General features: G+C 68.3%; 37 protein-coding genes. 16 read left to right on the plus strand and 21 right to left on the minus strand.

Annotated features, from left to right (window positions below):
* Positions 1 to 92: 92 nt before the first annotated feature.
* Positions 93 to 713 carry a thymidine kinase gene (locus N5C25_RS10165; protein WP_021204637.1) on the minus strand — a complete coding sequence of 207 codons (621 nt, stop codon included), beginning with the start codon at positions 711 to 713 and terminating at the stop codon, positions 93 to 95.
* A 101-nt stretch (positions 714 to 814) separates the two neighbouring features.
* On the opposite strand from N5C25_RS10165, the gene N5C25_RS10170 reads away from it, so the two are divergent.
* Positions 815 to 2,791, plus strand: a complete 1,977-nt coding sequence (locus tag N5C25_RS10170) for a UvrD-helicase domain-containing protein (protein ID WP_058983214.1) — start codon at positions 815 to 817, stop codon at positions 2,789 to 2,791.
* A gap of 261 nt (positions 2,792 to 3,052) precedes the next feature.
* Positions 3,053 to 3,580 carry a GNAT family N-acetyltransferase gene (locus tag N5C25_RS10175; protein ID WP_251102937.1) on the plus strand — a complete coding sequence of 176 codons (528 nt, stop codon included), beginning with the start codon at positions 3,053 to 3,055 and terminating at the stop codon, positions 3,578 to 3,580.
* A gap of 72 nt (positions 3,581 to 3,652) precedes the next feature.
* On the opposite strand, the gene N5C25_RS10180 is transcribed toward N5C25_RS10175, so the two are convergent.
* Positions 3,653 to 4,306, minus strand: a complete 654-nt coding sequence (locus tag N5C25_RS10180) for a DUF480 domain-containing protein (RefSeq protein ID WP_251102936.1) — start codon at positions 4,304 to 4,306, stop codon at positions 3,653 to 3,655.
* 101 nt (positions 4,307 to 4,407) lie between these two features.
* On the opposite strand from N5C25_RS10180, the gene N5C25_RS10185 reads away from it, so the two are divergent.
* From N5C25_RS10185 to plsB, 4 genes are all read left to right on the plus strand, one after another.
* A complete protein-coding gene (locus N5C25_RS10185) occupies positions 4,408 to 5,331 on the plus strand; it encodes a 5'-nucleotidase, lipoprotein e(P4) family (RefSeq protein ID WP_058983218.1) in 924 nt (307 codons plus the stop codon).
* The gene (gene pyrF / locus N5C25_RS10190) at positions 5,328 to 6,053 is read left to right on the plus strand and encodes an orotidine-5'-phosphate decarboxylase (RefSeq protein WP_021202271.1); all 726 of its coding nucleotides are present in this window, start codon (positions 5,328 to 5,330) and stop codon (positions 6,051 to 6,053) included. The genes N5C25_RS10185 and pyrF overlap by 4 nt, the downstream gene beginning before the upstream one ends.
* Positions 6,054 to 6,477: 424 nt before the next feature.
* Positions 6,478 to 7,431 carry a hypothetical protein gene (locus N5C25_RS10195; RefSeq protein ID WP_019662244.1) on the plus strand — a complete coding sequence of 318 codons (954 nt, stop codon included), beginning with the start codon at positions 6,478 to 6,480 and terminating at the stop codon, positions 7,429 to 7,431.
* Positions 7,431 to 10,067 carry a glycerol-3-phosphate 1-O-acyltransferase PlsB gene (plsB, locus tag N5C25_RS10200; RefSeq protein WP_279936894.1) on the plus strand — a complete coding sequence of 879 codons (2,637 nt, stop codon included), beginning with the start codon at positions 7,431 to 7,433 and terminating at the stop codon, positions 10,065 to 10,067. Before N5C25_RS10195 ends, plsB begins: the two co-directional genes overlap by 1 nt.
* A 116-nt stretch (positions 10,068 to 10,183) precedes the next feature.
* On the opposite strand, the gene N5C25_RS10205 is transcribed toward plsB, so the two are convergent.
* Positions 10,184 to 10,387 (minus strand): YdcH family protein, encoded by a 204-nt coding sequence (locus N5C25_RS10205; RefSeq protein ID WP_005407501.1) that lies wholly within the window; start codon positions 10,385 to 10,387, stop codon positions 10,184 to 10,186.
* Between the two features lie 91 nt (positions 10,388 to 10,478).
* Between N5C25_RS10205 and ttcA the strand changes: the two genes are divergently transcribed.
* The 3 genes from ttcA to N5C25_RS10220 are packed head-to-tail and all read left to right on the plus strand — an operon-like array spanning position 10,479 to position 13,180.
* The gene (gene ttcA, locus N5C25_RS10210) at positions 10,479 to 11,399 is read left to right on the plus strand and encodes a tRNA 2-thiocytidine(32) synthetase TtcA (RefSeq protein ID WP_279936895.1); all 921 of its coding nucleotides are present in this window, start codon (positions 10,479 to 10,481) and stop codon (positions 11,397 to 11,399) included.
* A gap of 36 nt (positions 11,400 to 11,435) precedes the next feature.
* A complete protein-coding gene (locus N5C25_RS10215) occupies positions 11,436 to 12,341 on the plus strand; it encodes a recombination-associated protein RdgC (protein WP_021202267.1) in 906 nt (301 codons plus the stop codon).
* A gap of 59 nt (positions 12,342 to 12,400) precedes the next feature.
* Positions 12,401 to 13,180: a SprT family zinc-dependent metalloprotease gene (locus N5C25_RS10220; RefSeq protein ID WP_279936896.1), complete on the plus strand. Its 780-nt coding sequence runs from the start codon at positions 12,401 to 12,403 to the stop codon at positions 13,178 to 13,180.
* A gap of 325 nt (positions 13,181 to 13,505) precedes the next feature.
* On the opposite strand, the gene N5C25_RS10225 is transcribed toward N5C25_RS10220, so the two are convergent.
* Complete coding sequence (locus tag N5C25_RS10225; protein WP_058983228.1) at positions 13,506 to 14,372, minus strand: methylglyoxal synthase; 867 nt, start codon at positions 14,370 to 14,372, stop codon at positions 13,506 to 13,508.
* A 167-nt stretch (positions 14,373 to 14,539) separates the two neighbouring features.
* Here N5C25_RS10225 and N5C25_RS10230 point away from each other — a divergent pair, with 167 nt between their 5' ends.
* Positions 14,540 to 16,948 (plus strand): ATP-binding protein, encoded by a 2,409-nt coding sequence (locus tag N5C25_RS10230; RefSeq protein ID WP_058983229.1) that lies wholly within the window; start codon positions 14,540 to 14,542, stop codon positions 16,946 to 16,948.
* On the opposite strand, the gene N5C25_RS10235 is transcribed toward N5C25_RS10230, so the two are convergent.
* From N5C25_RS10235 to N5C25_RS10245, 3 genes are all read right to left on the minus strand, one after another.
* The gene (locus N5C25_RS10235) at positions 16,934 to 18,379 is read right to left on the minus strand and encodes an FAD-dependent oxidoreductase (protein WP_019661976.1); all 1,446 of its coding nucleotides are present in this window, start codon (positions 18,377 to 18,379) and stop codon (positions 16,934 to 16,936) included. The two genes, N5C25_RS10230 and N5C25_RS10235, sit on opposite strands and share 15 nt — an antisense overlap.
* A 61-nt stretch (positions 18,380 to 18,440) precedes the next feature.
* On the minus strand, positions 18,441 to 22,895 hold the full coding sequence (gene gltB, locus N5C25_RS10240) for a glutamate synthase large subunit (RefSeq protein WP_279936897.1): 4,455 nt from the start codon (positions 22,893 to 22,895) through the stop codon (positions 18,441 to 18,443).
* A 174-nt stretch (positions 22,896 to 23,069) separates the two neighbouring features.
* Positions 23,070 to 23,459 (minus strand): I78 family peptidase inhibitor, encoded by a 390-nt coding sequence (locus tag N5C25_RS10245; RefSeq protein WP_058983235.1) that lies wholly within the window; start codon positions 23,457 to 23,459, stop codon positions 23,070 to 23,072.
* A 111-nt stretch (positions 23,460 to 23,570) separates the two neighbouring features.
* On the opposite strand from N5C25_RS10245, the gene N5C25_RS10250 reads away from it, so the two are divergent.
* A complete protein-coding gene (locus tag N5C25_RS10250; RefSeq protein ID WP_058983237.1) occupies positions 23,571 to 24,629 on the plus strand; it encodes a DNA topoisomerase IB in 1,059 nt (352 codons plus the stop codon).
* Here N5C25_RS10250 and N5C25_RS10255 read toward each other — a convergent pair.
* The gene (locus tag N5C25_RS10255) at positions 24,617 to 24,925 is read right to left on the minus strand and encodes a hypothetical protein (protein ID WP_019661972.1); all 309 of its coding nucleotides are present in this window, start codon (positions 24,923 to 24,925) and stop codon (positions 24,617 to 24,619) included. The genes N5C25_RS10250 and N5C25_RS10255 overlap by 13 nt on opposite strands.
* A gap of 197 nt (positions 24,926 to 25,122) precedes the next feature.
* Here N5C25_RS10255 and N5C25_RS10260 point away from each other — a divergent pair, with 197 nt between their 5' ends.
* Positions 25,123 to 26,229: an SDR family oxidoreductase gene (locus N5C25_RS10260; protein WP_251102934.1), complete on the plus strand. Its 1,107-nt coding sequence runs from the start codon at positions 25,123 to 25,125 to the stop codon at positions 26,227 to 26,229.
* A 30-nt stretch (positions 26,230 to 26,259) separates the two neighbouring features.
* On the opposite strand, the gene N5C25_RS10265 is transcribed toward N5C25_RS10260, so the two are convergent.
* Entirely contained in the window at positions 26,260 to 27,327 is a 1,068-nt protein-coding gene (locus N5C25_RS10265) for a serine hydrolase domain-containing protein (RefSeq protein WP_058983278.1), read from the minus strand.
* A 189-nt stretch (positions 27,328 to 27,516) separates the two neighbouring features.
* Between N5C25_RS10265 and N5C25_RS10270 the strand changes: the two genes are divergently transcribed.
* Complete coding sequence (locus N5C25_RS10270; RefSeq protein ID WP_019661969.1) at positions 27,517 to 27,903, plus strand: BlaI/MecI/CopY family transcriptional regulator; 387 nt, start codon at positions 27,517 to 27,519, stop codon at positions 27,901 to 27,903.
* A 3-nt stretch (positions 27,904 to 27,906) separates the two neighbouring features.
* Positions 27,907 to 29,889, plus strand: a complete 1,983-nt coding sequence (locus tag N5C25_RS10275) for a M56 family metallopeptidase (RefSeq protein WP_251102933.1) — start codon at positions 27,907 to 27,909, stop codon at positions 29,887 to 29,889.
* A gap of 40 nt (positions 29,890 to 29,929) precedes the next feature.
* Here the strand turns inward: N5C25_RS10275 and N5C25_RS10280 are convergent, their stop codons facing one another.
* The 3 genes from N5C25_RS10280 to N5C25_RS10290 all read right to left on the minus strand — a co-directional run bounded on the left by N5C25_RS10280 (position 29,930) and on the right by N5C25_RS10290 (position 33,831).
* Positions 29,930 to 30,244, minus strand: a complete 315-nt coding sequence (locus N5C25_RS10280; RefSeq protein WP_279936898.1) for an I78 family peptidase inhibitor — start codon at positions 30,242 to 30,244, stop codon at positions 29,930 to 29,932.
* 78 nt (positions 30,245 to 30,322) lie between these two features.
* Positions 30,323 to 31,345: a ribonuclease H-like domain-containing protein gene (locus tag N5C25_RS10285; RefSeq protein WP_058983245.1), complete on the minus strand. Its 1,023-nt coding sequence runs from the start codon at positions 31,343 to 31,345 to the stop codon at positions 30,323 to 30,325.
* Positions 31,342 to 33,831: a DEAD/DEAH box helicase gene (locus tag N5C25_RS10290; protein WP_279936899.1), complete on the minus strand. Its 2,490-nt coding sequence runs from the start codon at positions 33,829 to 33,831 to the stop codon at positions 31,342 to 31,344. The genes N5C25_RS10285 and N5C25_RS10290 overlap by 4 nt, the downstream gene beginning before the upstream one ends.
* Positions 33,832 to 34,160: 329 nt before the next feature.
* Between N5C25_RS10290 and N5C25_RS10295 the strand changes: the two genes are divergently transcribed.
* Together N5C25_RS10295 and N5C25_RS10300 are read left to right on the plus strand one after the other, a co-directional pair.
* Positions 34,161 to 34,673, plus strand: coding sequence for a hypothetical protein (locus N5C25_RS10295; RefSeq protein WP_279936900.1), 513 nt, complete (start codon positions 34,161 to 34,163; stop codon positions 34,671 to 34,673).
* Between the two features lie 39 nt (positions 34,674 to 34,712).
* Entirely contained in the window at positions 34,713 to 35,387 is a 675-nt protein-coding gene (locus N5C25_RS10300) for a hypothetical protein (RefSeq protein ID WP_262212991.1), read from the plus strand.
* A 71-nt stretch (positions 35,388 to 35,458) separates the two neighbouring features.
* Here N5C25_RS10300 and N5C25_RS10305 read toward each other — a convergent pair whose 3' ends face one another.
* Genes N5C25_RS10305 through N5C25_RS10345 form a run of 9 tightly spaced genes read right to left on the minus strand, consistent with a single transcriptional unit; the run spans position 35,459 to position 47,807 of the window.
* Positions 35,459 to 37,267, minus strand: coding sequence for a hypothetical protein (locus tag N5C25_RS10305; RefSeq protein WP_279936901.1), 1,809 nt, complete (start codon positions 37,265 to 37,267; stop codon positions 35,459 to 35,461).
* The gene (locus tag N5C25_RS10310; protein WP_262212994.1) at positions 37,264 to 39,429 is read right to left on the minus strand and encodes a DUF4175 domain-containing protein; all 2,166 of its coding nucleotides are present in this window, start codon (positions 39,427 to 39,429) and stop codon (positions 37,264 to 37,266) included. Before N5C25_RS10310 ends, N5C25_RS10305 begins: the two co-directional genes overlap by 4 nt.
* Complete coding sequence (locus N5C25_RS10315) at positions 39,426 to 40,547, minus strand: BatA domain-containing protein (RefSeq protein WP_279936902.1); 1,122 nt, start codon at positions 40,545 to 40,547, stop codon at positions 39,426 to 39,428. The genes N5C25_RS10310 and N5C25_RS10315 overlap by 4 nt, the downstream gene beginning before the upstream one ends.
* On the minus strand, positions 40,544 to 41,440 hold the full coding sequence (locus tag N5C25_RS10320) for a DUF58 domain-containing protein (protein ID WP_279936903.1): 897 nt from the start codon (positions 41,438 to 41,440) through the stop codon (positions 40,544 to 40,546). The genes N5C25_RS10315 and N5C25_RS10320 overlap by 4 nt, the downstream gene beginning before the upstream one ends.
* 7 nt (positions 41,441 to 41,447) lie before the next feature.
* A complete protein-coding gene (locus tag N5C25_RS10325) occupies positions 41,448 to 42,431 on the minus strand; it encodes a MoxR family ATPase (RefSeq protein WP_279936904.1) in 984 nt (327 codons plus the stop codon).
* Positions 42,432 to 42,447: 16 nt separating this feature from the next.
* Positions 42,448 to 43,155 carry a DUF4159 domain-containing protein gene (locus N5C25_RS10330; protein WP_019661956.1) on the minus strand — a complete coding sequence of 236 codons (708 nt, stop codon included), beginning with the start codon at positions 43,153 to 43,155 and terminating at the stop codon, positions 42,448 to 42,450.
* On the minus strand, positions 43,155 to 44,489 hold the full coding sequence (locus tag N5C25_RS10335) for a TldD/PmbA family protein (RefSeq protein ID WP_279936905.1): 1,335 nt from the start codon (positions 44,487 to 44,489) through the stop codon (positions 43,155 to 43,157). Before N5C25_RS10335 ends, N5C25_RS10330 begins: the two co-directional genes overlap by 1 nt.
* A gap of 21 nt (positions 44,490 to 44,510) precedes the next feature.
* Entirely contained in the window at positions 44,511 to 46,145 is a 1,635-nt protein-coding gene (locus tag N5C25_RS10340; RefSeq protein WP_279936906.1) for a TldD/PmbA family protein, read from the minus strand.
* 30 nt (positions 46,146 to 46,175) lie between these two features.
* Positions 46,176 to 47,807, minus strand: a complete 1,632-nt coding sequence (locus N5C25_RS10345) for a TldD/PmbA family protein (RefSeq protein WP_167692751.1) — start codon at positions 47,805 to 47,807, stop codon at positions 46,176 to 46,178.
* Between the last annotated feature and the right edge of the window lie 184 nt (positions 47,808 to 47,991).

The following is a 47,991-nucleotide window of genomic DNA, read 5'->3' on the forward strand; positions in this document are numbered from 1 at the left end:
GCCCCGCCATCCCGCGGAATGCCGCTTTGGCTTTGGCCGTTGCCGTTGCGTTGAGCAGGTGCAGGGCTGCAAGCCCTGCAAAAGAACACCCCTTACAGAGGCAGCGGCGCCTGCGCCGGATCGATACGCCCTTCACCGCGGGTGATCTTCTTGAACTCGGCGCGGCTGACCGACACGTAGCGGTCGTTGCCGCCGATCTCCACCTGCGGGCCGTCCTGTACTGCGTGGCCATGCTCATCCACGCGTACCGTCATCGTTGCCTTCTTGCCGCTGTGGCAGATGGTCTTGATCTCCTGCATCTCGTCGGCCCAGGCCAGCAGATACTGGCTGCCCTCGAACAGTTCGCCGCGGAAGTCGGTGCGCAGCCCGTAGCACAGCACCGGAATGCGCAGCTGGTCGACCACCTCGCTGAGCTGCCAGACCTGGGCGCGGGTGAGGAACTGCGCTTCGTCCACCAGCACGCAGCCCATCGGCCCGTTCGCCGCCAGGTCCTGCTCTACCCAGCGCTGCAGGTCGGTATCACGGTCGAAGGCCATGCCCTCGGCGCGCAGGCCGATCCGCGAGGCAACCACGCCGGCGCCGGCACGATCGTCCAGGCGCGGGGTCAGGATCGCCACCCGCATGCCGCGCTCGCGGTAGTTGTGGGCGCTCTGCAGCAGGGTGGTGGTCTTGCCGGCGTTCATCGCCGAATAGTAGAAGTAGAGCTTGGCCATCGACGGATTGTACGCCGCGGCCCCGCTTCGCCGAAGCCGTTCAGCAACCCCGCCGGCAGGCCGCTGTGGTCGTCACCCCGCCCCGCTACAATCCCCATCCCATGCACGGTCTCAATCCTCCCCAAGCCGCCGCCGTCCTGCACATCGAAGGTCCGCTGCTGGTGCTCGCCGGCGCGGGCAGCGGCAAGACGCGCGTGATCGTGGAAAAGATCGCCCACCTGATCAGCTGTGGCCGCTACCCGGCACGCCGCATCGCGGCGATCACCTTCACCAACAAGTCGGCCAAGGAAATGCGCGAGCGTGTGGCCAAGCGCCTGCGCGAGCAGGATGCCGACGAGGTGACGATCTGCACCTTCCATGCGCTGGGCCTGAAGTTCCTGCAGATCGAGCACGCGGCGGTGGGCCTGAAGCGTGGATTCTCGATCTTCGACGCCGACGATGCCGCTGCGCAGATCAAGGACCTGATGCACGGGGCCAAGCCCGACGACATCGAGGACATGAAGAACCTGGTGTCGCGCGCGAAGAACGCCGGCCTGTCGCCCGAACAGGCGATGGCCGCCGCACGCAGCAACCGCGAGAAGGAAGCGGCCAGCGTCTACGAGCGCTACCAGCTGAGGCTGACCGCGTTCAATGCGGTCGACTTCGATGACCTGATCCGTCTGCCGGTGCAGATCCTGGAAGAGAATCCGGACATCGCCCTGGCCTGGCGCGAGCGCATCGGCTACTTGCTGGTGGACGAATGCCAGGACACCAACGACGCGCAGTACCGCCTGCTCAAGCAGCTGGCCGGCGAGAAGGGCAACTTCACCTGCGTCGGCGACGATGACCAGTCGATCTACGCCTGGCGTGGCGCCAATCCCGAAAACCTGCAGCAGATGGGGCGCGATTACCCCACGCTGGAAATCATCAAGCTGGAGCAGAACTACCGCTGCTCCAACCGCGTGCTGCGCGCCGCCAACGCGCTGATCGCCAACAATCCGCATGAGCACCTGAAGAAGCTGTGGAGCGACCAGGCCGACGGCGAACGCATCCGTGTTTGGGAATGCCGCAACAGCGAACATGAAGCGGAGAAGGTCGCCGCCGAGATCGCCTTCGTGGCGCAATCGCGCAACGTGCCGTGGAGTGACTTCTGCATCCTGTTCCGTGGCAACTTCCAGTCGCGCCCGCTGGAAAAGGCGATGCAGCTGCTGCGCATTCCCTATCACCTGACCGGCGGCACCATGTTCCTGGAACGCCAGGAAGTGAAGGACACCTTGGCCTGGCTGCGCCTGCTGGTGAACCCGGATGACGACACCGCGTTCATGCGTGCGGTGCAGTCGCCCAAGCGCGACGTCGGTGCCGGCACGCTGGCCAAGCTGGCCGAGCTGGCCCAGGAAAAGGACATGCCGATGGCGCATGTGGCAGAAACCATCGGTGCCCTGCAGCAGCTCCCACCGCGCGCGGCCAACAGCCTGGCGCGCTTCACCGACATCCTGCGCGACCTGCGTGCACAGATGCGCCAGGTGACGTCCGGCGACATGATCCGCAAGGTGGCCAAGGAATCCGGGTTGCTGAGCGAGCTGCGCCAGCAGGCCAAGGAAGAGGCCAGCTACCAGCGCCGCGCAAACAACATCGAGGAACTGGCGCAGTGGTTCGAGGGCGGCCCGCGCGGTGCAACCGCCGCCGACCTGGCCGGCCAGCTGGCGCTGCTGTCGCGCAGCGACAAGGACGAGGGCGGCAACCAGGTGCGCATGATGACCCTGCACGCCTCCAAGGGCCTGGAATTCCCGTACGTGTTCATCGTCGGCTGCGAGGACGGCGTGCTGCCGCACCAGGTCAGCCTGGACGAGGGCAACCTGCAGGAAGAACGGCGCCTGCTGTACGTGGGCATCACCCGCGCCAAGATCCAGCTGTGGATGAGCTACAGCAAGCTGACGCGCAAGTTCGGCGAACACGTACGCCTGAAGCCGAGCCGGTTCTTCGAGGAGATTCCGGCCGAGGAGATCCAGCGCGATGGCGCCGACCCGGTGGCGGATGCGGCGCGCAAGAAGGAACGGGCGAGTGCGGGGTTGGCGGCGATCGAGGCGTTGTTCGACTAGGGCGCTCCAACGGCGCCGCCCCTCCGTGGTGGAGCGCGCGTTGGTTCCGCAGTGTGGCCGGTCGGGGTGGGTTCGCGGGGGACGCCGTGAACCCGTCCTTGGGGGCTTAGCCGCGCCATCCATGGCGCGGATACCCCCGCGAACCCACCCCGACCGGCCTCTGACAGATTCCGGGCGCTTCCTTCCACGGCAATGCAGAGGAAATCAAAAGCAACAGCCGGGGATTGAGGCAGAATCGGGGTTTCGGCTGGAGGTCTGCCTGTGCAACCGATCGAGAGTGAGCGCCTGCGGCTGCGGGCCATTGAACCTGACCGTGATGCGGCACCGATGCTGGCCCTGCTCAACGATCCGGGCTTCGTGCGTTTCATCGGTGACCGCAACGTGCGCGACGAAGAACAGGCACGCGAGTACATTGCGCTGCGGGTGCTGCACAGCTATGCGTTGAATGGCTTCGGCATGTATGCCATCGAGCGGTTGTCCGATGGTGCCTGGATTGGCAACGCCGGGCTGGTGCGGCGTGACGGCCTGCCGGGGCCGGATATCGGCTATGCGGTGCTTTCGCAGTTCGCCGGGCAGGGCTATGCCGGTGAGGCGGCGCGGGCGGTGTTCGCGCATGCACGCGGAGCGCTGGGCCTGCACGATCTGTATGGCATCACCGACCTGGACAACGTGGCGTCCGGGAAGATCCTGCTGGGCTTGGGCATGCAGGAGCGCGGGGTGATCCAGTTGCCGGGCGTGGACAGCCCGAGCCGGTTGTATGCCACGCCGGGTGCGGCTGACGTCGGGTAGTGCCGGCCGCTGGCCGGCAACCTGGTCATGCCTGGATGCCGGCCAGCGGCCGGCACTACCGGATGTGGACGTTCAACCGCGCAGTTCGGCCAGCTGCGCCTGCAGCTCGGCCACGGCCGCTTCCAGCCGGGCCACGCGCTCGGCCAGGCCCGGATCGGCCGCATCGCTGCTGCCACCGCCGCCGCTGGCGTACTTCGCTGCCAGTGCCGCGCCATCCACTTCACCGCACAGCAGGTGCATGTAGCGGTCTTCGCGCTGGCCGCTGGCGCGCGGCAGCACCACCAGCAGTGCGCGCTGCTGCAGGCGCTCGATGGCGTGGCGGGCTTCGTCGGTGTCGGCGAAGCGGTGCAGGCGCTCGCTGCGCGAGACCAGCTCGCCCAGGGTTTGCGGCCCACGCAGCAGCAGCAGCGCCAGCAGCACGGTCTGCTGTCGGGTCAGGTCCAGCGCGGCTTGCAGGCGGTGCTCGTAGCGGTCCGCGCGTGAGGAGAAGTGCTGGCGGGCCAGGCCCATCGTTTCCAGCTGGCGCAGCGCGTGCTGCACGCTGCCGGCATCGACGTTCATCACCGGCTCGCGCGCGGTCTTCTGGTTGGCGGCCGATTGGGCGGCATTGACTGTCAAGGGGTAGGTGTCCGGTGTGGTCGCCTCCTTTTCCACCAGGCAGCCCAGCAGGCGTGCCTGCACGGCGTCGAGCAGGGGGACGTCGGGGGTCTGGGTGGAATCGGTCATGGCAGCCTCCGGAAGGACAACGGGTCAACCGCCAAGCATAGCCGTCCCGGGGCCGCCTTTGCCGGTAAAATGCGCCGGTATATCTGATTGCCGGTGAATCCATGCGTCGTCCTGTTTCCCTGCCCCTGACCCTGCTCGCTACCGCGGCGCTGGGCCTGTCCGCCTGCAAGCGCGTGGAAGCGCCTGCCGCCGAAGCCGTTGCGCCGGAGGCCCCGGCCTCTGCCGCCAAGGCTGACGGCGCGCGCGATGCCACGGCCAACGACAATCTCAATGCGGTGCTGTGGATGCAGCGCGCGCAGGAGTACAAGGCCATCACCGAGCAGACCTATCGTGCCGCCGCCGACCACCTGGATGTCGCGTTGAAGGAAGCCCACTGGGACGCACTGGTGCCGGAAGAACGCGGCAACGAGGCCAAGGGCCTGAAGCCGGCCGTGGTACTGGACGTGGACGAGACCGTGCTGGACAACTCGCCCTACCAGGCGCGCCTGGTGCGCGACGGCAAGGAATACGACGAGCTGAGCTGGGACCAGTGGGTGGCCGAGAAGAAGGCCAAGGCCATTCCGGGCGTGGTGGATTTCGCCAAGGCTGCCAACGCCAAGGGCGTGACCCTGCTGTACATCTCCAACCGCGCCGTGCACCTGAAGGACGCGACCCTGGCCAACCTGCGCGAGCAGGGCCTGCCGGTGGCCGATGACAGCGTGTTCCTGGGCCTGGGCACCGTGGTCGAAGGGTGCGAGCAGGCCGGCAGCGAGAAGAACTGCCGCCGCCGCCTGGCCGGGCAGAAGTACCGCGTGCTGATGCAGTTCGGCGACCAGCTGGGCGATTTCGTGGAAGTGACCGCCAACACCAACGACGGCCGTGACGCACTGCTGCAGCAGTACCACGACTGGTTCGGCGAGCGCTGGTGGATGCTGCCCAACCCGACCTACGGTGGCTTCGAGCCGGCGCAGTTCAACAACGATTACAGCCAGTCGCGCCAGGCCCGCCACGACGCCAAGCGCGCTGCCCTGGACTACGCACCATGAGCCGCGCGCCACTGCCGCTGCGCGACGACGAGCGCCTGATCTTCGCGCTGGACGTGCCTGATCGCGCGCAGGCGCTGGAGTGGGTCGACCGCCTCGGCGACAGCGTGGCGTTCTACAAGATCGGCATGGAACTGCTGGCGTCGGGCGAGTACTTCCAGGTGCTGGACGAGCTGGCCCGCCGCGACAAGCGCGTGTTCGTCGACCTGAAGTTCTTCGATATCCCGGCCACCGCCGCGGCGGTGATCAAGCGCCTTTCGCAGTGGCCGGTCAGCTACGCCACCATCCACGGCTGGCACCCGGCGATGATGGAAGCCTGCGCCGCCGCCAACAGCAGCGACATGCGCCTGCTGGCGGTAACCGTGCTGACCTCGATGGGCCGCCCGGACCTGGCGCAGATGGGCATCGACCGTGAACCGGTGGAGGTGGTGGTCGAACGCGCGCTGGCCGCGCAGGCGGCCGGCATCGATGGCGTGATCGCCTCGGGCCAGGAGGCCGGCCCGATCCGCGCCGCGACCGGCGCCGGGTTCTCGATCGTCTGCCCGGGCATCCGCCCCGGTGGCCCGGTCGGCGATGACCAGAAGCGTACCGTTGGCGTGGCCCAGGCGTTTGCCGATGGTGCCGATGCCATCGTGGTTGGCCGTCCGATCCGCCTGGCCACCGATCCGCAGGCCGCGGCCCGGGCCATCCAGCAGGAAATCGCGTCGGCACTGGGTGCGCGCTGAGGTTCCGTTGCGAAGGCTGCAGGCCCGAACGCCATCCCGGCCCGCGCGGGATGGCGTTTTTGCATCCGTCTACCGAGCGGTTGTGCCCGAATCGCCGCAAAACCTGCCGTAGATTTCATTGCTTCCACCCCCATCATCAGGTCAATCAATAAAATCAATAGTTTAAGGCGCACTACGTGAAGTGTTGCCTTAACTTGAGCGGCAGCGTAGGATCGCCGCCATCCGGTCCTCGGACCGGACATGTGCCACAACACTGTCCACCGGCCCTGCGCCGGTTTGAAGAGCCTGTGATCCCCGTGATCCCGGCTCTTTTTTTATTCCCGTCAGTGACTTGCACAGGCAACAGCGGAAACCGTGACGTCCCGGCTTGCCGCTGTCACGTCGCAGGCCGCAAGATGCGGACCGGTCCGGGGAGTCCGATTGCATGAGCGTGGCGGTGCGAGGAAGGTCTGCGCGTGGATGGGGGCTGGCAGCCATGCTGCTGCTGGCGGTGGCCGCGTGCCGCGAATCAGCCGATGATCCGGCCAAGCCGGCAGCCGAACCGGTCGCGGCGGTGCAGGCGATGGCCCTGCGCCTGGCCGAGGACGATCTGGTCGGCTACGCGAAGCTGTCGGTACCGCCCAGCCAGTACCAGCGCCTGCAACAGGCCTGGACCGAAGGCCACAGCCAGTGGCCGCTGACCGAACTGCCGCTGGGTGACCAGCTGCTGCCGATGCTGGCCGCGCTGCGCAAGCCCAACGCCAGCGCCGAACTGCAGCGCAGCTTCGATCGCCAGCTGGCCGGACAGGCCGGCGCCGTCCGCCAGGCCGCGCAGTCGATGGGCAACTTCGGCGTGCAGTACCTGCGCCATCAGAAGGGCTATACGCCCGGCCAACAGGCGCACTACATCGCCCTGGTGGAAACCCTCGCCAGCTGGGCGCAGGGCGCACCGATCAGTGACCGCGCCCGCGCGCGCAGCACCATCGCCGCACTGGTTGGCGCGGCCGGCAAGGTTGGGTTCGATGATGAGGCCGGCCTGCAGGCCGCCGGCATGGAAGGCAGCCTGCAGCAGCTGGCGCCGTTCATCCACACCCTCAAGGCCGTGCTGGGCAGCTACGGACTGGGCGTGGACGAGGCGCTGCGCAGCGTGCGCGGTGAGCTGCTCTCGGTGGAGGGTGACAATGCGCTGGTACGCCTGCACTACGACCTGGCTGGCCGCGAAATGATCCTGCAGCTGCCGCTGAGCCGCCGCGAGGGCCACTGGTACCTGACCCGCACCCTGGCCGACACCGATGCGCTGCTGCGCAAGGCCGACGCGGCCCGCGCTGCGGCCTCGCCATCACCGGCTGAAGCCCCTGCTGGGGGTGGGGAAGCAGCAACGCCGCCGCCTAAGCCATAATGGCGCCGATGTCGAAACAGAACCCGCTGCCGTTTCCCGGCGAAGAATCCCAGTCGACGCCCGCCGATACGGTGCCGGCGTCCCCCTCGACCGGCACCGGCCCGAACCCGGTGCCGCCGCCCGTGCACGCGCGTCCGGCCGGCCGCCGCCCGCTGTGGGCTCGCCTGCTGGGCCGCCTGGTCGAGCCGTGGCTGTCGCTGAAGATCGAGCCGGAAGACCCAGGCCAGTACAACGATGGCCGTCCGGTCGTGTACGTGCTGGAAGACTACGGCCTGTCCAACGCGCTGATCCTGGACAAGGCCTGCCGCCAGGCCGGGCTGCCCTCGCCGCTGGTGCCGCTGGCCGGTGACCCGACCGGGCGCAAGCGCGCCTACCTGGCGCTGTCGCGGCGCAGCTCCAGCAACTCGCTGATTCCCGAGCAGCGCGGCGCCAAGACCCACTCCGATTCGCTGGCCAAGGTCCTGCAGGCGCACCGCGTGCGCGACGACCTGGATGTGCATCTGGTGCCGGTGTCTATCTTCGTCGGCCGCGCGCCGGACAAGCAGAGCGGCTGGTTCGCGGTGCTGTTCTCGGAAAACTGGGCGCTGGTCGGTCGCTTCCGCCGCCTGCTGGGCCTGCTGCTGAACGGGCGAAATACCATCGTGCGCTTCGCCCCGCCGATCTCGCTGCGAAGCACCGTGGACGAAGGCCTGGAGCCGGAGCGCACGGTGCGCAAGCTGCAGCGCGTGCTGCGTACGCACTTCCGGCGCATCCGTGAATCGGTGATCGGCCCGGACCTGTCGACGCGGCGCCTGCTGGTGGACCAGGTGTTGGCTGCCGAACCGGTGCGCGAGGCGATCGCCGCACAGGCCAAGCGCGACAATTCGAAGCCGGCCGATGCCTGGAAGAAGGCACACGCCTACGCCTGGGAAATCGCCGCGGACTATTCCAGCCCGGTCGTGCGCTCGGCCAGCTTCATGCTCAGCCACGTGTGGAACCGCATCTATGCGGGCGTGCTGGTGCACCACCTGGACAAGTTCAAGGCTGCCGCGCCGGGCCACGAAGTGGTGTACGTGCCCAGCCACCGCAGCCACATGGACTACCTGCTGCTGTCCTACCTGCTGTACGACCGTGGCATCGTGCCGCCGCACATCGTGGCCGGCATCAACCTGAACCTGCCGGTGGTGGGTACCCTGCTGCGCAAGGGCGGTGCGTTCTTCATCCGCCGCTCGATCCGCGGCAACGCGCTGTACTCGGCGGTGCTCAGCGAGTACGTCGCGCAGCTGGTGGCCGGTGGCTATTCGCTGGAGTATTTCGTTGAGGGTGGCCGGTCGCGCACCGGCCGCCTGCTGCAGCCCAAGGGCGGCATGATCTCGATGACGCTGCGTGCGTTCCTGCGCCAGCCGCGCAAGCCGGTGCTGTTCCAGCCCGTCTACATCGGCTACGAGAAACTGATGGAAGGCGGCAGCTATCTGGACGAACTGTCCGGCCGGCCGAAGGAAAAGGAGTCGATCTGGTCGCTGCTGTGGGGCATCCCCAAGGTGCTCAAGCAGAACTACGGCCAGGTGGTGGTGAACTTTGGCGAACCGATCGCACTGAACGACGTGCTGGCCGAGAAGGCGCCGGAGTGGAAGGGCGAGGCGGTGTCAGAGGACGAGAAGCCGGCCTGGCTGTCGACCACGGTGGATACGCTGGCCGAACGCATCCAGGTGCGCATCAACGGCGCCGCCGACGTCAACCCGATCAACCTGCTGGCGCTGGCCCTGCTGTCCACGCCGAAGCACGCGATGGGCGAGGCCGACCTGATCGCGCAGATCGAGCTGTGCAAGACCCTGCTGGTCGAGATGCCATATTCAGACCGGGTGACGGTGACCCCGCACTCGCCGGAGCGGATCATCGCCCACGCCGAGGAAATCAACGTCCTCACCCGCATCAAGCACCCGCTGGGCGATGTGCTCAGCGTCAGCGGCGATACCGCGGTGCTGCTGAGCTACTTCCGCAACAATGTGCTGCACCTGTTCACCGCCTCATCGTGGGTGGCCTGCTGCTTCCAGAACAACCGCCGCATGAGCCGTACCGGCCTGGTCCAGCTGGGCCGCACGGTGTACCCGTTCCTGCAGGCCGAGCTGTTCCTGCCGTGGAGCGAGGACGAGTTCGCCCAGCGCATCGACCAGACCATCAACGTGTTCGTGCGTGAGGGGTTGCTGCAGAACGTCAATGACGACGACGGCGGCATTCTGGCGCGCAACACCGGGCAGACCGACGAGGTGTTCCGCCTGCGCGCCATCGGGCACTCGCTGCAGCAGGCGTTCGAGCGCTACTACATCGCCATTTCGGTGCTGGTCAAGAACGGCCCCGGCGTGCTTGGCGCCGCCGAACTGGAAAGCCTGTGCCAGCAGGCCGCGCAGCGCCTGAGCCTGCTCTATGCGCCGGCGGCGCCGGAGTTCTTCGACAAGGCCCTGTTCCGTGGCTTCATCCAGAAGCTGCGCGAGCTGCGCCTGGTGTGGCCGGACGAGAACAGCAAGCTGCTGTTCGACGAGCGCCTGGATGCCTGGGCCAAGGATGCCAAGTTCATCCTCGGCCGCGAGCTGCGCCACACCATCGAGCGGGTCAGCCCGGAAGCGGCGCGCCCGGACGAGCCGGCACCGCAGGATTGAACTGAATCCTGCGGTGGGTGTGGACCTTGGTCCGCACACCTTCCCGTCGTGCCGACCAGGGTTGGCACGTACCGGAGCAGGAGGCCAACCCAGGTTGGCACCCACCTGAACCCGGCTCAGGCCGGCTCGTCGGGAATCTGCAGGCTCTCCAGCCTGGCGATGCAATCCTTCAACTGCAGCTTGCGCCGCTTCAGGCGCTTGGCTTCCAGTTCGTCCTCGCCGTTGGCTGCCATGCGGGTGATCTGTTCATCCAGCAGGCGGTGCTCGGCGCGCAGGGCGGCGAGGCGTTCGACGATCTCGGCGGGGTCGTAGGTGTCCACAGGTCCCGAGCATACACAGCGATGATGACCGCCGGGAGAGGGGAATACCGACCCCCGGCCGGGGCCGCTCCGAGCCGTTAGAATGGAGCCCATGAGTGCCGTGATTTCCCTTCCCGATCCCCAGCCGCGCGCCGCCCGCGATCCACGCGTGGCCGAGCGCGAGCAGCACAAGCTGGCCAAGCGCCTGCGCCGCCAGGTCGGCGAGGCGATCGCCGACTTCGGCATGATCGAGGCCGGCGACAAGGTCATGGTCTGCCTGTCCGGCGGCAAGGACAGCTACACCCTGCTGGACGTGCTGCTGCAGCTGCAGAAGAAGGCACCGGTGCCGTTCGAGCTGGTGGCGGTGAACCTGGACCAGAAACAGCCGGGCTTCCCTGAGCACATCCTGCCGGAGTACCTGGCTGGGCTGGGCGTGCCGTACCACATCATCGAGCAGGACACCTACTCGGTGGTCAGCCGGGTCATCCCGGAAGGCAAGACCATGTGTTCGCTGTGCTCGCGGCTGCGTCGTGGCGCGCTTTACAACTACGCCAAAACCCACGGTTTCACCAAGATCGCGCTGGGCCATCACCGCGACGACATGGTGGCCACCTTCTTCATGAACCTGTTCCACCACGCCAAGCTGGCGGGGATGCCGCCGAAACTGCGCAGCGATGACGGCAGGCACGTGGTGATCCGGCCGTTGGCCTACGTGCGCGAAAGCGACATCGTCGACTACGCGCAGGCACGCCGGTTCCCGATCATTCCCTGCAACCTGTGCGGCAGCCAGGAGAACCTGCAGCGCCGCCAGGTCGGCCTGATGCTGAAGCAGTGGGAAAAGGACCATCCCGGCCGCATCGAGCAGATCGCGCGCGCCATGGGCGACGTCCGGCCCTCGCAGCTGGCCGACACTACCCTGTTCGACTTCATGGCGCTGGGCCGTCGCGACGACGCGCCGCTGCCCGATGCCCATGCCTGGCTGGCCGGTTCCCCGGCCGACGCCGACGCAGATCCCGAGACGCCCACCGTTTAAGGTCGGTCGCCCTTCCTCTTTGCCATCCGGAATTCCATGTTCTTTCGCAACCTGACGTTCTTCCGTTTTCCGACCGCCACCGATTTTTCCGAAGTCGATACCCTGCTGCCGCACGCCGTGCTCAAGCCTGTTGGCGCGCTGGAAATGAACTCGCGCGGCTTCATCTCGCCGTTCGGCCGCGAGGAAAAGGAGCAGCTCTCCCACCGCATCGCCGAACACCTGTGGCTGACCGTGGGCGGCGAGGACAAGATCCTGCCGGCGGCGGTGGTCAACGACCTGCTCGAGCGCAAGCTGGAGGAGATCGAGGAGAAGGAAGGCCGCCGCCCGGGTGGCCGCGAGCGCAAGCGCATGAAGGACGACCTGCTGCATGAACTGCTGCCGCGCGCCTTCGTGAAGTCCTCGCGCAACGACGCCTTCATTGACCTGCAGCACGGCTATGTGGCGGTGGATACCTCCAGCCGCAAGACCGGCGAGTACTTCATGTCCGACATCCGCGGCCTGCTCGGCAGCTTCCCGGCGATGCCGCTGAACGCCGAAGTCGCGCCGCGCTCGATCCTGACCGGCTGGATTGCCGGCGAGCCGCTGCCGACCGGACTGAGCCTGGGCGAAGAGTGCGAGATGAAGGACCCGGTGGAAGGCGGCGCGGTGGTCAAGTGCCAGCACCAGGAACTGCGCTGCGACGAGATCGACAAGCACCTGGACGCCGGCAAGCAGGTGACCAAGCTGGCGCTGATCTTCGAGGACAACCTGTCGTTCGTGATCGGCGACGACCTGATCGTGCGCAAGCTGAAGTTCCTCGACGGTGCCCTGGACCAGCTGGAGCACGCCGACGAAGACGGCCGCCGCGCCGAGTTCGACGCCCGCTTTGCTCTGCAGAGCGCCGAGATCCGCCGCCTGTTCCTGTTGCTGGAAGAAGCCTTCAAGCTCAGCAAGGCTGACTGAACAGGCAGCGCGAAGGCCGCCGGTCATCCGGCGGCCCGAAGCGGCGCTATGCTGGGCGCATGAGCCGTCTGCTGCGCCGCCTGATCAGCCCGACCCCGCCCGCCACCGTACAGCGCGACACCGTTCGCCTGCGCCTGGAGGATGCCGAGATCGAGGTACTGCGCGTGCGTGATCCGCGTGCGCGGCGCATCAAGCTGAGCGTGGATGAGCGCGGCGCGCGCTTGACCCTGCCGCCGCGGGCAAGCCTGGCGATGGGCGAACGCTTCCTGGAACAGCACCGCGACTGGCTGGCACTGCAGCTGCGCCAGTACCAGGGCCAGGGCCTGCCGGCGCAGCTGCAGCCCGGCGAAGACGGCGTGCTGCCCCTGCGCGGCGAACTGCTGCCACTGCGCTGGCAGGAAGGCCGCTACGCGCGCCTGGAGATCGACGCGCACGGCGCCTGCGTGCAGTGGCCCACCCGTGGTGGTGACGCCACCCTGCGCCGTCTGCTGCGCGAGTTCTACGAAGCCCAGACCCGCGCCGACGTCGGCCGCTGGCTGCCGAAGTACCTGCCCACTCTGCCGCGCGCCCCCAGCCGCCTGCGGCTGAAGGTGATGTCCTCGCAATGGGGCTCGCTGGCCCCCGACGGCAGCATGGCACTGGACCTGGCCCTGGTGCTCGGTCGTCCGGAAGCGTTCGAGTATGTGCTGGTGCACGAGCTCTGCCACCTGATCCAGCCCAATCACTCGCCTGCGTTCTGGCACGAAGTGGAACAACGCTTCCCCGCCTGGCGCGAGCAGCGCGACTACTTCCAGCTGGAAGGCCGCAGGCTGAAGGCGATGCTTCGCCAGCTGCTGTAGAGCCGAGCCGATGCTCGGCTGACGCGCGTGGCGCAGATATCCAGCCCTCGCGATCGACAGCAGCCGAGCATGGCTCGGCTCTACAAAAGCGCGCGCAGCGCGCGACCCGCTCCTGCTCTTCCTTCTTCCTTCCGTGATGGGCACACAGGAAACTGTCCGTGGCCGGGCGGGGTGGGTTGCGCAGGGGCGTGAGCCGCATGGATGCGGCGACCGAGCTTACAAGGACGTACTTGCAGCGCCCCCTGCGCAATCCACCCCGGCCGGCCGAGCACGGCTTCTGATTTGAACGACCCACCACGAGGGGCTCAGCCGTTGGCCGAAACCCTCACCCCGCCCGCAGCGCCGCCGCCGCCGCCCACCGCGCCGCCACCCGCGGCGCCGTAATGCACACTGCCTGGTCGGTCACCGTCGTCACCGCACGCTCCAGCAGCTGGATATCCGCCTCATGCTGGCGCGCCACATGCGGGTCCTCGAAGAAGATCGCACGCTGGCAACGCCCCTCCAGTACCCGGTCGGCAATCTGCGCATCACCGCCCATCGGGCCGCTCTGGTAGCGCGTCACCCACGGCGTATCACGCGGCCAGCCCCGGCTCCAGGCCAGTTCGTTCAAACGCTGGCCGGTGGTGCCGGTCGCCACCCGCTCACCGAACCGGGCCAGCACATCGAAGTGCTCATCGGCGAAGGCCAGCATCGCCGGCTTCATCGCATCGTGCGCGATCAGCGCCAGCGTCTGGCCTTCGAACGCATGCAGGTCGTCGGCGCCGCCGTCTGCCGCCAGCCCGGCGTGGACGCGCTCCACTTCGACCCAGTCGCGTGCAGTGGCCACGGTCGAAATGAACGGCTTGCCGTGAATCACGCACTGGCGCTTCAGCGCCGTGGCTTCCGGAAATACCGAGGACGGATCGACCGGGTCGATCAGGTAGATCGCGCCATCCAGTGTCCGATCCGGACCCATGCCGACGACTTCGGCGACCAGCTTCATCAGGCCGCCCTCGCGTCCGTACGGGTAACGGTGCAGGCCCGCGTACCCGGTCAGGAAGCCTTGTCGTTCGATCGCGTCATGGGTGCGACCGACCGCATGCAGCGACACGCCCAGCTCGCGCAGGCCGGCCTCGCTGCTGCGCAGCCAACGGAACAGCGCGGCGCGCGCGTCGTGGTGATGAAGACGGTTGGCAGCCAGGCCGATGCGCATCGAACGCTCCGCAGTTACGGGTGAAGGCGGCAGTGTATGTCGGCATTCCCCTATCTGGATGCTTTTACAACTTTCTTCATTGCCGTCGGTCCGCACGTCGATAGCGTGGCAGGCAGCGGTACCGCAGCGCGGCCGTTCCTTCCGCCCGCGAGATGAGGATGCCTACCGTGAATGTCGCCGGCTTCCCGGCAGCCATTGCTGTCATGGCCAGCCTGCTGCTGGCTGCCACGGCCTCCGCCACGGGCTGCAGGACACCGCTGCGCATCGCCTGGCCTTCCGACCGCGCACCCTTGTCGTCCAGCGAACAGGGTGAGGCACGGGGGCTCGGCGCGGTGTACCTGGAGCTGTTGGGCCGGCAACGGCCACTGCAGCTGCTGCCCGTGCCGGCCGCCAGCGTGGACCGGGATGAGCTGCCGGCCGGCACCCAGGCGCTGCTGGGGTGGCCACGCTCGCAGCTGCCCGCCGGGTGGGTGGCCAGCACGCCCTACCTGCAGCTGCCACAGGTGATCGTCCGCCGGGAGGGTACGCCGCCGGTGCTGGGCCTGGAAGATCTGCGTGGACGAACCGTGGCCAGCCCCAGCCGGATGCCGCTGCAGGGGCTGCTGGCCGAGCAGGCAGCGGGTGCACAGCTGCTGCCACCGGCAGCGCTGGACGATGCGCTCCCGCTGCTGGGCACCGGATTGATCGATGCGGTCGTCGCCAACCTCGGCGACGTCGAGGCCGCGTTGCGCCGCTACCAGGGCGATGCACTGCTGATCGCTGCGCCGGCCGGTTTCGATGATGCCCTGGTGCTGGCGACCACGCCCGCCTGCGCCGATGTCATCGTCGGCTTCGAGCACGCGCTGTCGCAGCTGACCGATACCGAGCGCGAACAGATCCGCGCGGACTGGCTGCCGGACCGGCCGCGTAATTCCCCGTCATCGTCGCCCCTGCGCTGGCTGGTGCCGGCCTCGTTGATCCTGCTCGCCCTGGCGCTGGTACATGCCTACGGTTACTGGCGGGTGCATCGCGAAAGCGTGCGCCGCCGAGTCGTGGAGCAGCGCCTGCAGGAGGTGACTGCGAACCTGCCGGCGGTGGTCTACCAGGCGCGTCGGTCGGCGTGCGGTCACTACAGCTTTCCGCAGATCGCCGGCGACGTGCAGTCCCTGTTCGGAATCAGCGTGGAGACCGCGCGCATCGATCACCAGCGGCTGTTGGCCGCGGTCCACCCTGAAGACCGCAGCAAGGTGATGGCCTGTATCGAGACGGCTGCATTGGCGCGTGGCCCGATCGACGTCACTTTCCGCACCCGTTCACCACAGGGCTGGCGATGGGTGCGTTCGCATGGGCGGCCGTTGCCCTGCGACGACAGCGACGTCGAGTGGAGCGGCTACTGGATCGACGTCAGCGAGGTGCAGTCACGTACCCGCGCGCTGGCCGACGCGCGCCGCGAGGCCGAGCAGGTGGCACAGGCCAAGGCGCACTTCCTGGCCACGATGAGCCATGAGATCCGCACGCCGATGAGCACGCTGCTGGGCATGCTCGAACGGCTGGCGGGCAGCAGGCTGGAGCCACGCCAGCAGCAGGTGCTGGCCACGGTGGATGATGCGGCGCGGATGCTGCGGCAGATCCTCGACGATGTACTGCACAGCCAGCGCCTGCAGGGCGCACCGCTGCAGTTGCGGCCCACCGATCTGGCGGCACTGGTGCGCGCGGTGCAGCAGCTGCTGATGCCGGTGGCCGCCAGCCGCGGCCTGCACCTGCAGGTGGTGCTTGATCCGGAGATGCAGCCGGGATCGCTGGCCGATGGCCTGCGCCTGCGCCAGATCCTGTTCAACCTGGCCGGTAACGCACTGAAGTTCACCCGGCACGGCCACGTGGAACTGCGGTTGCAGGTACTGCAGCAGCATGCCCGCGGGCAGCGGCTGCGCCTGCAGGTAAGCGACAGCGGCGTGGGCATCAGCGAGGAACGACAGCAGGCGGTGTTCGCCGCCTATGCCCAGGCGGAGCGCTCGACCACGCGGCGCTTCGGCGGCAGTGGGCTGGGCCTGGCGATCTGCCGCGAGCTGGCAACCTCGATGGGGGCGGAGCTGCAGCTGCGCAGCTCCCCTGGGGAGGGCACCACGGTATGGATGGATCTGGACCTGGAGGCCTGCGAGGCACCCATGGCCGCACCTTCGGCGGCATCAGCGGATGAGCATCCATTGCCGGCGGCGTGCGTACTGGTGGTTGAAGACCATCCTACCAACCTGCAGCTGCTGGAGCAGCGCCTGTGCGCGCTGGGGCTGCGGGTCCACGCCTGTACCGATGGGCAGTCGGCGCTTGAAGCATGGCAGGCGCAGCCGTTCGAGCTGGTGATCACTGACTGCCACATGCCGGGCATGGACGGCTTCGCACTGGCGCGGGCGATCCGCGCTGATGCCTGCCCGGCACGTGCGCAGGTGCCGATCATCGCGCTCACGGCCAGCGTGATGGAAAGCACCCGCGAAGCCTGTCGCGCGGCTGGCATCGACCACTTCCTGGCCAAGCCGGTGGAGCCGCACGTGCTGCGGGCGCTGCTGGCGGTACTGCTGGCGCCGGACTCAGTGGGCCAGTAGCCGGACGATGCTGGCGGCGGCATCGCGGCCCTCGGCCACGGCGGTCACCACCAAGTCGGCACCGCGTACCGCATCACCACCGGCGAACAGGCGCGGATGCGCGGTCTGGAACGGCAGGCGATCCTTGCCTCCGGCCACGATACGGCCGTTGGACCGGCCTTCCACGCCGTGCTCGGCCAGCCATGCCGGAACGGTCGGCGAGAAGCCGAAGGCGATGATCACCACGTCGGCCTCCAGCAGCGATTCGCTGCCATCGATCGGCACCGCGTTCTGGCGGCCGTTCGCATCCGGCTCACCCAACCGGGTCTCGACCACGGTTACGCCGATTACTTCGTCATCGGCGCCGGCTTCGATCGACAGCGGCTGCCGGTTGAACAGGAAGCGCACACCTTCCTCGCGTGCATTGGCGACCTCGCGCGCGCTGCCGGGCATGTTTGCTTCGTCGCGGCGGTAGGCGCAGGTGACCTTGGCCGCGCCCAGCCGTATCGCGCTGCGCACGCAGTCCATGCCGGTATCGCCACCGCCGAGCACCACTACGCGCTTGCCGTTGAGATCGGGCAGGGCGATGGTGTCTTCCCAGCCGGCAATCGGCCGGCCCTTCGGATCATCACCACCGACGATGCGGCTGTTCTGCACCAGGAACGGCAACGCCGGCAGCACGCCTTTCAGGTCCTGGCCGTCGAGGCCGCCATCGGTGTAGCGGTAGGCGCCGGTGCCGACGAACACCGCATCGTGGGTATCCAGCAGCTGCTGCAGGCTGATGTCGCGGCCGATCTCCACGCCGAGGCGGAACTGCACCCCCATGCCCTCCAGCACGTCGCGGCGGCGACGGATCACGTCCTTGTCCAGCTTGAAGCTGGGGATGCCGAACTGCAGCAGGCCGCCGATCTGCTCGTAGCGGTCATAGACCACGGCGGCAATGCCGGCGCGAGCCAGGCGGTCGGCACAGGCCAGCCCCGCCGGACCGGCGCCGATCACCGCCACGCTGTGGCCGGTCGGCTGCACCGCGGCCAGATCCGGGCGCCAGCCACTGGCCAATGCGGTATCGACGATGTACTTCTCCACCGCGCCGATGGTGACCGCACCGAACTCCTCCAGCGTGCAGCTGCCTTCGCACAGCCGGTCCTGCGGGCACACCCGGCCGCACACTTCCGGCAGCGGGTTGGTGCTGTGGCACAGCGTGGCCGCCTCGTGGATGCGGTTCTCCTGCACCAGCTGAAGCCACTGCGGAATGGCGTTGTGCACCGGGCACTTCCAGCTGCAGTACGGGTTGCCGCAGTCCAGGCAGCGGCCGGCCTGGTACTGCGCGTCTTCCTTGCCGAACCTGCCGTACAGCTCACCCCAGTCGCCGGAGGTGCGCAGTTCCACCGGAATGCGCTGCGGCATGGTGCGGGGCAGGTCGAGGAACTGGAAAGCGTGCTTGCGGCTCATGGCGGGCTCTGTAATGCGAGGGGGAACGTTGCCGGCCAGCGGCCGGCACTACCGGAAAACATCACGCGGCGCGTCGCAGGGTTTCGGTCAGCGACTCGATGCTGGCGGCCTTCGGTTTGACCAACCAGAACTTGCCGATGTAATCGCGGAACTCGTCCAGGATCTGCTGCGCCCAGATGCTGCCGGTCAGCTCGCGGTGGCGGCCGATCAGGCGGTGCAGGTGCTGGCGATAGTTCTCGAAGCCCTCGGCGGACACGCGATGGATGTCGATCAGCTCGTGGTTGTAGCGGTCGACGAAATCGCGATCGACGTCCAGCACGTAGGCCAGGCCGCCGGTGAAACCGGCACCGAAGTTCAGCCCGACCTTGCCCAGCACCAGTACCACGCCATCGGTCATGTACTCGCAGCAGTGGTCGCCGGCACCCTCCACTACCGCCAGCGCGCCGGAGTTGCGTACCGCGAAGCGCTCGCCCGCCCTGCCCGCGGCGAACAGCTCGCCGCCGGTGGCGCCGTACAGGCAGGTGTTGCCGATGATGGCGGTGCTGCGTGCCTCGAAGCGGGCACCGCGCGGCGGTCGCACCACCAGGCGGCCACCGGCCATGCCCTTGCCGACGTAGTCGTTGGCTTCGCCTTCCACCTCCAGGTGCAGGCCACCCACGTTGAACGCGCCGAAGCTCTGCCCGGCGCTGCCGCGAAAGCGCAGTTCCAGCGGCGTGTCGGCCATGCCCTGGTTGCCGTGCGCACGCACCACCGCGCCGGCCAGGCGGGTGCCGATGCTGCGGTCGGTGTTGTGGATCAGGAAGCGATGCTCGCCGCCGCGCTTGTGTTCAATGGCGGAGGCAAGCAGGCCGTCCATCTGCGTGGCCAGGCTGTCCGGCGACTCGTACAGGCGCTGCGCGGCGCAGTGGCTGCCCTCGTAACGGGCATCGGCCAGCAGGCGCGACAGGTCCACGCGCACGCCGTCACGCGGCGCGGCCTCGATCTGCCGCAGCAGGTCGGTGCGGCCGACGATCTCTTCCAGCGAACGCGCGCCCAGGTAGGACAGCCAGCCACGCACTTCTTCGGCCAGCAGCCGGAAGAAGTTCTCCACGCGCTCCGGCTGGCCGATGAAGTGGTTCTCGCGCAGGCGTTCGTCCTGGGTGGCCACGCCGGTGGCGCAGTTGTTGAGGTGGCAGATGCGCAGGTACTTGCAGCCCAGCACGATCATCGGCGCCGTGCCGAAGCCGAAGCTGTCCGCGCCCAGCAGCGCGGCCTTGACCACGTCCAGGCCGGTCTTCAGCCCGCCATCGGTCTGCAGCAGGGTGCGCCCGCGCAGGTCGTTGGCCAGCAGCGCCTGGTGCGCTTCGGCCACGCCCAGCTCCCACGGCACGCCGGCATAGCGGATCGAGCTGACCGGCGACGCACCGGTGCCACCGTCATGGCCGGAGATGGTGATCAGGTCCGCACCGGCCTTGACCACACCGGCGGCGATGGTACCAACGCCGGCATGGCTGACCAGCTTCACCGATACCAGCGCGGTCGGGTTGACCTGCTTGAGGTCGTAGATCAGCTGCGCCAGGTCTTCGATCGAATAGATGTCGTGGTGCGGCGGCGGCGAGATCAGGCCGATGCCCGGCCGCGCGTAGCGCAGACGCGCGATCAGTTCGTTGACCTTGTGGCCGGGCAGCTGGCCGCCCTCGCCGGGCTTGGCGCCCTGCGCGACCTTGATCTGCAGCACTTCGGCATTGACCAGGTACTCGGCGGTAACGCCGAAGCGGCCCGAGGCGACCTGCTTGATCTTGCTGCGCTTCGCGGTGCCATAGCGGGCGGGATCCTCACCGCCTTCGCCGGAATTGCTGCGGCCGCCGAGGCGGTTCATGGCGATGGCCAATGCTTCATGCGCTTCCGGCGACAGTGCGCCCAGGCTGATCGCCGCAGTATCGAAGCGCGGGAACAGGGTACTGGCTGGAGCGACCTCGTCCAGCGGCACGGGCGTGGCCGCCGGCACCAGCTCCAGCAGGTCACGCAGCGCCGATGGCGGACGCGCATGCACCGCATCGCAGTACTGCTGCCACGCACGCGGGTCACCGCTGCGCGCCGCGCGCTGCAGGGTGGTCACCACGTCCGGGTTGTACATGTGGTATTCGCCGCCGTGCACGTACTTCAGCAGGCCGCCGACATCCACGCCCTGCTGCGCGTCCCAGGCCTGCGCGCACAGTTCGCGCGCGTCGGCATCCAGGCGGGCAAAGCCGGCGCCGCCGATGCGCGAGGCGGTATCGGGGAAGCACAGGTCCACCACTTCCGGTTCCAGGCCGATGATCTCGAACAGCTGCGCGCCGCGGTAGCTGGCCACCGTACAGATGCCCATCTTCGAGATGATCTTCGACAGGCCCTTGTAGATACCCTTGCGGTAGCGGCGGCCGATCTGCGATTGCTCGCCGCCCTTGCTGAGCTTGAGGATGCCGCGACGGCCCAGGTCGAACAGGGTCTGGTAGGCCAGGTACGGGTAAACCGCCGTGGCACCGAAACCGAGCAGGCAGGCCATGTGGTGCGGGTCACGTGCAGTGCCGGTCTCGACGATGAGGTTCACGTCGCAGCGCAGGCCCAGCCGAGACAGGTGGTGGTGGATGGCACTGGTGGCCAGCAGCGCATGCACCATCGGCCGCCCGGCCACCGGGTAGCGGTCGGACAGCAGCAGCATCACCATGCCATCGCGCGCGGCCTGTTCCGCTTCGCTGCAGATGCGTTCGATGCCGGCGCGCAGGCCTTCGTCTTCGCTGTAGGAAAGGTCGAGCAGGCGGTTGGCCTGCACGTACTGGTCCATCTTCAACAGCTGGCGCAGCTTGCGCTGGCTCAGTACCGGCGAATTGAGGATGACGTGGTTCACCGTCTCCGGGCCGGCATGGAAGATGTTGGTTTCCTTGCCGAGCTGGGTGGACAGCGACATCGCGCAGTCTTCGCGCAGCGGGTCGATCGGCGGGTTGGTGACCTGCGCGAAGGCCTGGCGGAAATAGTCGTACAGCGGGCGGCTGCGCTGGCTCAGCACCGCCATCGGCGTGTCGTCGCCCATCGAGCCGGTGGCTTCCTGCTCGGTCTCGGCCAGCGGCCGCAGCACCTGCTCCACCTCCTCGCTGCTGAGCTGGTACAGCTTGTGGTAGCTGCGCAGGGTGCCTTCGTCGAAGGGCTCTTCCACCAGCGACGGGTCGATCAGTTCGGTCTGCAGGTAGGTCACGCCCTGCTGCAGCCACTGCTTGTAGGGCGCGCGGCCGCGGTTGATGCGGTCGACCGCATCGGAATCGAGCAGGTCGCCACGCTTGAGGTCGATGGCCACCATCTCACCGGGGCCGAGCTTGCCCTTGCGCACCACGCGCTCGGTCGGCACTTCCCACACGCCGGCTTCGGAGGCGACCAGGAAGTGGCGGTCGGCGGTGAGCATCCAGCGCGCCGGTCGCAGGCCGTTGCGGTCCAGCGTACACACCGCATAGCGGCTGTCGCAGGCGACGATGCCGGCCGGGCCGTCCCACGGCTCGCTGTTGAGGCCGTGGAACTCGTAGAAGGCCGCCAGGTCCGGATCCTTGAATTCCAGCGACTGCGTGGCAGGCGGCACCAGGATGCGCAGCGCCTGGATCAACTCCATGCCACCGGCGACCATCAGCTCCAGCATGTTGTCCAGGCTCTGCGAATCCGAACCGTGCATGGAGATGACCGGGTCGAATTCACCAATATCGAAGCGCGGCGTCTTCCACACCTTGCTGCGTGCCTGCGCCCAGCGACGGTTGCCCTCGATGGTGTTGATCTCGCCGTTGTGGGCGAGCATGCGGAACGGATGGGCGAGCGGCCAGCGCGGCAGCGTGTTGGTGGAGAATCGCTGGTGGAACACGATCGCGCTGGAGGCCAGCTCGCGGCGCTGCAGGTCCGGGAAGAAGCGGCTGAGCTTGTCCGGCAGCACCATGCCCTTGTAGCTGATCGCATCCGGGGTGAGCGTGGTGACGTAGAAGTCGGCGTGATCGCGCAGCTGCTGTTCGCTGCGGCGGCGGGCCAGGAACAACGCCAGCGCGAAGCCGGCATCATCCTGGCCAACCCCCGCATCGACGAACACCTGCTCGATGCGCGGCAGCGTGTCGCGCGCCAGTTGGCCGCAGACGCTGTCGTCGGTCGGTACCTCGCGCCAGCCAGCGACCTTGCAGCCCACCGCTTCCACCTGCGCCTGCAGCTGCGCGCGGCAGGCCTGCGCCGCGTCGGCGTCGTGCGGCAGGAATACCAGGCCGGCGGCGAAGCGTGTGGCGACGGCAATGCCGGCTTCGCTGGCCAGCAGTTTCAGGAACGCATCGGGGCGGCGCAGCAGCAGGCCGCAGCCATCACCGGTCAGGCCATCGGCGGCGACACCGCCACGGTGGGTCATGCGCGAAAGCGCGGCGATGGCGGTATCAACCAACAGGCGCGATGGTTGATCGTCGAGCTGGGCGACCATGCCAAATCCACAGGCATCGCGCTCGGAGCGCGGGTCGTAAAGCCCTTGGCGGTTGCGGGGGGCCATCTCTACCTCGATGCGTATAGGGTTGGCGGCGACACTCGTCCCCGCTCATTCCCTGGAGCGCATCGTGAGGCCACCGGATGCCTCGACTAGATCACAGGTTGCTGCAACGCCGCAATACACGGTTGCAGGTGCAACAGAACGCGCCGGCAACCCAGTGCCGGCGCGGGGCGGGACTCAGCCGCAGCGCACGCCGCTGATGGCGCCCTTGGCGTCCACTTCGATGTTCAGGCGGTCGCCGAGGAACTCCATCGTGGCCACATCATTGGGCTTGAGCACGCGTACCTGGCTGGCGCCTGCATCTTCCTGCGCCTGCTTGCCCAGCGCATCGGTGTAGGCCTGGCCGACCAGGCTCTGCACCTGGCTGGCATCGCAGGTGCCGACCGGCGGCGCCTCGATGGCCTTGCCGGCTTCGTCGGCCGGTGCCTTGGCGGCTTCGGCCGCCTGCTGGGCGTGGGCCGTGGCCGAATCCTGTTCATCCAGCGCCGGTGCCTGGCAGGCGGTCAAGGCCAGCACGGCCGGCAGCAGCAGGGCGGAGAGCGAACGGGCGCGAATCGGGAACGACATCATGACTCCGGAAGGGGTTGTGAAGACCCGAGCATAGCGGCGAACCGGCCCTCACGTGTTTGTCTTGTGTTATCGACAGGATCGCGGCACGGCGACCGCGACACTACTGGCATGCCGACCGCCTCCACTCCCGAACGACAGGCCGCGCGCGCGGCCGGCCTGCGCTATGTCGACGACACCCAGCCGGGCATCAGCCGGCGCCGCGCCGGAAAAGGTTTCAGTTACCGCGATGCTGATGGCCACGCGATACGCGACGCCACCACCCTGCAACGCGTCCGCGCACTGGCGATTCCACCGGCCTACACCGCGGTGTGGATCTGCGCCCACGCCAACGGCCACCTGCAGGCCACAGGCCGCGATGCGCGCGGGCGCAAGCAGTACCGTTACCACCCCGACTGGGCGAAGGAGCGCGACGCCGGCAAGTTCGACCGCATCATCGCCTTTGGCGAGGCCTTGCCCACGCTGCGGCGGCGGTTGTCGCGGGATCTGAAACGGCCGGGTTTCCCTAAGGAAAAAGTGCTGGCCATGGTGGTCGCGTTGCTGGCCGACACCCTGGTGCGGGTCGGCAATGAGACCTATGCGCAGCAGAACCGGTCATTCGGACTGACCACACTGCGTAACCGTCATCTGGAGCTGCTGCGTGGCGGCCGGGTGCGCATGCGTTTCCGCGGCAAGTCCGGGCAGCTGCAGGAGGTGACCGTGGGCGACCGCAGGCTGGGGCTGCTGGTGCGGCGCCTGCAGCAGCTGCCGGGGCAGGCGTTGTTCCAGTACCGCGATGACGACGGTGCGCTGCAGCCGGTCGACTCCGGTGCGGTGAACGACTACCTGCGCGAGGTGATGGGCGAGGACTTCACTGCCAAGGATTTCCGCACCTGGGGCGGGACCGTCGCGGCGGTGCAGGCGTTTGCTGCCACCGAGCTGCCGGAACCGGCCAGCCGGCGTGCGCTGGCGCAGGCACAGCGCAGCGTGGTGTGCCAGGTGGCGGCCCGGTTGGGCAACACGCCGGCGGTGTGCCGCAAGGCCTATATCGACCCGTGCGTGTTCGTCGGCTGGGAGCGCGGTGAACTGGCCAAGCTGGCCGGCCTGCGCGGGCCGCGCCAGTGGGAGCAGGCCACCCTGCGCGTGCTGCGCAGGGCACGCCGGCTCAGCCGCAGTCGTCAGCCGCAGTAGATCGCGACGATATTGTTGGTGCGGCCCTTCTCGATGGTCAGGCGGTCGCCGCCTTCGCTGGCCGGTGGCACCCGCGGGCCGTCGTGGCGCAGGACCCGCACGTGCAGGCTGTCGCTGTCCACGCGTGCACGGGCCACAGTGGCGTCCGAGGCGGCCAGGCCCACCGCGCCGCGCACCCTGTCGCTGTGGCACTGGCCGGAAATCACGCCATCGATCGGCTGCACCTGGGCCATCGGTGTGCTGCTGCAGGCGGCGAGGGCAAAGCAGACGGCGGCGGTGGCGATGGCATGTTTCATGGAGGCGTTCCCTGTGTGGTTGCGTGCAGGGTGCGACGGCGCACGTGGTGGCGGAATGAATGCCGTGCACATCGTGGACACGGCGCGCTCACTGCCGCCAACAGCGTGCGTAGAGAGACTGCAGGTGCGGCGCGCGCCGCCCCCCCGGTAGTGTCGGCCGCTGGCCGGCAGCCCCGTTCCCTCCCGAGGAGACCTGCATGGCCACCACCAAGAAGACACCCGCCCGCCGAAAGGCATCGCCGAAAGTGCGTAAAGGCAGCACCCCGGCCAAGGCGGTCGCCGACCCCGATCGCCCGCGAGTAGTGAAGACCGCGACCCGCAAGGCGGCCGCCAGCGATCCGCGGGCAGCACGCGTCGCGGCCCGGCAGCGGCGCCTGCAGGACCAGGAGAAGGCCAAGGACGCCCGGGCGGCCAGCAAGGCCACGAAGAAGACCGCGACCCAGGCCGGCGCACGGCGCCAGCCGGAGGCGATGCCGGCGCAGCAGCTGGCCAAGCCTGGGCATGAGCACGAACTGGAGCTGGCGCCCCGCTTCCTTGCACCCGACTACGCGGGCAGCGGCAAGCTGCAGGGCATGCGTGCGATCGTCACCGGTGGCGACTCCGGCATTGGCCGTGCGGTGGCGGTGCTGTTCGCACGCGAAGGCGCGGACGTGGCCGTGCTGCACCTGGACGAGGCCGAGGACGCGGACATCACCCGCCAGCACGTGGAGCGCGAAGGCGGTCGCTGCGTGGTGATCGCCGGTGACGTGCGCGATCCGCGCTTCTGCGACAAAGCGGTGAAGCAGGTGGCCAAGGCGTTCGGCGGCATCGACATCCTGGTCAACAACGCCGCGTTCCAGCTGCACTGCGAGCGGCTGGAAGACCTGGAAGACGCGCACCTGCAGGAGACCCTGCAGACCAACATCGGCGGTTACATCCAGATGGCGCGCGCGGTGCTGCCGCATCTGGGCGAGGGCGCCAGCATCATCAACACCGGTTCGGAAACGGGCATCTTCGGCAGCAAGGCGCTGATCGACTACTCGGCCACCAAGGGCGCGATCCATGCGTTCACCAAGTCGCTGGCCAGCCAGCTGCTGCCACGTGGCATCCGGGTGAACTGCGTGGCGCCGGGGCCGGTGTGGACGCCGCTGAACCCGGCCGACAAGCAGGCCGAGGACGTCGCCCAGTTCGGCAAGGACAGCGACATGGGCCGGCCCGCACAGCCGGAGGAACTGTCGCCGGCCTACGTGTTCCTGGCCTCTCCGGCCTGTGCCAGTTACATCAGCGGGGTGATCCTGCCGGTGATGGGCGGTCCACGGGGGTGAGACGGGGCTGCCGGCCGCTGGCCGGCAGCCTCAAGGCGCGGTCACCGCAGGCGCATAGAAATCGGCAATGCGTGGAATGAACTGCTGTGGATTGGCACCGACCAGGTTGGTCAGCACCACCACCGCCACGCCGCGCTCGGGATAGACCACGAACGCCGCACGCGCACCGCCGATACCTGCCACCTGCAGGTCGGGCGATGCGCGCAGTACCGGCCAGCCCCCCGCCCACGGGCCGGCACGGCCATCCGCCAAGCGCTCTGCGCTCCACATCCGCCGCAGGGCCGCCTCCGGCAGCAGGCGGCCTTCGGTCAGCGCGGCCAGCCAGCGCGCGGTGTCGTCGGCGGTGGTGAGGATGCCGCCACCTGCCCACAGCGAAGGCGGTATGTCGTAGAACCAGTGCGACAGGCGCGGCGGTGCATCGGCCGCGTCGGTGGCACGCGGGGCCAGGCTGTACATCGTCGCCGCATCCGGAATCAGGTCGTAGCTGTCGCCGAAGGTGGTGCGTGCCATGCGCGCGCTGCTGAACTGGCCGGTGGCGAGGAAACGTTCGTAGGGCATGCCGGATTGCTTCGCGATGATCCGTGCCAGAAGAACGTAGTTGGTCTGGTTGTAGGCGAAGCGCTGCCCGGGCGCTGCTTCGAGTGGCCGGGTCGTCACCGCCGCCCATGCCTGTGCTTCGGAACCACCGCCCAACAGCCCGTTCGCATCAAGGATGTCCGGAAGGCCGGAGGTATGCGCCAGCAGCTGGTGTACGCGTACGTCTCTCCACGCTGGTGGAAGATCATCCAGGTAACGTGAGGCCGGCGCGTCCAGATCCAGCTGCCCCTGCTGAGCCAGCTGCGCGGCGGCTACGCCGGTGAACGCCTTGGTGGCCGAGTTGAGCGGGAAGCGGGTGTGGCGCGAGGCAAGCACGCCGTTCTCGACGTTGGCCAGGCCGTAGGCTTCAGACAGCACGATCTGCCCGTCCTTGACCACCGCGACCTGCAGCCCGGGGATGCGCTGCTGCATCATGATCTGGCGGATCAGGCGGCGGGTCTGGTCGTTGGCATGGTCCTGGCTGGCAGAGACGGCGGTGAAGGGCAGGGCACTGATGAGCATGAGCACGACTCGGAGCATTGGACGGAACATGCGGAATTCCAGCGGGCGTTGCGGATCGGATGCGGACAGCGCGCCAAAGGTTTAAGTGCTCGGCGCCGCTACCGTTCGTCGGCCCATGACTTCCGGGGGGTTGACTACAGCTGTCGTCAAGCTGACAGTGGCGACACGTGTAGTCAAGGGAGTGGTGTCATGCGTGGCAAGACCATCGGGGACCAGGAGCTGGCCCTGCTGCAGTACATCGATGAACATGCGCCGGCCAGCGTCGGCGAGGTCGCCAGTGGATATGGAGAGGCCCGAGGCCTGGCCCGTTCCACCGTGCTGACGATGATGGAGCGGCTGCGGGCGAAGGGGTATCTTCAGCGCCGGCAGCAGGACGGCGTCTACCGCTACCAGGCCACCCGTGGCCCGCAGAGCGTGCTGCAGGGTGCCGTGGCCCAGTTCGTCGACAACACCCTGCAGGGCTCGGTGTCGCCGTTCGTGGCCTACCTGTCGCAGCGCCAGCAGGTCAGCGACAACGAACTGGCCGAGCTGGAAGCGCTGGTCGCCCAACTCCAATCGCGTCGCCACGAGGGCTGAGCCATGGACACCACGATGCTGATCCCGATGCTGGAACGGCTGGGCTGGACCAGCCTGCAGACCGTACTGCTGGTGGCGCTGGTGTACGGCCTGTGCCGCGTGCTGCCGTCGCTGTCGGCGGCCACCCGCTGCCGCCTGTGGTGGCTGGTCTCGCTGCAGGCCGTGCTCGGCCTGTTCTGGAGCCAGCCGTTGCAGTTGCCCTGGCTGCCGGCCCCGCAGGCGGTGGCGATGACCGCAACCGACGTGGCCGCTGACATGGTCTACCCGCTGGCCCCGGAGGCCTCGGCACAGTTGCTGGCCGCGATGCCGATGCCTGCAGCGGACGTGCCGGCAGTGGCGTGGTGGGCCGTTGCACTGGCTGCGCTGTGGGCATCCGGCGTGCTGCTGATGGCGCTGCGCACCTTGGGTGAGTGGCGCCGCTGCCGCGCACTGCTGGCTGCGGCCTATCCCTGCGAGGACGAGGCGCTGGTACAGGCGCTGCAGCTGGCCTCCGATGCGCACGGCGTGCGTCCTGCGCCGCGGTTGTGGATGAGCACGCAGGTGGACGCACCGCAGCTGGTCGGGCCGTTCCGCCCGGTGCTGCTGCTGCCGGCCGGCGACAATGCCCTGCAGGGCGATGCGCTGGACCTGGCCCTGACCCACGAACTGCAGCACCTGCAGCGGCGTGACCTGCAATGGGGCCTGCTGCCTGCACTGGCCCAGCACCTGTTCTTCTTCCACCCGCTGCTGCGCCTGTCGGTGCGTGAATATGCACAGGCGCGCGAGGAAGCGGTGGATGCAGCGGTGGTTGGCCAACATGGCGCCAGCCGCCAGGCCTATGGCCGCCTGCTGCTGCAGTTGGGCGTGGCCCCGCAGCCGCATCTGGGCGTGGCCAGCGCCGCACCGAGCACCACCAGCCTCAAGCGTCGCCTGCTTTCGCTGCAGTCGCCCCGGTCCTGCCCGCGTCTGCTGGCGGTGGCGCTGACCGCTGCGGTGGTGGTGGTGGGCGTGGCGCCGATGCGGCTGGTCGCAGCGCCGGTGCCGCCCGCCCCGCCCGCCCCTCCGGCCGCGCCGAAGGCCGTGGCGCCGCCACCGCCTAAGGCCCCGGAAGCACCGTCCGCACCGCCGGCGGCCGCGGCTGCCCCAGCGGCACCTGCCGCACCGGCAGCCCCGGCCGAACCTGCTGACGCGACCGGGCCCGACGATGCCGACGTGGCCGACGTCGACGATGCCACCGGCATGGCCGAAGACGATGAAGGCACGGCGTCGGCCGCCCGCTCCATCACCACCTACGGCCGCCTGGACCTGGGCAAGTCGCCCCGGGAGGCTTTTGTGCTGGTCGATGGTGATTCGACTTTCGCCAACGGCGGCATGGACGACGTGACGGTGGCCCGCAGGCAGCTCGGCAAGGGCCCGGCGCTGTGGTTCCGCCAGGGCGACAAGCGCTATGTGGTGCGCGACCCGATGCTGATCCAGAGCCTGCAGCGTGCCTACAGTGGTGCCGCAGAGCTGGGTCGCCAGCAGAGCGAACTGGGCCGCCAGCAGAGTGCGCTGGGCCGCCAGCAGGGCGAACTCGGCAGGCAGATGGGTGAGATGAGCCGCCTGCAGGGCGAGGAGTCGCGCCGCATCGCACTGATTGCCGCCGAGGCTGCACGCAATGCGATGGCCGCCCACGACATCAACCGTGAGGCCGCCGCGGAAGCGGCGAAGGCAGCGCGCGGTGCAACCGGCGATATGGCCGTTGCGCGTGAGGCTGCACGCGAGGCCGCCGCCGAGGCACGTCGTGCGATGCAGGAAGCCCGCGGCGAGGCCACGCAGTCCGGCCGCACCCGTGACATGCGGCGTCTGGCCAACCAGCAGTCTGAACTGGCCAGCCGCCAGGCGGCACTGGGCAGCCAGCAGGCCGCGCTGGGCGAGCGCCAGGCACGCGTGCATGCGCAGGCATCGCAGCAGGCACAGCAGGTGATCGCGCGTGCACTGGCCAGCGGCAAGGCCGAGCAACTCTGATCGGTAGTGCCGGCCGCTGGCCGGCACTACCCCGGGTCGATCAACCGCAGCTGGCGCGCTCGATGCGGTTCTGCGCATCCACCTGCACGGTCACGCGGTCCTGGCGGAAGTCCATGGTCACCGCCATGCCTGGCTTGACCACCCGTGCACCGCGCGCGCCGCTGGCGGCCACCAGCTTCTTGATGGTGGCTTCGTCAGCCGTCTTGCCGGTGAAGGCCTCGAGCGCCTCCGGCCTGCATTCGTGCGCGGCGTCGGCCACGGGCGCTGGCGCGGGATCGGGGGCGGTGCTGCTGCCGGCGTGGCTGCAGGCGGCCAGTGGCAGGATGGCAAGCAGGGCAAGCGGATTGAGGCGCATCGTCGAGCTCCAGGCATGGATGGTGGCGGCAGTGTCACCGCTGCCACCGTCAGGGCATGTCAACGCTGCCCCGTGTCATTACTGCCCGACCAGCGCCAGTGTCTCGCGCTCGCGCTGTTCCTCGCGCACCAGCCGCTGCAGCAGCAGGGCCAGCGTCACCACGTCCTGATGATTGTGATCGGCCACCCGGCGCAGGTTCACGGCGTCACCGCCACGCAGGAAGCGCAACCATGCTCCCGGTGCCTCCGAGCCCGGCAGGTCGTCCTCGCGCACCACGCGCAGCAGCTGGCGTTCGATGGTGGACAGCCTGCAGTTCTCCCAGGTGCCGCGATAGCGCCGGCGGGTGGGGTAGAGCAGGTCCACATGGTCCAGCGCCGTGATCGGATCGCGTTGGCGCGCCAGCCGGTAGCGCGCCTTCAGAAGCGGCGCATCGTAGCTGCGGCCGTTGTAGCTGCAGAACACGGTGGAGGGCTGCAGCCAGCTGGCGAAAGTGGCCAGCATCGCTTCTTCCGCAGCCATGGTGGACATCAGCAGCTGGCGGATGCGCAGGCCTTCGCCACGCTGCGGGCACACGTACCAGTCGGCCGCGCCGATCATGAAGGCACGCGTGCCGGTGCCACCGGCCAGGCCGGTGGTCTCGGTATCGAAGAACAGCAGGTCGCGCGCAGCTACGTGCTGGTCCTCGCGCTTGGCGAAGGCCAATGACAGCGGGGCGGTCGGGATTGGTTGCGGCTGCAGCGATTCGATCAGGAACAGGCCCGGTGCGATCTCCTCGCCGGGCAGCTGACGATCCTGTGCGCTGGCGCGTGCCGGCGTGGTACTGCCGCGGGAGCGCAGGCCGAGCAGGCGATGCAGGCTGCCTGCTTCCGGCCGACGCAGCGGTACGGGTGCCGGTGCGGAGGCCGCAGTGCCGGTCGGCTTGTGGCGGATTTCCTGTTCGACCCAGGCGAACACCGAACGTTCGGCCGGTGGTTGCCGCGCATCGTTGGCGGCCACGGGTGCCGGTGGCGCAGGGGGCACGTCCGGCGCGGCCGGTGTGCTCGCCTTCGGGTCGCCGGCCTGCTTCCGCAGCAGGCGCAGCTTGTCCAGGCTCAGGCTCACGGTGCCAGCAACTCCATCGGCTCGCGCGTGGTGATCACCACGTCGGCCACATGCTGGCAGGCGTCGGCATCGAACAGGTCGAGCACGCGCAGCGCCAGCGTGCGCGGCGAAGTCTCATCGTCTTCCTGCGCGGCCAGCACCGGGCCCACGCAGGCCGGGCAGCCAGCCTTGCAGTCGCAGCGCTGCACCAGTTCGCGCGCGCGCTGCACCAGCTCGGTCTGGCGTTGCCACAGCGGTTCGCTGAGGCCGACACCGCCGGGGAAATTGTCGTACAGGTACACGGTGGGCACGAATTCCTGCAGCAGCTCCACTCCAGCGGGATCGCCCTCGCTGCCGCGCAGCTGGCCACGGCCACTCTGGTCGGCGATGGCGAACCAGGAACCATCGCCGTTGCCGACCGACTTCTGCAGGTCGCGCGCATCGGCCATCACCGCCACGGTGGCAACGATGTGCAGCGCGTAGGCGGCGCCGAGAAAACCATCCAGCGCATCCTGCTTGCTGGCGAACGCACGCAGCAGCAGCGCCTGAGGCAGCTGCCACCACACCGCCGTGGTGTGCAGTTCCTGGTCAGGCAGGTTCACCGGGCCGTAGCCGATGTTTTCGTGGGTGTAATAGCGGATCTTCTTGTAGCCGGCCACGCGACGCACCACGTGCACTTCGCCATGGTGCGAATCGCCACGGCCGGCCACGCCACCGTCGAAACGGTCCAGCACCTTGAGCTTGGTGAAGTCGATGCTGTCGGTGTAGTAATCCACATGCGTGCGGGTAACGTAGGCCTTGCGGCCCTCCCAGTCCAGCGTCTCCACCTGGTAGGGCGTGGACTGCACCATGTGGATGGCGCCCTCGTACAGGGTGAGTGCGGCGGCGGAATAATCGACCTCGGCGATGATCTGCTGGCGGCCATCGCTGCGGTCGACCACCACGAAGTTGCCGTCGGCCACCGCGCGCAGGCTGACCGCATTGGCGGGATAACTGTCGGCAATCCATTCCCAGCGCTCGCCTTCGCGGTGGATCACTTCGGTCTCTGCCAGAGCTTCCAGGAATACCTCCGGATCGATCGGGCCGAAGCCATCGCCAACCCGGAACGGCAGTTCGAAGGCTGCGCAGCGGATGTGGTCGAACAGGATCAGCGGCTGGTCAGGTGCAATGCGTGCATGTTCGGGCGAGGCCTCGGCGAAGAAGTCCGGATGCCGCACCACGTACTGGTCCAGCGGCTGCGAGCTGGCCACCATCACCCCCAGCGCGGGCTGCTGGCGGCGACCGGCACGGCCAAAGCGCTGCCAGGTGGCGGCCACGCTGCCGGGGTAGCCATTGAGGATGACCACGTCCAGGCTGCCGATATCCACGCCCAGCTCCAGTGCCGAGGTGCTGACGATGCCGTCGATGTTGCCGGCGCGCATCGCCCGTTCGGTCTCGCGGCGCTCGGTGGGCAGGTAGCCACCGCGGTACGCCCGGATGCGCGGCGGTTTGCGCGGGTCGTGATCGAAGATGTCCTTCAGGTACTTGGTCAGCACCTCCACCATCAACCGCGTCTGCGCGAACACCAGGGTCTTCAGCCCGGACTTGATCGCGATGCGCGCGATGCGGTTGCTCTGCGACCGCGCCGAGGCGCGCAGGCCCAGGTCCGGATTGATCACCGGCGGGTTCCACAGCAGCACCTGTTTCGGCCCGCTGGGCGCGCCGGATTCGGTGATGGCGGTGACCGGCGCCTCGATCAGCGCCTCGGCATGTGCCTGCGGGTTGCCGATGGTGGCCGAGCACAGGATGAACTGCGGTTGCACGCCGTAGAACGCGCAGATGCGCTTGAGCCGGCGCAGCACGTTGGTGACGTGGCTGCCGAACACGCCGCGGTAGGTGTGTACTTCGTCGATGACGATGTAGCGCAGGTTCTCGAAGAACTGCGCCCACTTGGTGTGATGCGGCAGGATCGCCTGGTGCAGCATGTCCGGATTGGACACCACGATGTCGCCATGCAGGCGGATCGCCTGGCGCGCATCACCCGGGGTATCGCCATCGAAGGTGAAGGCCTTGACGCCCAGATCGCCAGCACGGTTGAGTTCCAGCAGCTCGGCCACCTGGTCCTGTGCCAGCGCCTTGGTCGGGAACAGGTACAGCGCCTTGGCCTTGTCCTGCATGGCCGCGCTGACCACGGGCAGGGTGTAGCACAGCGACTTGCCGCTGGCGGTGGGGGTGACGATGGCCACGTGCTCACCACGCTGGCTGGCCTCCCAGGCCTCGGCCTGGTGGCTGTAGAGCTGCTCGATGCCGCGTGCCTTCAGGGCCGCGGCCAGGGCCGGCGGTACCGCATCGGGAATGGGGGCATAGCGGCCCTCGCGGCCGGGAATGGCAAAGCTGCCGGTGATGCGGTCCTGGTAGCGGCGCTGCAGGCGCGCGCTGAGCAGGGCGCCGTCACGGGCGGGCAGGCCATCGCGGGTGGCGAGCTTCTGCTCGGCATCGGCGGTGCGCTTGGCGAGTTCGTAGGCCATGGAAGAGGAAGCGGGGACGGATTGCGAGGGGTCACATGGCACCACATCCACGTCTCAGGATGTGAGACATCGCGCGCGAAGGGCGTGAACCGTTCATTGCCACGGGTCCGGACGCTGCGCGATGTCCGCGTCAAGCGCCTCGCTGCGGCGGAGGAACTGCACCATGGATGCCGTCCCCATCCCCCGGGGGAAATGAAGTTCGTTGCAAACTTCGGTGCCCGGTCCGCGCAGCGACGATGCGTGACACACCCTGAATGCCCCCGCCGATGCCAACGAAATCTGAAGCCCGCATCCGTATCCTTGTTCACTGGACGCAACCAACAGGGTGGATGGCTGTGGCACGACCGGGAACGCAGGGAGCACTGCTGGCCAGCCTGTTGCTGGCGGGCATCGCGCAGGCGCAGCAGTCGGTGCCTGCGTCTGGTCCTGCGCCTGCACCTCCTGTAGATGCGCCGGCCGCACCCCCCGCGCCGATCTCCACCGCCCCGCCACAGGACGGCATCACCACCTTGGGAGAAGTTCGCGCGCTCAAGCCGGATGACGAGCCGGTGGACCTGTACCGCTTCAAGAACCCGGTGAAGTTCGGCGACAACCGCTTCAGCCGTGACTGGAGCGAGCCGCCGTCGCCGGAGCAGGTCAGCATGGGCGGCGGCTACATCATGATGGGCGTGGTCAAGGGTGTGATGGCGGCAGCCAAAGGCATCAACAAACTCACCGGCGGGCCGGACCAGATCCAGGCGGCCGTGGCGCGGCCACCGCCAGAGCTCAGCGCCGAACAGCAGCAGCGCGCGCTGCGGTTCTCACAGGAGCAGGATGCCGGCGACACAGCGCCAGTGAAGTAGGCCGGTATATGCTGCTGGCAGCCCACCGGTAATGCTGTCATGTCCCTGCGTTCGTTCTGCCTGCTGGCCGCGTTGCTGCCGGCCTCCGCCTTCGCGTCCGATATCGCCGATGGCGGCGCCTGCCGCAATGGCGCATTCCCCTCCGAACAGAGCCGGTTCGCGCTGGCGCGGGTGGTCGATGTACCGCGCCTGTACCTGCTCGGCGACATGGATGGCTGCCCCGCCAAGGGCGAACCGGCCTGCCGCCAGCGCAGCTATGTGGTCAACGGCGATACGGTGGTGACCGGTCGCGACCTGGGCCGTTACCGCTGCGCGTTCTTCCCGAACAGGGTGGGTGGCAGCGCCGGTTGGGTCGACCGCAGCAAGCTGCAGGCGTTGCCGGTGGTCGTGCCAGCGCTGCAGGATTGGGCGGGCCACTGGAAAGATGGCGACAACGGCCTGCGCATCACCGTGCAGGGTGGACAACTGCACGTGGATGGCGACGCCTACTGGCCCTCCGCCAACCCCACGCCGGAACAGCGCCCGTATGGGCCGAACCTGGGCCAGGTGGAAGCGCGTGCCATACCGCAGGGTGCCGATGTCGAGTTCGCCGAGGACACGTGCCGGGTGCGCGTGCACTCGCTGGGTGAGGTGCTGATCGTGGCCGACAACAGCGAATGCGGTGGCATGAACGTGCGTTTCAACGGTGTGTACCGGCGCGCCGGAAAACGTTGAATGGCGCACGAGGATTGGGGCCAGTAGATCCACGCCACGCGTGGCTGCTGCCCGCGATTCAATCGATGCGGTCAGCGCCGCCGCTCCAGCCACCACAGCAGCGAGGCGCACAGCACGAACGCCAGCCACCACGGCCAGCGCGAGCCCGGCACGGGTTGCACCACCGACGCGTCTGCCAGCGTGCTGGCAGCCAACGCCCGCGTGGTCGCATCGATCATCACCTGTCGATGCAGCGTCGGTGCATCCTTCGGGTCGAACACATAGCGCCAGACAACGCTGTCGCCATGCTGCAGGCGTTGCCAGCCTGCCTCACGGGGCCACCAGCCGGCGCAGCGCAGCGCCGACGCCGTGCCATCGACGATCAGGGGCACGTCGTCGCCGCGTTTGTTGAAGGCCTGCAGTGGTGCCTGCACACCGCACAGCGCCTGTCGTTCACCTGCCCAGGCGATCGGCTGCGGTGACCACAGTGCATCAGCGCTGTCCTGCGCGCGTGCCAACGTGGCCACCGCGTCGCTCCAGAGTTCGCCGTGGCGGTCATCGCGGCCGGCCAGCACCCAACGCCAGCTGTCGGTGATGGGCAGCAGGCCGATGCGGCCCTTGCGGACCGCGCGCCAGCCACCGATGGCGTTGCCAGCTCGATCGTGCAGCAGTGCGCTGCCGCCCGGCGCCTGCAACGCCAGTGCTTCCAGCGAAGGCAGCGCGGCACTGTGCGAGCTGCGGTCGGCCTCTTCGCTGTAGCCGGTCGGCAATGTGCCAGCGGCGAGCGGGCCACGGCGTGCGGCGAGGATCGCGCCTTCGCCATCGCCGGGAAGTTCGAGGGGGTGGCTGCTGCCATCACCCTGCACTGGCAGGCCCAGATCGCGCAGGCGCTGGCGTGCACTGGCCGAAGGTGCGCCCGCACTGCGTACCAGCACACCCAGTCCATCGCGCAGCGCCTGGCGCACGGCGGCCAGCTGGCCCGCACTCAATGCTACGAGGCTGCGCTCGTCCAGCAGCAGCAGATCGCTGCGCGTGAGCGATGCTGCATCAATCGCCACCGCGCCATCGCCGATGCTGAGTCCGGCCCCGGTATCCGCCTGCACCTGCACACGGATGCCGGCATCGGCTGCCCAGCGGCGCAGGTACTTCAGCTCTGGCCCCGGCGCGCTGGCGCGCACCAGCAGGCGCAGCGGTGCGGACGGCAGGGTCTGCTGCGGCACCGGTAGGCTGTCCACCACATGGCCGTCGGCATCGAGCAGGCGCAGCTGGAACACGCTGCGGCCTTCGGCGCGGGCGACACCACTCAGCTGCACGCGGCCGTCGTCGGCAACCTCCGTGCGATCGACCACGCTGCCGGCCGGGTCGAGCAGTTCTGCTTTCGCTTTGGCCACGCCACGCGCCTGTGCCTGCACGTCAAAGCGGGCACCGGGTGCGACATCGGCCGGTGGTTGCAGTGCGATCCAGCCGCGCGGCTCCGGTGCGGCCTGCCAACGTACATCCGGCGGCAGCACCGTGTCGCGGTCACGTGCGGCCAGGCCTGCACCGACCAGCGTCAGCGTGGCGGCCGGATGCTGGCGCAGCGCGGTGGCCAGGTCGGGAACGCGCTGTGCGCCGGGCACATCGGCAGCTTCGGGCAACAGCAACAGCGGGCCTTCGCTGGCCGGGGGTGCGCCGGCCTTGCCGGCATCGACGCCAAGCACGACCAGCCCGCCTGCGGGCTGCTGGCGGGTGGGCGGCATCAGGCAGAAGTACAGCAGCGTGGCGACGATGACCTGCAGTGCGATCACGCTCCACCGGCGGCCAGGGTGCGTTGTGCTTCCACGCAACTGGCGCACGCTGGCGATGACCACGACCAGAGTGAGTGCCAGCGCAATCCACAGGTTCAGGCTGGTGGCGGTCATGGATGCACCTCCAGCGCATCGAGGTAGCGCTGTCCCATCGCATCGGCCGCACTGCGCCGCATCGCCTGCGGCAGTGGACGCTGCAGCGCGCGCCACAGCTGCGCACGCAGGCGCTGGCGACAGTCGATGCAGTCGGGCTCGATGCGCAGCTGCTCGATGGCCGCAGCCAGATCCAATGCATCGGGCAGGTAGGCCGCGTTGCGCTGCTGCCAGGCCGCGAGCGCATCGAGATCCGGTGCGCCGTTGTCATCACCGAGGCGCTGCCAGGCTTCAACGATGGCCGGATCGGGCGGGGTGCGCGCGGCCAATGGCAGTTCGCGACTGGCCAGTCCGGCGCGATCACCGCCCAGTCGGCGGCTTTCATCGATGGGTGGCAGCTCCGGCCCGACCCGGGCCAGGTAGATGCGCTCGGCCTGCTGCACCTGCTTGATGAAGCCCAGCGCCTTGTAGGCAAATGGCAGCGCCTGCTGCGGGCGGCCCTGGCGCAGCTCACCTTCGGCCGACCACATCTGGTCAAGCGCGGCCTTCAACGTGGCGCGGGTCTGCGGGTCGAGCAGGGTGGCCGCCTCGGCGTGGTCATGGGTGTGCCCGTATTCGGAAAGCACGTCGGTCGCGCTGCCGAACACCGGCGGGATATCTGCGTTGGCTGCACCGCCATGATCGTGGCCATGGTCGTCGTGCGCACCGGCCTGCGTGCCATGGACGTGCTCGTGATCGTCGTCGTGGCCCTCTGCGGTCGGCGCATCGCTGGTGGGCAGGTCGCTGGTCGGCGGCGGCTTTGGCGCACCTTCGCTTTCCTCGCCCAGGAACTGGCCGTAGCGCAGGCGCAGGATGCGCTGGTCGACACCGATCGCATCGCTGCGCTTCACGAAGTCCTCGGCGGCCAGGCTGCGTCGCTGCCGGATCAGCGCTTCGGCATCGATGATGATCTGCCGCTGGCTGCGGAAATACGCAGGCAGGGTCTTCTTGATGCGGCCCTCAAGCTCTGCTCCGAGCGCGACTTCGGCGCTGGGCAGGCGCAGGATCACACTGCTGCTGCGCCCGGTCTGCGGCGTGGGTGCGTGATTGTCGCGCACCTCCAGCTGGGCGATCACATCGTTGCCGGGCTGCGCGCCCAGCGACGCCAGACCAAGGGTGTGGGCGAAACGCCGCGCGGTGGCTTCGCCGCTGCCGGCAAGCGTGACGCTGCGCTTCACGAAGGTGATGTTCTCACCGCTGCCCTGGGTGGTGGTGATCGACAGCGTTGCCTGCGCCGCGACACCGTAATCGTCGCTGGCCTCGAAGCGCAGTGCCCACTGCCGTTGCCCGGGCGTGCCCAGCACCAGGCTGGCCGCGGGCTCCAGTACGCGCACGCTGGGTGCACGGTCGGCCACCACATCCAGCCGATGCAGGCGGGTCTCTGCCAGTGCCGGTTCGCTCACAACGCGGTACAGCACCGGCGTGCGTGCAATGTCCTGTGCCTGCCACTGTCCTTCGTGCTCGCTCAGTGGCAACCGACGACCATCGTGGAATTGCAGCCATGCCTTGTCCGGGGCGCGGTCGAAGCGCAGCGACCACGACAGCCGGCTGTCGGCGGCAACCTTGGCATCCAGTGCGCTCTGGGTAAGCGTGGCCTGGCCGGTGTAGGCCGGTGCATCGATGCGCAGGCGGGTGGACTGCAGGCGCAGTGGACCCGCAGCCGCCGTGCCGCCACGCGCCGGCGTGCGGGCCGGCGCGGCGCCGGGGCTGGAACGTGGCCAGCCGAATGCCAGCACAGCGACGGCCAGGCCTGCGATCCAGCTCAGCGCCAATGCCCTGCGCGGCCAGCGCGGACGCAGTTCTGGTGTCGCGCGCTCCAGTGTGGCCAGCACGTGCGTGCGCTGGCGCTGCTGCAGCGGATTGAGCGCGGTGACATCAGCGAACAGCAGGTCCGCACTGTCCTCGCTGACACCGCTGCCATCGAGCTGGCGCTGCAGCCACTGCCGGTCCAGTTGGCGGGCACGCGCAGTGGCGAAGCCCGCACACGCGAGCAGGCTGATCGTACCGACGACGCAGGCGATATCGAAACCTGCCAGACGCAAGGCCAGCACCGCCGCAGCCAGCGCCCATGGCAGGCCCAGCAGCAGGGTGATGAGCGCACGGCGGCGGCGCGCACGTTGCCAGGCGTGCTGCAGGGTATTCATGCGGCCTCCCTGCGGCAGGCGCTGCTGGCCATCCAGCGTTCCAGCGCGAACAGCAGCACGATAGCCAGCAACAGCCAAGGCGTCGGCTCACGCAGCGGTGGCGTTGCAGCAGGCAATGCGGCCCGCTGCGGTGCCTGGTCATGTGCATCGCCCAGGCGCGGAGCCGTGGGCGGCTGCAGCGTCAGCAGCAGGGCACGCGGTAGGCGCGGATCGCGCAGCGCGGCGTTGCTGGCGGCATTCCAGTCGCCCGGCAGCGACAGCAGATAGCCGTGGCCGATGCGTTGCTGCCACAGCAGCGGTGTGCCCTCGGCATCGCGCAGCAGGATGCTGGCACTGGCAGCAGGCTTGCCGGCAGTCATGACACGACCGCCGTCACGCAGCCACGCCTGCCAGTTCGCCGGCAGTGCATCGCTGCGGCTCCACACACCAATCTCGCCGCGCTCCGGCAGGGCATCCGTCGGCAGCGGAGCGAGCGGCGACGGCAGGCCCCACGCGCGCTGCACTGCGTTCAACCATCGCTGGGCGGCGGCCGGCGCATCGCTGTGCACGCGCAGACGCGGCATCGCTGCGGCACCCGGTTGCGCAGCGACCGGCATCGGCTGCGGGCGCCACTGCACCTCGCGCGACAGCTGCAGGCGAGCGCCATCCAGGTCGGGCAGGGGATCGGGAACGTGCACGGTCAATGCGGTGCCCGCAGGCAGTTGTGCGTCCAGTTCGCGCAGCAGGCTGGGCAGGGACGCCGTGGACGCAGGTGGCACTTGATCAATGGCCGGGAAGCCGGGCGCCAGCCAATGCCAGTTGCCGGCTTCGGCGGTGCCACGTAGTGCGGTCGCGTCCAGCCCTGGAGCAACGACCGTCCACGCAATGGGGGCTGGCGCAGGCCCGGTCAACGCAGGTCGTGCCAGCAGAATGGCCAATGCAGCCAGCAACAGCAGCCGCACCAGAAGCAACGGCCAGTCATCGAAGCGGATGCGCTGGCGCGGCCGGATCTGTGCACGCAGCCAGCGCAGTGCAGCGAAATCCAGTGGCGTGTACGGATGGCGCCGGGCCAGGTGGATCAGCAGCGGCAGCAGCCCTGCGGCGAGCGAGGCCAAGCCGAGCGGGAACAGCAGGGTCATGCAGCGCCCCCACGGCCAAACAGCGCCTGCAGCGGCTGGTCCAACGGTTGGTCGAGCCAGCCGGTGGCACTGGCGATGCCGCTGGCCTGCAGGCGCGCACGTAATGCGCTGCGTGCATCAGCGAAGCGCTGCAGGTAATCGGCGCGGATCGCCGCGCCGTCGCCCAACAGTTCCTCGCCGGTTTCCGGGTCGCGGAAGCGGTGGCCGGCGTCGAACGGGAAGTCGCGCTCGTCGGCGGTCAGGATCTGCAGCAGTGCCACTTCGCGGCGTGCGCTGGCCAGCTGTTCGAGCAACACGATGCCGGCGTCGTCGAAGCCATCACCGATTGCCAGCAGCAGGTCGCCCGGGCGCACGCGTTCCCACAGCGGGCGCAGGCGTTCGGCCGCAGGCCACCCACCGCGGGCCTGTAGGGCGTTCAGTTGCAGATGCACACGGTCGCGCTGGCGCGCGCCGTTCGCTGCGGGTACCAGCTGCAGGCCATCGCCACTGATTGCCAGCAGGCCAAAGCGGTCGCCCTGTTGCAGGGCCAGTTCGACCAGGCATGCGGCCACGCCGCACATGTGGTCCAGGCGCGTGCGTTGCGGCACCGCGCGATCGGCCTGGCCGGCCGAGGCGGTGGCATCGAGCAACAGCCAGACCGTGATCGGGCTTTCGCGTTCGGACTCGCGCACGAAGAAGCGATCTGAGCGGGCGTATAGCTTCCAGTCGATCTGGCGCAGTTCGTCTCCCGGCTCGTAGGCCCGGTACTGGGCGAACTCGAGGCCGGCACCGCGGCTGCGGCTGGCGTGCTGGCCGATGCCACTGGCACCGCTGGCCAGGCGCGGCCGCAGCCGCAGCAGGCGCAGGCGCGCACGCAAGTCCGGTGGCAAGGTCAGCGGGGTACCGGCGTCCACGCGTGGCTCAACCCGGGAACGGCACGGCCTGCAGCAGGGCAGCGACCACGTCGTCGGCACGCTTCTGCTCGGCTTCGGCGGCGAACGACAGCAGCAGGCGATGGCGCATCACCGGTGCGGCCAGTACCTGCACGTCCTCGCGGGTGGCGGCGAAGCGGCCCTGCAGCAGTGCGCGCGCTTTTGCCGCGAGCACCAGCGACTGGCCGGCGCGCGGACCGGCGCCCCACTTCACCCACTGGTTGATCGCCGCCGGTGCGCCTTCGCCCGGCCGGCTGGCACGCACCAGGCGGGTGATCCAGGCCAGCACATCGGGGCTGACATGCACCTGGCGCACGGCCGCCTGCAGTGCGGTCACCGCTTCGGCATCCATCACCTTCGGCACCGCGTCGGTGGTACCGCCGGTGGTCTGTTCCAGGATCTGCCGCTCCTCGTCTTCGTTGGGGTAATCCACCAGCACGTGCAGCAGGAAGCGGTCCAGCTGCGCTTCCGGCAGCGGGTAGGTGCCGGCCTGCTCGATCGGGTTCTGCGTGGCCAGCACGAAGAACGGCGCGGGCAGCGCGTAGGTGGTACCAGCGTAGCTGACGGTGCGTTCCTGCATTGCCTCCAGCAGTGCGGCCTGGGTCTTGGGCGGGGTACGGTTGAGTTCGTCGGCCAGCAGCAGGTGGGTGAAGATCGGGCCCTGCTGGAAGCGGAAGTGGCGATGGCCGGTGCCGTGGTCTTCTTCCAGCAGCTCGGTGCCGAGGATGTCGCTGGGCATCAGGTCGGGGGTGAACTGCACGCGCCGGAACTGCAGCTCCAGCGCCTGCCCGAGCGAGCGCACCAGCAGGGTCTTGCCGAGCCCGGGCGCGCCTTCCAGCAGGCAGTGGCCGCCGGCCAGCAGGCCGATCAGCAGCTGCTCGACCACGGTGTTCTGGCCCACCACTGCGCGTGCGAGCGCGGAGCGCAGATCGTGCAGGCGCGGCAGCAGGGAATCGAGGTCGGGGGAGGTCATGGGCGTGCAGGTCCTATCAGTTGTTCAACGCGTACATCACGATGTTGACGCCGAAGCGGGTGTTGTCTTCGGCCAGGAAGCGCTTGTTGCGCCAGTCGTAGTCCCACTCGCAGCCGTAGTCCTTGTTGCTGTAGAGCAGCCCCAGGCGGCCATCGACCTCGATGCCCTTCAGATAGTCGTGCACCAGGTCGTCGCCCCAGCCGTTGAGTTCGAAACTGGTGGCGGGCGGGCCGTCGGGGAAGCGGAAGAAGCTGCGGTACAGCGGGTGGCTGTTGGGCAGCTTCTGCAGTGCCTTCGGGCCGAACAGGCGGCCCATCTGCGCCTCGAACGAGGTGGCGAACAGGCCATCGATGTCGTGGTTGCAGTCGTCCACGAAGACGAAGCCGCCATTGCGCACATAGCGCACGAAGTTCTGCCGCTCGGCGGCATTGAACTCCACCAGCGTGTGGCCGGCCAGGTAGCAGAACGGCGCTTCCAGCATGCGCGGGTCGGCCAGTGCCACCACGTGCTCCTGGGGGTCCACGCGCAGCGAGGTGTAGTCGATCAGCGAGGTGATCAGGTTGGACGGCATGCGCGCGTCCACGTCCCAGTCACCGGAGTCGTACTGCAGGCGGGTGAACCAGAAGTCGTAGCGCGAACTGCGCGGGCCTGCCTGTGCCCAGGCCGGCAGCGCCGCCGCCGAAGCGGCAGCAGCCAACCAGCGCAGGCAGGCCCGGCGATCCATCAGACCGCGTCGGACAGCGAGGTGAAGGTGAAATCGCGCAGCTTCATTGGCGGGATCATCATCACGAAGCTGGATTCATCACCGGCCACGCGCACCGGCCTGCCCAGCTCTTCGATGTTGTTGAGCATGATCACCGGCGATTCGTTGAAGCGGAAGTTCTTCACCGGATGCTTGATCTGGCCGTTCTCGATGTAGAAGGTACCGTCGCGGGTCAGGCCGGTCAGCAGCACGGTCTGCGGATCGACCATGCGGATGTACCACGTGCGGGTGACCAGGATACCCTTCTGGGTGCCGCGTACCAGCTCGGCGGTGCTCTTGTCGCCACCGCTCATCAGCAGGTTGCCCGGTGAGGCCTTGGCGGTCTTGCCCTGCTTCTGCGCCCAGAATCGCGAGTAGTCCAGGTTGGCGATCCTGCCGTTCTCGATGATCGCCATGCGTTCGCGCGGCAGGCCTTCATTGTCCCACGGCAGCACCGGCGCCTCCGGATGCCACGGGTCGGCGATCATGGTCACGCGCGGGTCGTAGACCTGCTCGCCCAGCTTGTTGCCGCCACCCTTTTTTGACAGGAAGCTGCGGCCTTCATCGGCCGAGCGTGCGCTGAAGAAGTTCATCATGAAGCTGATCAGGCCTGCCGCCGCGGCCGGCTCCAAGATCACTGTGTACTTGCCCGGTTCCAGCGCCTTGGCTTCGGCCGATTCGGTGGCCTTGCGCATGGCGATGCGGATGTCCTGGTCGGCCTTGAAGTCGGCGGCATCCTTCAGGTTGCGACCGACCCAACCCGAACCGCGGCCATCTTCGGTACGCACGGTGCAGGTGTAATCGAAGTTGGTGGTGCGCTGGTAGGCGAAGTTGCCGTTGCTGTTGGCGGTCGCCTGGAAGCCCTGGCCGTCTTCGAGGAAGCCGGCGGCGATCAGGCCATGGCCACGGCACGGCGCGATTGAATCTGCGGCAACCTTGGCACGGAACGCCGGATCGATCGCGGCAGTGGATTCGCTGAAGGTGGGGCTGGCGCGGTAGCTCTGCTTGCCGATGGCCGGCATGAACTCCGGGTTCTCCGGGGCCAGGCGGGCCAGGTCTTCAGCACGGCGCACCACGCGTTCCAGCGCGGCGTCGTCGAACTCGTTGATCGAGGCGGTGCCGACGCGCTTGCCGAAGGCGACGGTGACCGCCAGCTCGGTGTTGTCGACGATGCCGCTGGTGGAGACATTGTTCAGCGCGAAACGGATGTTGCCGCTGATCGCGCCGGACAGCACGGCGGTGCACTCGTCGGCCTTGGACAGGGCGATGACCTTGTCGAGGATGGCCTTGGCCTGGGCTTCGGTGAAGATACTCATGGTGTAAGGGCTCCTGACCGATCAGCCGAGGCTGCGTGCGGTGTTGATGACGTTGATGCCGTTGAAGCGCGCGGTGGACGAACCGTGCGAGACCGCCGAGACCTGGCCCGGCTGGCCCTTGCCGTCGAAGAACGAACCGCCCAGGCGGTAGTCGCGCTCGTCGGCCACGGCGGCACAGGCGTTCCAGAATTCCGGCGTGCGGATCTGGTAGGCCACGTCTTCCAGCATGCGGGTGATCTGGCCGTTCTTGATCTCGTAGAACAGCTGGCCGCCGAACTGCGCGTTGTAGCGCTGCTGGTCGATCGAGAACGAACCGTCACCGATGATGTAGATGCCGTTCTCCACGTCCTTGATCAGGTCCGGCACGCTCAGCGGCTTCTTGCCCGGTGCCATCGACACGTTGGCCATGCGCTGGAACTGCACGCTGGACCACGAGTCGGCGTAGCAGCAGCCGTCGGACTCGGTCTTGCCGAGGATGTGGGCCTGGTCGCGGATGGTCTGGTAGTCCACCAGCTTGCCGTTGCTGATCAGGTCCCAGCGCTTGCACTTCACGCCTTCATCGTCGTATGCCACGGCGCCGAGGCTGCCCGGCTGGGTCTTGTCGGCGAAGATGTTGACCAGCTCGCTGCCGTACTGGAAACGCTGTTCGCGCTTGTCCAGGGTGGCGAAGCTGGTGCCGGCGTAGTTGGCTTCGTAGCCGAGCACGCGGTCCAGTTCCAGCGGGTGGCCGATCGACTCGTGGATGGTCAGCCAGGTGTGCGACGGATCGAGCACCAGGTCGTACTTGCCCGGCTTCACCGACGGTGCCTTCAGCTTTTCCTGCGCCTGCCGGGCGGCGGCGATGGCGTCTTCCTTCATGTCGTAGGAAGAACTGTAGTTGACCACGCCATTGGGGCTGACCACCTTGCCCGCGGCGGCACCGTCCAGGTACTCGTAGCCCAGGCCCATCGGCGAGGACAGGCCCGAACGGGTGCGGAACTTGCCGCTGGCCTTGTCGATGGCGGTGACCGTCATCGGCGCCCAGATGCGATGCACGTCCTGGTCGATGTAGGAACCGTCCGTGGAGGCGAAGTACTTCTGCTCGTTGACCAGGAACAGCATCGAGTTGACGAAGTTGGCACCGGCGCCCATTGCGGCGGCGTTGACGTCCAGCAGCAGGCCGACCTTGTCCTTGATCGGCACCTCCATCGCATTCTTGCGGATCGGCGTGCGCCAGCTTACCTCACCCACGCCCGGCGCCTTGGCCAGCTGCACCGGCGCGGTCTGCACGCCGGCATTGGCCTTGGCGATCGCGGCCGCCTGCTGTGCCGCCTTGGCCACGTCGGCGGTGCCCAGCGCATTGGTGGCGGCAAAGCCCCACGCACCATTGACGATCACGCGGATGCCGACGCCGGTGGACTCGGTGTTCACCACGTTCTGCACCTTGTCCTCGCGGGTGATCACGAACTGCCGCAGGTAGCGGCCGATGCGCACGTCGCAGTAGGTGGCACCGGCCTGGCGGGCGGCGGCCAGCGCCGCATCGGCCAGGCGCTTCTTCAGCCCCAGGTCCAGCGTGCTCTGCAGCTGTTCGGCGGCGATCACCTTGCCGAAGAAGGAGGGCACGATCAGCCCGCCCGCGGTAAGCCCGGTCAGGGCCAGGAAGTCACGTCTTTGCAAGGCTGCTCTCCATGTCGAAGGATGGGTGGCTCAAGCGCCGAGACTGCGCGCGGTGTTGATGATGTTGATGCCGTTGAAGCGGGTGGTGGACGAACCGTGCGAGACCGCCGAGACCTGGCCGGGTTGGCCCTTGCCATCGAAGAACGAACCGCCCAGACGGAAGTCGCGTTCATCGCAGATGGCGGTGCAGGCATTCCAGAATTCCGGCGTGCGGATCTGGTAGGCCGCATCCTCAACCATACCGGCGATCTTTCCATCCTTGATCTGGTAGTACAGCTGGCCGCCGAACTGCGCGTTGTAGCGCTGCTGGTCGATCGAATACGAACCGCGGCCGTGGATCCAGATGCCGTTTTCCACGTTCTTGATCATGTCCTCGACACTGAGCGGCTGCTTGCCCGGTGCCAGCGAGACATTGGCCATGCGCTGGAACTGCACGCTGGACCAGGAATCGGCGTAGCTGCAGCCGTGCGATGCATCGCGGCCGAGGATATGGGCCTCGTCGCGGGTGGCCTGGTAGTCAACCAGGATGCCGTCGCGCACCAGGTCCCAGCGCTGCGTCTTCACCCCTTCATCGTCGTAGCCGACGGCGCCGAGGCTGCCCGGCTGGGTCTTGTCGGCGAAGAAAGTGACGATGTCGCTGCCCCAGCGGAAGCCGGCATCGCGCTTGTCCAGCGTGGCGAAGCTGGTGCCGGCGTAGTTGGCTTCGTAGCCGAGCACGCGGTCCAGCTCCAACGGGTGGCCGACGTTCTCGTGGATGGTCAGGAACAGGTTGGACGGGTCCAGCACCAGGTCGTACTTGCCGGGCTTCACCGACGGCGCCTTCAGCTTCTCGCGCGCGTGGCGGGCGGCGGCGATGGCGTCTTCGACCGGGTCGTAGGAATCGCGGTAGGCGGTGATGCCGCCGGGCAGCTGGACCTTTCCACGCGCATCGCCATCGAGGAACTCGTAGCCCATGCCCATCGGCGAGGAGAGGCCGGCGCGGGTACGGAACCTGCCGCTGGCCTTGTCGATGGCGGTGGCGGTAAACGGCAGCCAGATGCGGTGAATGTCCTGGTCGATGAACGAACCGTCGCTGGAGGCGAAGTACTTCTGTTCGTTGACCAGGAACAACGTGGAATTGATGTAGTCGGCGCCCGCATCCAGCGCGGCGGCGTTGAGCGCCAGCAGCAGTTCGACCTTGTCCTGGATCGGCACCGCCATGGCGTTCTTCCGCACTGGCGTCTGCCAGCGCACTTCGCCGACCGACGGCGTCGGCGCCAGCTGTACCGGCCGGGTCTGGATGCCGGCATTGGCGCGGGCGATTGCCGCTGCCTGCTCGACCGCGGCGCGCACGGCGGCCTCGGTCTGCTGATGGGTTGCAGCGAAGCCCCACGCGCCGTTGACGATCACCCGCACGCCCACACCGGATGATTCGCGGTTGGTCACATTGCCGACCTGGTGTTCGCGGGTGATGACCGACTGGTTGAGATAGCGGCCGATGCGGACATCGCAGTAGCTGGCCTTGGCGGTGCGTGCGGCGGCCAGCGCGACCTCGGCCAGGCGCCTGCGCTGGGCGGTGTCGACCGGGGCCAGCAACTGCTCGGCGGCGATGGCACGGGAATGCGGCAGCAGCAGGCCCGCCAGGCCCAGACCGGAAAAAGCCAGGAACTCACGTCGTTGCACAGCGTTTCTCTCTCTCGCTTGCGTGCGGCCGACAATGGGTCGAGCCGATCACGTCAACTTCTCGACTTTCGCCAGCGCGGCGCGTGCGGGCAAGTGACTGCAGTCATGGTTGGGAGGGTTTCGGCAGGGCTTGCAGCCCTGCACCTGCTCAATGCAACGGCCAAAGCCAGAGCCAGAGCGGCAT

Source organism: Stenotrophomonas sp. GD03958 (genome assembly GCF_029839005.1).
Classification (GTDB): domain Bacteria; phylum Pseudomonadota; class Gammaproteobacteria; order Xanthomonadales; family Xanthomonadaceae; genus Stenotrophomonas; species Stenotrophomonas hibiscicola.

Excerpts from the sequence above, each read along its gene's own strand:
- N5C25_RS10165 (WP_021204637.1), bottom strand. The coding sequence starts at position 713 with ATGGCCAAGCTCTACTTCTACTATTCGGCGATGAACGCCGGCAAGACC.
- N5C25_RS10170 (WP_058983214.1), top strand. The coding sequence starts at position 815 with ATGCACGGTCTCAATCCTCCCCAAGCCGCCGCCGTCCTGCACATCGAA.
- N5C25_RS10180 (WP_251102936.1), bottom strand. The coding sequence starts at position 4,306 with ATGACCGATTCCACCCAGACCCCCGACGTCCCCCTGCTCGACGCCGTG.
- N5C25_RS10185 (WP_058983218.1), top strand. The coding sequence starts at position 4,408 with ATGCGTCGTCCTGTTTCCCTGCCCCTGACCCTGCTCGCTACCGCGGCG.
- pyrF (WP_021202271.1), top strand. The coding sequence starts at position 5,328 with ATGAGCCGCGCGCCACTGCCGCTGCGCGACGACGAGCGCCTGATCTTC.
- N5C25_RS10195 (WP_019662244.1), top strand. The coding sequence starts at position 6,478 with ATGAGCGTGGCGGTGCGAGGAAGGTCTGCGCGTGGATGGGGGCTGGCA.
- plsB (WP_279936894.1), top strand. The coding sequence starts at position 7,431 with ATGGCGCCGATGTCGAAACAGAACCCGCTGCCGTTTCCCGGCGAAGAA.
- ttcA (WP_279936895.1), top strand. The coding sequence starts at position 10,479 with ATGAGTGCCGTGATTTCCCTTCCCGATCCCCAGCCGCGCGCCGCCCGC.
- N5C25_RS10215 (WP_021202267.1), top strand. The coding sequence starts at position 11,436 with ATGTTCTTTCGCAACCTGACGTTCTTCCGTTTTCCGACCGCCACCGAT.
- N5C25_RS10220 (WP_279936896.1), top strand. The coding sequence starts at position 12,401 with ATGAGCCGTCTGCTGCGCCGCCTGATCAGCCCGACCCCGCCCGCCACC.
- N5C25_RS10225 (WP_058983228.1), bottom strand. The coding sequence starts at position 14,372 with ATGCGCATCGGCCTGGCTGCCAACCGTCTTCATCACCACGACGCGCGC.
- N5C25_RS10235 (WP_019661976.1), bottom strand. The coding sequence starts at position 18,379 with ATGAGCCGCAAGCACGCTTTCCAGTTCCTCGACCTGCCCCGCACCATG.
- gltB (WP_279936897.1), bottom strand. The coding sequence starts at position 22,895 with ATGGCCCCCCGCAACCGCCAAGGGCTTTACGACCCGCGCTCCGAGCGC.
- N5C25_RS10245 (WP_058983235.1), bottom strand. The coding sequence starts at position 23,459 with ATGTCGTTCCCGATTCGCGCCCGTTCGCTCTCCGCCCTGCTGCTGCCG.
- N5C25_RS10250 (WP_058983237.1), top strand. The coding sequence starts at position 23,571 with ATGCCGACCGCCTCCACTCCCGAACGACAGGCCGCGCGCGCGGCCGGC.
- N5C25_RS10255 (WP_019661972.1), bottom strand. The coding sequence starts at position 24,925 with ATGAAACATGCCATCGCCACCGCCGCCGTCTGCTTTGCCCTCGCCGCC.
- N5C25_RS10260 (WP_251102934.1), top strand. The coding sequence starts at position 25,123 with ATGGCCACCACCAAGAAGACACCCGCCCGCCGAAAGGCATCGCCGAAA.
- N5C25_RS10265 (WP_058983278.1), bottom strand. The coding sequence starts at position 27,327 with ATGCTCATCAGTGCCCTGCCCTTCACCGCCGTCTCTGCCAGCCAGGAC.
- N5C25_RS10270 (WP_019661969.1), top strand. The coding sequence starts at position 27,517 with ATGCGTGGCAAGACCATCGGGGACCAGGAGCTGGCCCTGCTGCAGTAC.
- N5C25_RS10275 (WP_251102933.1), top strand. The coding sequence starts at position 27,907 with ATGGACACCACGATGCTGATCCCGATGCTGGAACGGCTGGGCTGGACC.
- N5C25_RS10280 (WP_279936898.1), bottom strand. The coding sequence starts at position 30,244 with ATGCGCCTCAATCCGCTTGCCCTGCTTGCCATCCTGCCACTGGCCGCC.
- N5C25_RS10290 (WP_279936899.1), bottom strand. The coding sequence starts at position 33,831 with ATGGCCTACGAACTCGCCAAGCGCACCGCCGATGCCGAGCAGAAGCTC.
- N5C25_RS10295 (WP_279936900.1), top strand. The coding sequence starts at position 34,161 with ATGGCTGTGGCACGACCGGGAACGCAGGGAGCACTGCTGGCCAGCCTG.
- N5C25_RS10300 (WP_262212991.1), top strand. The coding sequence starts at position 34,713 with ATGTCCCTGCGTTCGTTCTGCCTGCTGGCCGCGTTGCTGCCGGCCTCC.
- N5C25_RS10305 (WP_279936901.1), bottom strand. The coding sequence starts at position 37,267 with ATGACCGCCACCAGCCTGAACCTGTGGATTGCGCTGGCACTCACTCTG.
- N5C25_RS10310 (WP_262212994.1), bottom strand. The coding sequence starts at position 39,429 with ATGAATACCCTGCAGCACGCCTGGCAACGTGCGCGCCGCCGCCGTGCG.
- N5C25_RS10315 (WP_279936902.1), bottom strand. The coding sequence starts at position 40,547 with ATGACCCTGCTGTTCCCGCTCGGCTTGGCCTCGCTCGCCGCAGGGCTG.
- N5C25_RS10325 (WP_279936904.1), bottom strand. The coding sequence starts at position 42,431 with ATGACCTCCCCCGACCTCGATTCCCTGCTGCCGCGCCTGCACGATCTG.
- N5C25_RS10330 (WP_019661956.1), bottom strand. The coding sequence starts at position 43,155 with ATGGATCGCCGGGCCTGCCTGCGCTGGTTGGCTGCTGCCGCTTCGGCG.
- N5C25_RS10335 (WP_279936905.1), bottom strand. The coding sequence starts at position 44,489 with ATGAGTATCTTCACCGAAGCCCAGGCCAAGGCCATCCTCGACAAGGTC.